This is a genomic window from Frankia canadensis, from assembly GCF_900197875.1.
Taxonomy (GTDB): Bacteria; Actinomycetota; Actinomycetes; order Frankiales; family Frankiaceae; genus Frankia; species Frankia canadensis.
In genome coordinates, this window is sequence record NZ_FZMO01000112.1 from 115,344 (window position 1) to 164,194 (window position 48,851).

Below are 48,851 nucleotides of genomic sequence, written 5' to 3' on the forward strand. Positions count from 1 at the left end.
TTGGCATAACCATATCTATGGACTGACCAAAAGTGCTACCGATCGGGGAGCAGGTACGTCGCGAGGACCTCGTTCCAGGCCGTCGGGCTGCCGTACAGGAACTCGTCGAGCTTCGCCCGCTTGTAGAACAGATGCAGGTCGTGTTCCCACGTGTAGCCGATCGCGCCGTGCATCGTGAGAGCCGAGTCCGCCGCGCGGGCCCCCTCCGCTGTGACCTGCGCCTTGGCCGCCGCCGCGTGGGCGAGTGCCCACGGGTCGCCGCCCTGGACGGACGCGGCGGCGAAGTAGACCACGGAGCGGGCCGCCTCGCTGCCCACCAGGATCGTCGCGGCGGCGTGCTTGACGGCCTGGAAGGATCCGATCGGGACGCCGAACTGGTGGCGCTGCAGGCTGTACTCGACCGCCATGTCGAGCATCCGTTCGCTGGTACCGAGCGAATCGGCCGCGACCAGTACCGCGGCTCGCGCGGCGGCGTCCGCGAGCAGTTCCTCAGGTCTGGTGCCCCCCTGGTCGCGCACGTCGGCGGGATCGGCCAGCGGTGTGCAGGGCGCGCAGTCGAAGGCCACGTCGGCCACAGACCGGGAGCGGTCCAGCAGGCTGCGCGGTGTGATCCGGACCCCCGGCCCGGCTGGGTCCACCAGGAACAGGGCCAGGCCCTCGTCGGCGGCCACAGGGACCACCAGGGCGCCGACCTCGCCGGCGGCGAGCACCCGAGGAACAGCGCCGCTGACGCGACCCTGCGCGTCAGCGGTCAGGGCCGGGGCTTCGGAGACGATCGACTCGGCGTTGACCGCGAGTGTCGCGCCGGTGCCGTGGACCGCGCCTTCGAGGACCTCAGGCCGCGCTGCGAGCACCGGGAGGATGACCATGGTGGCGAGCCACGCCGCCGAAGGGACCGCGTGGCGTGCCAGCTCCTCGGCGGTCAGCGCGAGTTCCACCATTCCGCCGCCCTGGCCACCCACATCCTCCGGGACACCCACGCCCGACCAGCCGTCCGCGCGCAACCGCGTGGTGAACGTCGCTGGATCGCCGGCATCCAGCCAGGAGCGGGCGACGTCGGGTGGCGCGACGTCGCCGAGCCAGTCGCGCAGCGCCTTCCGATACGCGGTCTGCTCCTCCGACAAGCTCCACTGCATGGACAACCTCTCGTTGTGTCTCGACTCGATGTGCTCGACGGCGGTCGGGCCGCCGGTGGAACGGCTGCTAAATTAGGTACGACCAAAAACCTGGAGCTTGGGGGCGTGATGGCTGCTGCGGGCCGACCGAGTCCGCGGGATCGTCACGCGGTTCGCCTGGGGCCTATGCAGGTCCCCAAGGCCTCCGATGTCCTCGCCGAGGAGCTGCGGGAGCGGATCCTGCGGGGCGAGTTCCGCGAGGGCACCGTGTTGCCGCCGGAGCGTGAACTCGTCGTGCAGACCCAGATGAGCCGGACCACTGTTCGCGAGGCACTTCGCATTCTTGAGGTGCAGGGGCTGATCAGGATCAAGACCGGCCGCTCGGGTGGTGCCTACGTCCAGGTGCCGGGCGAGGAGTCGGTGGCCAGTTCCGTCAACCTGATGATCCGTGGTCGTCGGATCCGCCTGGCGGCGCTTCTCGAGACGCGGGAGGCGATTGAGCCCGCCTGCGCTCGCCTGGCGGCCAAATACCGCACGGACAGCGATCTCGTCGCGCTCGAGACGGCAAACGTCGCGATCTCCGTGGAAAGTGGTTCGCTTGCCGATTTCCTGCAGGCGAACGTCGACTGGCATGTTGCGGTCGCGACCGCCAGCCACAACGAGTTGCTCACCGGGTTCATGTCCGCGCTCTCGCGGGCCATCTACGCGAGTACCGACAACCAGGGTTTCATCGACGCCGAGGTCCGAAGCCTGACGCTCCGGGCGCACCAGAGGATCACCGAGGCCATCCGGGCGCGTGACGCTGACGGAGCCGTGCGCCGCATGAGCCGGCACGTGCACGCCTACGCCGAGGCGGTTCTCAAGATCGACGAGCGTACCGCCATCGAGGTACCCGAGGGCTGATCCGCCGGGCCCACCGCTCCCGGGGGCCCGGCTCACCGAAGATCCCTGACCTGGGCCCGGATGGCCTCGACGGCCTCCGGGTTCTCGGCACCTGACAGGTCACCGGCGTCGGTGCCCAGCACGGCGGCACGCACCGCCCGGCGCAGGATCTTGGCCGACCGGGTCTTGGGCAGAGCCTCCACCCGCACGACCTGGGAAGGGGCGAAGGGCTTGCCGACCTGGGAAGCGACCCGCTCACGCAGCCGGCGGGCGACTCGCTCGCCAGTAGGGCAGCTGCCTTCGCTGTAGTTGGGGTGAGCGACCCAGAATGCCCAGACGGCCTCGTTCTTCGTCGGGTCGGGGATGCCGACGACCGCGCTTTCGGCCACCGCCGGGTCCGCTGCGAGCACCGCCTCGATCTCCGCTGGCGCGACACGTTTGCCAGCGACGTTCATGACGTCGTCGGAGCGGCCGAGGAGATACCAGTCTCCGTGTTCGTCCACCAGGGCGAAATCGCCCTGTCGCCACATATCCGGGAAGGTCGACCAGTACGTCTCCAGATAGCGTCGGTCGTCCCGCCATACTCCCTGGGTCATGGCGGGCCAGGGTTGGCGGCACACCAGTTCACCGATGGCTCCCCGCAGCGGATGCCCGTTGTCGTCGACAACGTCGACATCCATCCCGAGTGCCGGCCCGCCAAGCGAGCAGCTGGCGATGTCCTCGACGGGGTAAGGGGACAGGAACGATCCGCCGACCTCGGTGCCGCCGGAGAAGTTCACGACCGGCACCCGCTCGGTGAACACGTCGCGGGCCAGCCACTCGTAGGACTCCGGGTCCCATGGTTCCCCCGTCGATCCCAGGACTCGGACTGACGAGAGATCCTGCGTCGGCAGGCCCTCCGCGGCCGTCCGCAACGTGCGGACCAGGGTCGGGGACACCCCCAGGGTCGTCACTGCGTGGCGTTCCACCAGCCGCCACAACCGGGTGCTGTCCGGCATGTCCGGGGAGCCCTCGTAGAGGACAAGGCTTCCTCCGCAGGCATGGGTGCCCAGAACGGTCAGCGGCCCCATGATCCAGCCCATGTCGGTGATCCAGCACAGCGAGCGCCCGGGGCCGATCTCGAAGCCGTAGGCGAGCTCGCTGGCGACCTTCGTCAGGAAGCCGGCATGGGTGTGCACGGCGCCCTTCGGCCGCCCGGTCGTCCCGGATGTGTAGCCCAGAAGCAGCACATCCGAGGCCGACGTGGGCGCTGTCACCGGGTTGGGTGGCTCCTCCAGCAGGCTTCCCCAGGACACGGTCTGCGGATCGCCGCCCTCCTCGGCCGAACGTCCGAGGCTCGTATCGACGGTGGTCTCGCCAAGGTTCGCCACGACAACGACCAGTTGCACGGTCGGGCATTGCGCGATCGCCTCGTCGAGCCGCGGGCGCATCGGGACCGTTCGACCACGGCGCACGGTGCCGTCCGCGGTGATGACCGCCTTCACGTCCGCGTCGCGAAGCCGGGCCGCGATGGCTCCGGGAGCGAAGCCGGAGAACAGCGGCACCGCGATGGCTCCAATGCTCGCCACCGCGTAGAGCGCCACGACCGCCTCGGGGATCATCGGCAGGTAGAGAGCAACGGTGTCACCGGGGCCGATCCGGTGCCGGCGCAGCCCGCCGCGTATCCGGGCGACCTGTTCCGAGAGCTCGGCGTACGACAGCTCCCGCACCGTGCCGGCCTCGGTCTCGTGGACGACCGCCGGCGCGTCGGGACTCTGTTCGGCCCAGCGGACCAGGCACGTGTCCACCACGTTCAGTTCCCCACCCGCGAACCACCTGGGAAACTGCGGTCCACCGCTCGCGTCCAGCACCGTGTGATAAGGGCGGCGGAACCGGATAGCCAGGTCGGCCACGACCGCGTCCCAGAAGGCACCGACGTCGGCGACCGACACGGCTCGCAGGGCGTCGGCGTCGGCCACCCCGAAACGGCGCATCAGCCGGGCCACGTTCGCGTTCTCCCGGTACTCCTGGTTCGGGTGCCAGATATAGGTCACGTCAGCTCCGAGGCAGTCCGAGCATGCGCTCGGCGACGATGTTGCGCTGGATGAAGGTGGAACCCCCGGCGATAGCGGTGCCGCGAGCCTGGTACGCCAGACGCAACCAGCGGTCGGCGGCAGCGCCGCCGTCCGCCGGCCCGAACTGGTCGCCGAGAGGCTCGAGCGAGAGCCGGAAGTCGGCGAGGTCCTCGACCAGCGGGCAGAAGTACAGCTTGCCGATCGAGGTGACCGGGCCCGGCGGCTCACCGGCGGCGGCGGCGGAGATGACCCGCTGACCGATGGCACGGTGTACGAGCGCTCGGCCCCAGAGGTCCGCGACCCGCTGGCGGATCAGGGGGTCGGTGGCGAGCGGGGTCCCGTGGGCCGTGGCACGCGCGCGGACGACGGCGATGATCTCCTCGACCGCCCTGGTGGTGTTCACCCGGCCGGTCGCGATCGCCACCCGCTCGAAGGCCAGCGTTCCCATCGCGACCTTCCAACCTCCGTCGACCTCGCCGACCACCGCGTCGTCGGGCACGAAGACCTCGTCGAGGAAGACCTCGTTGAACTCGGCCTCGCCCAGCATGTGCGCCAGTGGACGCACGGTGATGCCGGGGGAGTCCATCGGCAGGAGGAAGTAGGTGATGCCGCGGTGGCGCTCGCCGCCTCCGGTGCGGGCGAGCAGGATGGCATGCGCGGCGAGCTGTGCTCGACTGGTCCAGATCTTCTGGCCGCTGATGCGCCAGCCTCCGTCGACCTTGGTCGCGCGGGTGCGTAACGAGGCCAGATCGGAGCCGGCCTCGGGCTCGGAGAAGAGCTGACACCAGATGTGCTCGCCGGTCAGGATCGGCCGGAGCAGGCGCCGCTTCTGGTTGGCGGTGCCGAAGTGGGCGATGGTCGGCCCGGCGAAGTCCTCTCCGATGATGTTCAGCCGCTCGGGGGCTCCCGCCCTGTCGCATTCCGCTGTGAAGATCGCCTGCGTCCGCTCGTCCAGCCCTCGGCCGCCGAACTCGACCGGCCAGGTGATCCCGGCGTAGCCCGCGGCGGACACCGCGGCCTGCCACTGACGCCAGAAGGGCGCCTTGTCCACCAGGTCCGCCGGTTCGGGCCAGGGCAGTTTCGGTAGTTCCCGCTCGAGCCACGCGCTCACTTCGGCGCGGAAGCGGGCCTCGTCCGGTGCGTCGGCGAGATCCATGGACACCACCTCCAAGGGTGCTTCGTTTCGCCGAAACGGTACTATAGGTCAGGCCAAATAGGCAGGTTGTCGGGACCGCCACGTGACGCTCCGGTCGACCACGCCGTGCTCGGATCGCCTGGTATCCCGCTCCTGGAGCAGAGGGGTGACCCGCAGTGGCGAACGAGGGGTCTGGGTCTCGCGCAACCGGGGCGGGACCGGCCCCGCCCCGCACGATCCAGTGGCTAGCGCCCCGACCAGCGTGGTTCTCGCTTCTCCCGGAACGCGGCCACACCCTCCTTGATGTCCTGGGTGGTGAAGGCGAGCGCGAGCTGGCCCTGGAGGTGAGCCAGCGCGGCGTCGAGCGGCTGGTCCCGGGTCGCGTCGATGGCGTCCTTGCCCATCCGCATGAGCAGCGGCGAACGGGAGGCGACCAGCCCCGCCCAGCGGTCGACCTCGGCATCGAACCGTTCGCCGGGCACCACCACGTTGACCACCTGGAGCTGGGCGGCCTCGTCGGCGGAGATCAGCCTGCCTGTCATCATGAGCTCGTTCGCCTTCGCCCGCGGCACGCTCCGGTAGATGAGCGCCGAGATCATGAAGGGGAAGACGCCGACATTGATCTCGGGGCAGCCGAATCTCACGCCGTCACGGGCGATGATCAGGTCGCATGCCAGGGCGAGACCGAAGGCACCCGCGAGGACGTCGCCACCGGCCGCGCAGATGCTTGGCTTGCCCAGCCCCCCGAGTAGCCGGTAGACCCGCGGGAACCGGTCCAGGCCGGAGTACTTCTCGATCGTCGGCGTGTCGCTGGCGAACGCCTTGAGGTCGCCACCGCTGGAGAAGACCCGGCCGTCGCTGGACGCCAGGACCACCACCCGCACCGAGTCGTCCGCCCGAACCCGCTCGAGGTGCTCGATCAGCTCATCGAGCAACCGGTCGCTGAGGGCGTTGCGGGTCGCGGGATCGTCGAGGGTGATGGTGGCGACGCCTCGGGGGTCGAGGTCGTAGCGGACGACGGAGGAGGGCATGGTCTTCCTCTGGGCTCGGGGCGCGCGCGGCCCGCGGCGCGCGGCGCGCAGACGCATCGCGGTAGCGGGAACGCGTGCCGGGCTGGATGCGAATGCCGCACCACGGTCCGCGCGGCGGGACCGGGTGATCAGTCGTGAGTCAGAACGATCTTTCCGAAGGCGGCGCCGGCCTCAAGGCGCTCGTGCGCGAGCGCCGCCTCCGCCAGCGGGAACGTGCGGTCGATGACCGGCGGCGCGACCTTGTGGTCGTCGAGAAAACGCAGGAGCCCGGCCATGTCGCGCAGGCTGCCCATCGTCGTGCCGATGAGTTCGTACTGCCCGAAGTAGAAGGGGCGGATCGGCAGGCTCGCCCGCTGTGCGGCGTTGGCGCCGAGCACCACGCACCGCCCCCCGGGCGCAAGGCAGCGCACCGACTCCTCCCACCGCCCGACGCTGTCGAGCACGAGGTCGAAGCCCGCGCCGCCGGGGGTCAACGCGCGTGCCGCCTCGACCCAGTCGGCCGCGCTGTGGTCCACACCGTCGGTCGCGCCCAGGTCCCGCGCGGCGTCGATCTTGTGCCTGGCCCCCGAGGTGACGATCACGCGTGCGCCGGTGGCAGTGGCCAGTGAGACGGCCGTCGTCGCGACCCCCCCACTGGCCCCGAGCACGAGCAGTGACTCCCCGGAGCGGAGGCGGCCCCGGCTGAACAGCGCCCGGAACGTCGTCACCCCGACCAGGGGCAGGGCGGCGGCCTCGGCCAGGCTCAGGCCACGCGGCCGGGGGACGGCGCACTCGGCGGGCACGCTCACCAGTTCGGCGTAGGTGCCGGGATGATGGTCGCCCAGGATCTCCCAGCCCGTACCTGGTGCGGCGTCGCCGCCGCCCCAGAACAGCGAGGGCAGCACGACGACCGCCTCGTTGGTGTCCACGCGCACCCCCGCCCCGTCCGCACCGGGAACGTGGGGGAGCGGCGACCGGTAGCGGCCCTGGCGCACCAGGACGTCATGCCAGTTGAGGGCGCTCGCCGCCAGTCGCACGGTGACCCAGCCGGCGCGCTCTGGTGGCGAGGGCACGTCCGCGGGCTGTAGTACCGGCGGCGAGCCATAGGACGTCATGACGACCGCGCGCACCGCTGCTCCTTGTCGATGAGGTGGCTTCCTGGCCCTGCTCTGTATCGGTCATACCATTGACGTTCAGTATAGTTTGAGCGCGGTCGGGCTGTGTCGAATCCGCCGGGTGTCGCGAGCCCGGTGCCGGCCTGTCGCCCGGCCTGACCTGGTGGATGGGCGGGTAGGCCCGCCGCGCGGGACGGCGCCGCGGCGCCGCGGGTCGGATCGCTGAGGGCGGTGGCTCGCTCGCGGACGGACAGGGGCGGTCGCCGCGCAAGGGGTAGAAAAGCCCCTCTTCCGGGTGATGGGTTCGGTGTGAGTCCACTCACATGATGGACGCAATCCACTTCGAGCCGGGCCGCCGCGATCAGACGGCGACCGCCCCTGACGCAGGGAGCGCCTCATGACCATCGCGGACAGCACGCTGATCGTCGACGTCCCGGAGGAGATCGCCAGGCTGGTCGCCCTCCCCGAGGGCCACCGGGAGGACGCGCCGCTGTTCGAGGCGTACCGGTGGCTGCGTGAGAACGCCCCGCTGGCGAAGGTGTCCGTCGAGGGTTACGAGCCGATCTGGCTCGTCACCAAGCACGCGGACATCATGGAGATCGAGCGGCAGCCGGCGATCTTCACCAGTGGCGGCGGCGAGGCTCCGGGCTCGCACAACCCGATCCTGCAGAACCAGGCTGGTGACGAGTTCACGAAATCGTTGACCGGTGGCAGCCTGCGGATCCTCGAGACCCTCACCTACCTCGACCCGCCCGAGCACACGATGGTCAAGGACATCGCCAACGAATGGTTCCGGCCGGTGTCGCTGAAGAAGTGGGAGGACCGCATCCGGGAGCTGGCCCGGCAGGCGATCGCCAAGCACCTGCGGCCCGGCTCGAACGACCTGGATCTGGTGGCCGGCTTCACCCTCGGCTACCCGCTGCACGTCATCATGACGCTCTTCGGCGTGCCGGCCGAGGACGAGCCGCGCATGATGGCGCTCACCCAGGAGTTCTTCGGCACCGCCGACCCCGAGGCCCAGCGCGCCGACACCGAGCCGCTCACGCCCGAGGCCGCGGCCCAGCAGTGGTCGGCCGCCATCCGCGACTTCTATGCCTACTTCGACACCTTCGTCGACGCCCGGCGCGCCGAACCCAGGGACGACCTCGCCTCGATCATCGCGAACGCCCGTACGCCCGACGGCGAGCTGTTCCCGAGGGAGGTCGCGTACGGCTGGTTCATCGCGATCTCGACAGCCGGTCACGACACGACGTCGAGCACCCTGTCCGGCATCCTCGAGGCGCTCGCGCAGCACCCCGAGCAGCTGGCCGCGGTGAAGGCGGACCTCTCGCTCATCCCCGACCTGGTGAACGAGGGCCTGCGCTGGGTGTCGCCGGTGAAGCACTTCGTCCGGCAGGCCAGCCAGGACTACGTGCTGCGGGGCCAGCAGATCACCGCGGGTGACCGTTTCATGCTCCTCTACCAGTCGGCCAACCGTGACACCGACGTGTTCGACGCTCCGGACGAGTTCCGCTTCGACCGCCGGCCCAACCGCCACATCGCCTTCGGCTACGGCCCCCACATGTGCATCGGTCAGCACCTGGCCAAGCTGGAGCTGCGGGTGATGCTGGAGGAGCTGCTGCCCCGGCTCGTGTCGATCGAGGTCACCGGCCCGCGCAAGGTCGTCCAGACGAACTTCGTCGGTGGGCTTCGCCGGCTTCCGGTGAGTCTGGAACTGGCGTGACCGATCGGGCTGGTACGGCCGGCCGGGTCGTCGTGGTCGGCGCCGGTCACGCGGGGGGCACGTTCGCGGCTCTGCTCTGCCAGGCGGGATTCTCCGGCGAGGTGGTGGTCTTCGGCGACGAACTGGACCCGCCCTACCACCGCCCGCCTCTCTCCAAGGAGTTCCTGAGCGGGCCGTTGGAGAAATGGCTGCGCGAGCCGGCCTTCTACGCGGAGCAGGGCGTCGCGCTGAGGCTGGGTGAGCGGGTCGTGCAGATCGATCGCGCGGCCGCGACGGTCACCTCGGAGAACGGACGGACCTGGTCCTACGACCATCTGGTGCTGGCCACCGGCGCGGCCTCCCGCTGGCTCGACGTGCCCGGCGCGGACCTCGACGGCGTCGGGATGCTGCGCTCGCTCGTCGACGCGCGGGTACTGCGCGACCGGGTCCGCGCAGCGGGATCGGTCGCGGTGGTCGGTGGCGGCTACATAGGGCTGGAGGTCGCGGCCGCGGTGCGGGGGAACGGCACCCCCGCCACCGTCATCGAGCGGGAGGACCGGATCCTGGCGCGCGTCGCCAGCGCCGAGCTGTCCGCGATCCTCGCGCGCTTCCACTCCGAGCGCGGCACAGCCGTGATGACCGACAGTGTGGTGCGACGGTTCGACGGGGAGGCCGGCCGGCTGCGTGCCGTCGTCGTCACCGGGCCCGACGGGGACGAGCGGCACGTGCCCTGCGACGTCGCGGTCGTCGGTGTCGGCGCGGTGCCGCGCGACAAGCTCGCCCGGTCCGCCAGGCTGACGTGCGACAACGGCATCGTCGTCGACGACGGGGCCCGCACGGACGACCCGAGGATCCTCGCGATCGGGGATGTCACCAGCCGGCCGGTCCGCGGCGTCACCGGCCGCATGCGCCTGGAGAGCATTCCCAGCGCGGTCGAGCAGGCCAGGCAGGCCGTCGCGACGGTGCTCGGCGGGCCGGCGGTCGAGCCGGAGGTCCCCTGGTTCTGGTCCGATCAGTTCGATCTCAAACTCAAGATCGCCGGCGTGCTGCGCGGGACGTTCGCGACCGTGGTGCGCGGCGATCCCGGCGCGGGGCGGTTCGCGCTGTTCCACCACCGCGAGGGCGTGCTGGTGGCTGTGGAGACCGCGAACGCGCCCGCCGACTTCATGGCCGGCCGTCGCCTGCTCACCGCCGGCCGGCCCGTCGACCCCGGCCGGCTCGCGGACCAACGGATCGGCCTGCGTGATCTCGTGACCGTCTGACCCGTCTGACCCGTCTGACCCGTCTGACCCGTCTGACCACTGCCTCCGCGCCCCCCTGACCTCGCGCCTGCGCGCCCCCGCAACCTCGCGCCCCCGCGACCTCGAACGACCAAGACCACCGCCTGAGGAGTAACCAACGTGCCGGCGATCACCTACGTCCTGCCGGACGGCACCGAGAAGACCATCGACGTCCCGATCGGTATGTCGATCATGGATGGCTCGGTTCGCAACAACCTGCCCGGCATCGTCGCCGAATGCGGAGGCGGATGTTCCTGCGCGACCTGCCACGTGCACGTCGACGCGCAGACCCGCGCGTTGTTCGACGAGCCCGCCGGGGAGGAGACCGATCTCCTCGAGTTCCTCGACGGTGCCGACGGGGACTCGCGCCTTTCGTGCCAGCTCATTGTCACCGGCGAGTGCGAGGGAATTCGCATCAACGTCGTCGACTCCAGCGCCTGAACCGGGCCCGCGGCGACGCGGCGGAGCCGAGGAAAAGAAGAGAAGACAAAGGGAGACGACAACCGATGAAGATAACCGCCGCTGTTCTCGACGAGCTGGGCGCGGATTTCAGCCTGCGGCCCCTGGAGCTGGCCGATCCCGCGCCCGGGGAGGTCCTCGTGGAGATCGTGGGCGTCGGGCTGTGTCACACCGACCTCGCTGTCCAGCACGGCCACCTGCCATTCCCGTTCCCGGCGGTCGTCGGTCACGAGGGCAGCGGCGTCGTGCGCGCGGTCGGCGCGGGCGTGACCAAGGTGGTGCTCGGTGATCCGGTCGCGCTCACCTTCAACAGCTGTGGCGCCTGCCCGGAGTGCCTGGCCGGTACGCCGGCGTACTGCGCGCGCTTCATGGAGGTGAACTTCGGCGGCGTGGGTGCCGACGGCGCGACCCGGCTGTACGACGGTGCGACCAGCGTGGGCAGCAACTTTTTCGGCCAGTCGTCGTTCGCCACCTACGCCCTGGCCCATGAGGCCAACGTGGTGAAGGTCCCTGACGGTGTCCCGCTGGAACTCGTCGGGCCGCTGGGCTGCGGCGTGCAGACCGGTGCGGGCGCGGTGCTGAACTCCCTGAACTGCCCCGCCGGTTCGTCACTCCTGGTCACCGGCGGCGGCTCGGTCGGGCTGTCCGCGGTCATGGCGGCCCGGGTCCGCGAGCTGTCGACGATCATCGTCGTCGAGCCCGTCGCCGCCCGCCGGGACCTCGCCCTCCTGCTGGGCGCGACGCACGTGATCGACCCGGCCGAGGGCGACATCGCCGGCCAGGTCCGCGCGATCATCCCCGGAGGGGTCAAGTTCGCCGTCGACACGACCGCGGCGGCCCCGGTGCTGGCCGCCGTGCTCGCCTCACTCGCCCAGCAGGGCGAGTTCGGCATGGTGGGCGTGCCGGCCGATCCCACCGCGGCGCTGACCGTCGGGCTCCTCGAGATGCAGGCCCGCGGCCTGCGGTTCCGCGGCATCGTCGAGGGCGACAGCAATCCGGATGTGTTCATCCCGCAGCTTGTCGAGTTGTTCAGGAGCGGCGAGTTCCCGCTCGACCGCCTGATCACCACGATGCCGTTCTCCCGGATCAACGAGGCCATCGCGGCCCAGGCCCGCGGCGACGCCGTGAAGATCGTTCTCACTCACGGGTAGTCGCCTGCGCGGCGACGGCGGCGACGACGGGACGGGGCCGGCGGCGACCTGATCGCGGCGCCGCGAGGATCCGGTGACCTCATCGAGCAAAGGAATGGACATGACCACGATCGAGTACGACAGCCTCTACATCGGTGGGCAGTGGGCGAACCCGGCGTCGACAGACCGCATCCAGGTCACGGAGGCGGCGACCGAGCGGCCCGCCGGCAGCGTGCCCGAGGCGGGCGAGCGCGACATCGACGCAGCCGTCGACGCGGCCCGCCGCGCGTTCGACGAGCCCGGCGGATGGAGCACCTGGGAGCCGGCTCGGCGCGGTGAGGTCCTGGAGCGCTTCGCCGCGGCGCTGGAGTCGCGGGGCGGTGAGACGGCCAGGCGGGTTTCGGTGCAGAACGGCATGCCGCTGTGGCTGGCGCAGAACTTCGAGGCCGGTTTCCCCGCCCTCCTGCTCCGGTACTACACCGGCCTGGTGGCGGACGGCCAGCGGGAGGTCCGCGCCGGCATGCTGGGCAAGAAGGCGCTGGTCCTGCGGGAGCCGATCGGGGTCGTCGCCGCGATCGTGCCGTGGAACGTGCCGCAGGCCATCACCTTCCTCAAGCTCGCCCCGGCGCTCGCCGCCGGCAACACCGTGGTCCTCAAGCCAGCTCCTGAGACGGTGCTGGACGCCTTCCTCATGGCCGAGGCGGCGATCGAGGCCGGGCTGCCCCCGGGTGTGCTGAACGTCGTCCCGGCCGGGCGCGAGGCGGGCGCGTACCTCGTCGCGCATCCCGGTGTCGACAAGGTGTCGTTCACCGGCTCCACCGCCGCCGGCCGAGCCATCGCCGAGACCTGTGGCCGGCTGCTGCGTCCGGTGACGCTGGAACTGGGCGGGAAGTCGGCCGCGGTGGTGCTCGACGACGCCGACCTGGGCTCCTCGCTGGAGTCGTTCTTCGCCGCCACTCTGCTCAACAACGGCCAGATCTGCTGGCTCGGCACCCGGGTGCTGGCGCCGCGGGCGCGCTACGGCGAGATCGTCGAGACCGTCACGGCGCTCGCCTCCTCCCTGACGATCGGCAACCCGCTCGACCCGGAGACGAAGGTCGGCCCGCTGGTGTCGCAGCGGCAGCGGGAGCGGGTGGAGTCCTACATCGCCAAGGGCCGGGCCGAGGGCGGCCGGGTCACGACCGGCGGCGGGCGCCCGGCGGGTCTCGACCGCGGCTGGTTCCTCGAGCCGACGATCTTCGCGGACGTCGACCCGAAAGCGACGATCGCCCAGGAGGAGATCTTCGGGCCAGTGCTCGCGGTGATCCCGTACACCGACGAGGACGAGGCCGTCGCCATCGCGAACGACTCCGACTTCGGACTCGGCGGCTCGGTCTGGACCAGTGACCCCGCGCGCGGCGCCGCGTTCGCCGGACGGGTCCGCTCCGGCACGGTCGGCGTCAACGGCTACGTCAACGACCCGTTCGTGCCATTCGGCGGTATCAAGGCGAGCGGCCTGGGACGCGAGCTGGGGCCGGAGGGGCTGGCGCCGTTCCAGGCGCTCAAGTCGATCTACCTCGACGAGGCCAACGACCCCGCCTGAGGGCTCCCCGCGCGGGCAGGACGAGCCCGTCGGCGGCCACCGACCGGGAGCGAGCGGCACGGCTGGCTTCCACGACCTTCATGAGGACGTCATGACCACCACGGAAAGATTACCCGAGGTCGCGATCCCGCCGTCCCCGCCTGGGCAGCGCACCGTCGGCTTACGCGTCCTGCTCGCCTGCCTGTGGTGCATTCCACCCGGCCTCGTGATCATCATTGCCGGGTGGGTGATGGCCGGCCTGATGCCGCCGCCACCGGCGCACGACACCCCGGCGGAAATCGCCGCCTACTACCGGGACAACACCACGATCATCCGGCTGGGCCTGCTGCTCATGCTGATCGGCTTCGCGGTGTGGGCGCCGCTGTTCGGCGTCATCACCCGCCAGATGCTGCGGGCCCGCCGCTCCCACCCTGTCCTGGCCTACATCCAGCTCGGCGCCGGCGCGACAACCTGGATCTTCCTCCTGTTGCCGTTCCTCATGCTGAGCGCGGCGGCCTTCCGCCCCGAGCGCAATCCGGAGATCACCCAGGCGCTGCACGACCTGGGATGGATCACGCTCTTCATGCCGCTGACGCCGTTCGTCGTGCAGAGCGTGGCGATCGCCGTGGCGACCCTGCTGGACGATCCGAAGAAGCCCCTCTTCCCCCGCTGGGTGGCCTACGTCAACATCATGGAGGCAATTTCCTTCCTTCCGGTCGGGCTGCTCACGTTCTTCAAGACCGGCCCGTTCGCCTACCACGGCGTGATGGTCTTCTGGGTTCCAATACTCGTCTACTTCGGCTGGATTCTGGTCATGACGTATGTCTGCCACCGCTCGGTCATGAACGACGCCGCAGAGGCCGACGCCCGCGAGGCGGCACATGCGGGCTGAGGGCACGACGCTCGACGGGCGCGGGCGGGCGGCGACCACTGCCGGCGCCGGCCGCGGCCGCCGTAGCGGCCACATCCCGGGGGAGGCGGGCGTCTGGGTCCTCGTCCTCGGCGACATGATGGTCTTCGGCGTGCTGTTCGTGCTCTTCAGCCAGGCGCGTGCCGCGGACCCGGACGTCTTCGGCGCGTCACGGGAGACATTGAGCCTCCCGTTCGGCCTGCTGAACACTGTGCTGCTGCTGGGGAGCTCGTACTTCGTCGCCCGGGCCGTGCGTGCGCTGCGGGACCGCGACCTGGGTGGGGACGGCGGCGGCGGACGCCGGCCGGCGCTTTTCTTCCTGGCCGCTCTGGTCTGCGGCCTGGGATTCGCCGTGAACAAGGGCCTGGAATACGGCGACAAGCTCGCCCACGGAATCACGCCCGCCACCAACGACTTCTACCTGTACTACTACGTCCTCACCGGGATCCACGCGCTGCACCTCACCCTCGGGATGTGCGTTCTTGTGGTCCTCGTCCGCTACACCTGGAATCCGGCGCGCAAACCGAAGACCGCCGTCGTCGAGGGGTGCGCCTCCTACTGGCATCTGGTGGACGTCCTGTGGATAGTTCTCTTCCCGCTCCTTTATCTGGTGTGACGCCGGGGCGAGCGCCGGCCTCCGCCGCCCGTGCGGGCGATCGGGTGGTCTCGCTCGTGGTGGTCGCTCTCATCCTCGTGACCGGCCTGTCCACGTGGCTGGCCGAGGACCTGGCCGGCGACGGCGCGGGCCGGACGACGCTCATCATGACGATCGTCGCCGTCAAGCTGAGCATGGTCGGGCTTTTCTTCATGGAACTCAGAGACGCGCCGCGGCCCCTGGTCCTGTTGTTCCACGGCTGGATCGTCGCGGTCTGGGCACTGATCATCGGATTCCATCTCGTGGGGTAGCACCCGTCCGCGCGTCGGCTCCCGTGGCCCCCGGCAACGGGAGCCGACGCGCGGACGGGAACTCGACGATCACGAACCGACCTGGCGGCCTCCGGTGGGCCGGCCGCGCACCGAGGCGTCGGCCGCCGCCGATCGGGGTCGCGCAGCGTTCCGGCGGCGGCTCGACGGCCAGGTCCGGAGACCGATCCAGGCCTGGTTACTATGATGTCCGATAATAGGAAGGCAGAAGTGATGGTAGCGTGGGGACTCGGTTCGCCATAGGCCATGGGGGCCGTCCGTGTGACGCGGGCATCGTCGTGACGCGGGCATCGTCGTGGTCTGGCGGTCGACGGCAAGCGCCGCGACCATCGCTGTCCGCGTTGTGATGAGTACGCAACGGAAGGAAAGTGATGGTGGGGAGTGGTGTGGTGCCTGCGGGTCGCAAGGGGGCGCGGCTCAGTGGGCTTGGCGCGTATCGGCCGTCTCGTAGCCTCACGAGTGAGGAGCTCGGCCGTCGCTTCGGCCGGTCGGCCGAGTGGATCGAGATCCGCACCGGCTTCGTTTCGCGGTGGACGGCGGAGAAGCATGAGACGGTCGCTGTCATGGCCACCGCCGCTGCGGGCGAGGCGCTGCTGGACAGCCAGCTCCAGGCACAGGACGTTGACCTTGTCATAGTCGCCAGTTGCAGTAACGACCCGCGGGCGGGCGGGGTTGCGGCTCAGGTGGCGCAATCGCTCGGGGCCTCCCGAGCTGGAGCCATGGATCTCAACGCCGCCTGCGCCGGCTTCTGCTATGCGACTGCCGTCGCCGCCGACGCTGTCCGTGCGGGGTCCGCGCGCCATGTCCTGGTAGTCGCATCGGAGAGGATGACTGACCTTGTTGATCCAGACGATCTCGGTACGTCGATAATCTTCGGAGACGGTGCCGGCGCGGTGGTTGTCGGACCTGGTGACTCGTCCGCGATCGGGCCGGTCGCCTGGGGGCATGACGGCGAAAAAGCATCCTTCATCAAAATTGACGAAACTTCAAAATTCCTGCGGATGAATGGGCAGGCGGTCTTCCGTTGGGCCACCAGCGCCGTGCATCCTGTCGCTCGCTCGGCCTGTGAGCGCGCGGGTATCGCGCTGGATGATCTGGCGGCGGTGATCCCGCATCAGGCCAACCTTCGGATTGTCGACCAGATCGCGGCAAAGATCGGGGCCGGGCGAGCTGTGGTCGCGCGCGAAGGGGTCACGAGTGGGAACACGTCCGCCGCGTCGATCCCATTGGCCCTGCACTCCCTGCGGCGGCGGGGGGCTGTCGGGTCTGGCGATCACGCGCTTCTGATCGGGTTCGGTGCCGGCCTGAGTCTGGCTGCCCTGGTGGTCCAGGTGCCCTGAGGCCTGGCCTGTCCCTGTCCGCGCGGCCGGCATCACCATCCGGGTGAACCCGCTGGTCTGATCGGCCGCGGTTCGATTCGATGCGGCGCGGCGGTGGCGCCTGCTCCCGCGGCCGCCCGACTTCGCTGGCTTCAGTCTCTAGGACGCCCTACTATCTGGCTACCAACGAAATCCCCTGGCTGTCTCGTCGTCGTTCTGGGAGCGTGCCGCATGTCCGCAGTCACCGTGGCGAGCGAGGAGCGGCCTGCTCTACACGCACCCGTCTGTCCAGTTCGTGTCGTGACCGCGGCCGCGCTGTTCGACGGCCACGATGCGGCGATCAACATCATGCGGCGGATCCTTCAGGCTCAGGGGGCCGAGGTGATCCACCTGGGCCACGACCGTCGAGTCGACGAGATCGTGAGCGCGGCTATCCAGGAGGACGCGCAGGCGGTGGCGCTGTCCTCTTATCAGGGTGGGCACGTCGAGTACTTCACGTACCTGGTGGAGCGGCTGCGTGCCCGCGGCGCCGGGCACATCCGGGTCTACGGCGGTGGCGGCGGCGTCATCGTGCCGGAGGAGATCGAACTTCTCCACTCCCGTGGGGTCGCGCGGATCTTCTCCCCGGAGGACGGTCGACAGCTCGGGCTCGGTCTCATGGTCAACACCATCCTCCGGGAGAACGACGTCGATCTCACGGCGGCCACGCCGACGGTGGCGGCGCTGAGCGCCGGGGACGAGGCGACGCTGGCCAGAGCGATCACGGTCCTGGAAGCCGCACGGGACGACGACTTCGCCGCGGCTGTGCGGTCGGCGGCCGAACGTGATCGCCATGTTCCCGTCCTGGGCATCACGGGCACCGGCGGGTCGGGAAAGTCGTCGCTCACTGACGAGGTGCTGCGGCGGTTTCGCCTGGACCAGGGTGATGCGCCGCGCATCGCGGTGCTCGCGATCGATCCCACCCGACGGCGTGGCGGCGGGGCGCTGCTCGGCGACCGCATCAGGATGAACGCGCTCGCGACGACGCCTGACGAAACGATCGTGGGCCAGGAAGCTGATCCTGACGCCGGCGCGTGGGAGATCCGTCCACAGACCTTCTTTCGCTCGCTCGCGACCCGCAAGGCGGGAGGGGAGCTGCCGGAGCGGCTTGCGGACATCATCGCGGCGTGCAAGGTGGCGGGTTACGACCTGGTGATCGTCGAGACGCCGGGTATCGGTCAGGGTGACGCCGGCATCGTGCCGTTCTGCGACGTCTCGATGTATGTCATGACGCCGGAATACGGCGCCGCTTCCCAGCTCGAGAAGATCGACATGCTGGATTTCGCCGATGTCGTGGCGGTCAACAAGTTCGAGCGCCGGGGCGCTGAGGACGCGCGCCGGGACGTCGCTCGCCAGTTGCTGCGCAACCGGGAGGACTTCAGCGCCAGCTGGGAGGACCTGCCGGTGTTCGGCACGTCCGCGGCAAGGTTCAACGACGACGGGGTGACGGCTCTCTATCTGTTCCTGCGCGGCCTGCTCCAGGACCGTGGGCTGCGGCTCGAGCCCGGTCGCCTGGCGCAGGTGGACGTCCGTGCGTCCACCGGTCTGACGACGGTCGTGCCACCGGCCCGAGCGCGGTACCTGGCGGAGATCACCGAGGCTGTGCGCGGCTACCACGCGCACACCGAGGACCAGGCCCGGATCGCGCGGCGCCGCCAACATCTGGCGACCGCCATCGCCGAGCTCGAGGCGTCGACCGTCAGCTCGCCCTCCACCGCAGCCACCCCCCGCACCCCCGCCGGGTCTGCCGGTGGAACCTCGGATGGGGCCGCGACCGGGGGTGGGGCCGCGACCGCGGATGGGGCCGCCGGCGGGCTGCGGGACATCTGGCGCGCCGCTGACGCCGCGCTGGACGCCGAGACGCGTGAGCTGATCGAGTCCTGGCCGGCGCTGCGGGCCGAGCGGACCGGCGAGGAGATGGTGTACTCGGTTCGGGGCAGGGAGATCCGCACGCCGCTGGTGCGCACCACGCTCTCGGGCACGTCGGTGCCCCGGGTGGCGCTTCCGGACATCGATGATCACGCGCGACTCGTGCGGTTCCGCCGACGGGAGAACCTGCCGGGCCTGTTCCCGTTCACCGCGGGTGTCTTCCCCTTCAAGCGGGTCGGCGAGGCCCCTGCCCGGATGTTCGCCGGCGAGGGTGATCCGTTCCGTACGAACCGGCGGTTCCATCTGCTTTCCGCCGAGTCGACGGCTACCCGGCTCAGCACGGCGTTCGATTCCGTGACGCTGTACGGGCGGGACCCGGGTCCCCGTCCCGACGTGTACGGCAAGATCGGCACTTCGGGTGTGTCGGTCGCGACCCTGGATGACATGAAGGCGCTTTTCGCCGGATTCGATCTCTGCGCGCCGACGACGAGTGTCTCGATGACCATCAACGGCCCGGCGCCGACAATCCTGGCGATGTTCCTCAACACGGCTGTCGACCAGCGGCTCGAGGTCTTCCGCGCGGAACACGGGCGGGAGCCGGTCGCGGCCGAAGCGGCCGAGATCGCCGCGTGGGCGCTGGCGAACGTGCGGGGCACCGTGCAGGCGGACATCCTCAAGGAGGACCAGGGACAGAACACCTGCATCTTCTCGACCGAGTTCGCGCTGCGCTGCATGGCGGACATGCAGGAATGGTTCATCGACAACCGGGTGCGCAACTTCTACTCGGTGTCGATCTCCGGCTACCACATCGCCGAGGCCGGGGCGAACCCGATCAGCCAGCTCGCGTTCACGCTCGCCAACGGCTTCACCTATGTCGAGGCATACCTCGCCCGCGGCATGAACATCGACGACTTCGCCCCGAACCTGTCGTTCTTCTTCTCGAACGGCATGGATGCCGAGTACAGCGTGATCGGCCGGGTCGCGCGGCGGATCTGGGCGGTGACGATGCGCGAGCGCTACGGGGCGTCGGAACGTTCCCAGAAACTCAAGTACCACGTGCAGACCTCGGGCCGCTCCCTGCACGCGCGGGAGATGAACTTCAACGATATTCGGACGACCCTGCAGGCACTGTGCGCGATCTACGACAACTGCAACAGCCTGCACACCAATGCCTATGACGAGGCCGTGACCACGCCCACCGAGCAGTCGGTCCGCCGCGCGCTGGCGATTCAGATGATCATCGATCAGGAGTGGGGCCTCGCCGGCAACGAGAACCCGTTGCAGGGCTCCTATGTGATCGACGAGCTCACCGACCTGGTGGAGGAGGCCGTTCTCATCGAATTCGAGCGGATCTCGGAACGCGGCGGTGTTCTCGGCGCGATGGAGACCGGGTACCAGCGCGGGCGGATCCAGGACGAGTCGATGCTCTACGAACGGCGCAAGCACGACGGGTCGCTGCCGATCATCGGCGTCAACACCTTCCTCGGGCCGGATGCCGACGAGAAGGACTCATCCGCGCTCGAGCTCGCCCGGGCCACCGAGGAGGAGAAACAGTCACAGCTGCGCCGGCTCGCCGAGTTCGGCGCACGCAACGCGGACGCGGTGCCGGCGGCACTCGACAGGCTGCGCAAGGCCGCAGCGTCGGGCGGCAACACGTTCGCGGCGTTGATGGACGCTGTGCGCGTGTGCTCGCTCGGTCAGATCAGTACGGCGTTCTTCGAGGTCGGTGGGCAGTACCGGCGAAGCATCTGACGGCTTCGACGCCGGAGCTGACGCTCAGGCGGTTTCGCGTTCTGCGTCAGCTCGGCCGACTGGAGCTGGCTGGTTTCGCCGTCACTTCGTTGTTGCGGTGTCCTGATCCTCGGCTGGCTGGTGTGGAGTTTTCAGGGTGTGCGGGCTGGCGGCGCGGGACAGATCGAGTACGGCTGCCAGTGCGGTGGGGCCGAGTATGAGGAGGAATCCGCCGCCGGCGTAGTCGGCCTCCCATCCCCACGTGTAATACCGCGTCGCCTTGATGATGGGCATCAGCGGCCAGGCTGTGCCGACGACGAAGGCCGCGACGGTCCAGCCGGGTCGCCGCACGCTGATCACAGTCGCGACTGTGATGCCGAGAATGACCGTGGCCGGCAGGATCGCCTGAATGGTGTCGACCGGCCCCTCCGGTCCGCGGTAGGCGGTGGACGGATTGGCGTAATACGCGTAGCCGTCAGGGCGGACAAGGAGGCAGCTGTAGCCCTCGGCTACTGCAAGGAACAGGACGAACAGCGCCGCGGCGGTGAGCAGGCCGCGGCGGTGGAGCTTCGTCGGTGTCCCCGCCAACGCCATCCCCGCCAGCAGGAACAGCACGAGGAGCAGATAGAGCGGTGGCCGCTCGATATCGGTGAGCGCGGCCACTAGCACAGCAGCGCAGACCGCGAGGCATGTGAGCCCCAGCAGCGAGCGAGCGGCGCGCCGCGCGCCGAGCAACGCGGCGACGAAGGCGGCCACCGGCAGCGGGTAGATCGCGGCGCCGACGGTGAGGAACGGGCCGAAGGTCAGACCGCCCCCAGCCAGATCTCCCGCATAGGCCGGCCACGGATCCGGCAGCACCTCCGCGACGACGAACAGGTCAGACGACAGCGCGGCCAGGGACGCCAACGCCAGAATCGCGATCCGTTGTCGCACCACCACGGGCACCAGGCCCAGCGACGCGCCGAGCCGAGCAGCCAGGCCATGGGCGACCAGGTCGGCGATGTCCGCTGGGCTCGGCCTGGTCCGGCCGGCCGCGTCGGCCAGGTCCAGCAAGGTGGCGACGACCTCGTCGCCGTGATCCCGCCGCCAGCGAGGCGGATAGCACCGCAGCAGTCGGCGGTAGGCGACTTCGAGCCGGGACGGCGTCATGCCGGCGCCGCCCCCAGGCCCGGGCGGGAACGGAGCCGGCGCTCGGCCGCGGCGGCGTTCGACCGAAGCCGGTCAACCTGAGCTGCGAGGACGTCGGCACCCGTATCGGTGAGGTCGTAGTACCGGCGGAGCCGGCCGTCGACCACCTCCTCGCCGCTCGGGCGCACCAGGCCCTCCCCGGTCAGTCGGTCGAGCGCGGCATACAGCGTCCCTGCTCGTAGCGTCACCCGGCCCTCGGAGATCGCGGCGATGTCGTGGATCAGCGCGTACCCGTGTTTGGCTCCGTCGGCGAGCGCGGCCAGCACCAGGAAGGTGGGCTCACGCATCTCGTCGATACCCATACGGTCAGTATATACAGATGATCTGCTGGTGAATCAGCTCCGTCGATTCCGAGTGCCGCGCGGGGTCCCGCTCGCCGCCGGAGACAGGGCCGGCCAGTGGTCAACCTGGTACGACAGGGCGATCGCGTATGCCCTCTACCTCAAGGAACGTGACGCTGGAGCCCCGCCCAGACCGCACGCACCACGGCGGCGGCGGCCCATGCGTCGTCGCCCCGCCAGGAGCCGGACCGGCGGGGTTGTCGAGCACCTGCGCACGGGAGTCCCAAACCGCGGTGACCCGCGCATCATCTGGCTGCGGATCGGCGCCAATGACATCTACCGCTGAGCGCGTCCGCGACTGCGGCGAGACCAGATTTGGCCACCATCGGTTCGGAGTTGGCCTCGTGGCACGACCGCGAGACGCCATATGCCCCTGAGTCCTAACACCTAAGGGGGTGCGTGGCAGGGGTCCACGTCGCTGCGGAAGGCTGGCCCCGGCACGAACCGAACCGATCTCTGTGACCCCCAAGGAGCGCACCCTTGACCGACACGAACACCTACGTGTACGTCGACGCTGACACCCGCGAGGTCCGCATCGTCCGTGGTGAGGCCGACAAGGTGGGCGCCATCGTCGGCCGCCTCGACCCGATCTACCCCACTCCGGACAGCTTCGCCGCCGATGAGGCGGCCGGTTTCGCCGCTCTCGGCGAGGCCGCCGACAAGCTGCTCTCGACCCTCGAAGTCCGCCACGTCAGCGACTGGAGCCCTGTCGGTCAGGGCCTGTACGCCGTGGTCGAGGAGACCGTGCCGGTGCCGACGGCCGGCTGACCCGCCGGAGACCCCGAGCGCCCCGGCCTGGATACCAGGTCGGGGACGTCCCCTCGCCGGAACCCCACGTCCTGTCCGTGGTCTCCCTGGTGGACTTCCCCGCTTCGGGTGAAGATCATGGTTGGCATGTCCCACGCACGGCCGTTCGGCAACAGACGCGCGGGGCGGCCTCACGGCGCTGACCGTGCCAGCGGCGCAGCCGCCGTTCGCCGGCGAAGGCGAAGGCTATCGGGGTTCGTCGTAGGGGAGGCTGTCCGCGAGCTGGGCGAAGTAGCGCTGTTGGGCCCACGCCTGACGGTCGCCTACGACGTAGACCCGCCGTTTCGCGCGGCTGAGCGCCACATTGAACAGGTTCGGCCGGCTGGCGGCCCAGCGCTTCGCGCCGGGACGGTCCGGCGCCCCGCCCAGCACCATGATGACGATGTCCGCCTGCTTTCCCTGGGCGGTGTGCACGGTTCCGGCGACCAGGCCGGGATAGCGCTCCGCGTACGGGCGTAGGGCGAGGGCGATGTCCCGGAACGGCGCGATCACCATCACCTCGGAGAACGGAACGTTGAGCCGGGCGAGCGCGCCCAGGATCTGTTCCAGCCGCCGTCCCTCCTCCGGAACCCAGTGGCCGTGAGCCTCGGTGGCGCGCACATCGATCCACTTCGACGCGGGCAGGTGAGGATAGCGCCGCGTGAAGCGATCGGCGGCGTCCGACCCCGTCGCATCGATCATGAGTCCGTCGTAGACGAGCTCGTTGACCAGGTCGAACATCGGCTGGTCGCATCGACGATGCACAACCAGCGGCGATCCGACCCAGACCGGTCCCTCCTCGTCCGGCAGCCATGTGCCGAGTGGGTTGAGCCGGTCCGCCAGGCGTTGCACGGAGGTGCGGGCGGGCACCCATTCCTCGTCGACGCCGTGTGCCTGCCGCAGCATCTGCTGGATGCGCAACGGCAGGGATGACACCGGCTCCAGCTGCAGCGGATCACCCACGGCTATCACGTTGCGCGCACGCCACAGCGCGCCCGCCGCGATCTGCGGGGTTGCCTGCCCGGCCTCGTCGATGAGAAGCCAGCCAAGGGTCTGCGGCCCGAGCTGGGGAAAGACGCGGCCGACGGAGGCGAAGGTCGTTGACACGACCGGCACGACGAAGAACAGGCTGCGCCAGGCCTCGATGGCGTCCTCGGACCGTAGCTCGCCCGGCGCGGTGCCACCGACGACGTCCATCGCGGCCTGCAGGTTCTGGCGCATCTGGGTGGGCACGTGGCGCAGGAACTGCTTGTGCAGGCGCAGCGCGGCGAACAGCAGCTCGCTGCGGGCCTGGTTCCACCGCGGATCGGTCCACGGCGCGGCCCGTTCCCGGCGGGTGCGCGCCGTCCACCACTGCGCGTCCGGGACGACGTCGCCGAGCTGGGCACGGACCCGGTCGACCTCGCCGGTCAGTTCCGTGAGCAGCATCGCGCGGCGGCGGGCGTGCTCGTCGGCCCGGGCCGAGATGTCGGCGGCGTCGGCGGCGGCGTCGGTCAGGTGACGGGACGATCGCCGCGCCGCGTCGACGGCCCGCTCGGCGGCGGCCACCTGATCAGCGAGCTCCGCGTCGCGGTCCCGCCACTGCCGTACCGTCGCGCGGGAGAACAACCGGTCCAGCAGGCCCGGGCGGAACTGCCGGTGCTCGACGCGGACCGCCACCAGCCGGGCCCGTTCCTGCTGCCACTGGTCCAGCAGCGACGCGGCCTGGTCTGCGTCGGCCCGTGCCCGTGCGCCCGCGGCGCGGGCGTCGTGCGCGGCGGCCGTGGCGGCAGGCAGCTCCTGCTCGGCCTGGTCGCGCCGGCCGAGCAGGACGAATGCCTGCTCCCTGTCCGCGCCGAGGGAGGTGACCGCCTCGTACGCCTGCCGGAACCGGGCGGTCTCGGCCTGCCAGCTGGTGGGCGGCGACCCCTTTTCGTAGCTTTTGAGCGTCGCCAGCAGTCCTGCCCCGTCGCTGTCGGCGGAGGCGCCCTGGGTGCCGTACCAGCAGTCGCTGACGAAACGCGTGCGGTTGCGCTTGTTGCCCAGTCGGGCGGCGACCAGGCCCCAGGCGGCCTCGGTCTCGCCCGCGGCGACCTCGGGGTCCGCGTCGACGTCCGTGTCGGTCTCGGTCTCGCCGCCGGCGCGGGCGGCGCCGCCTGGCACCGGCACCGGCATGGGCGTGGGTGTGGGCGTGCGGGTCTGCGGGCGGGCGCCGAGGAGCCTCGCGGCAACAGCGGGAAAGTAGTCGAGTGCGGTGGCCTCGGCGCTCCATCCGTCGCCGATCGCGTCACGGGCGGGAATCTCGTTCGTGATGTTCTCCACCGCGCCGTTGTTCGCCGACGCGACCACGATTTCGAAGCCGGTCAGCGACGGCGCCCAGACGTGCGCGACGCGGGTGTACTCGCCGGTCTTCCACCGACGCTTCTCACCGCTGAACGCGTCGGCCGGGGCTGTCAGCGCGGCGAGGCGGTGTGCACGTTCGACGACGAGGGCAGCCACGATGTCGCGGAGCATGGTGGTCTTGCCCGTTCCCGGCGGTCCGTTCACGGCGAAGATGCCGCCATCGCCGTCCACCATGTCCAGAATGCTGTTGACGGCGAGCTGCTGGCTCAGCGCCAGCGGATGCTCCGGAGGACTCGGCCACCGCCCTGCCGGTACCCGGGCCGGGCGGGTGGCGTCGAGGACGACATCGAGCCGTTCCCGGACGTCGAGGCGCCGACCGATGTCGAGCGCCGCGTTCGGCCGCAGATACGACCCGAGCGCCCCCGTGGGTCGGGTAGCGCCCGCGGCGCGCGCGACCCGGCGCAGATCCGCCAGGACGAAGCTGTTCAGGAAGTCGTGGGTGTCCGCCGCGCTGGCCGACTCCGCGGTGCGGGTGGAGACCAGGGTGCTCGCCACCCGGATCTCGGTGCAGGGGAACAGATCGCCGGCGCCGGTTGCCGCGGCGACGGCGTCGCGGCAGTTCCGCAGGCCGTCCAGCGTGATCGGCGGAGGAAGGCGATCACCCGCGATGCCATCCTCGACGCAGGCGGTGACGTCGCCGCGGCGGCAGGCGGCACAGGTCTGTTCGTGTTCCAGGAACGGCAGCAGCACCCGGAGGAACTCGTCGGAGAATCCCGCCGTTGCGGCGTCGAAGTCCGCCGCCCAGTCCGGTGAGGCGGAGCGTCGCGTGACCGCCTGCGCGGTCGACCAGGCGCAGCAGGACAGCGTCAGAGTGTCCGGCTGCGGCCGTCCGATGCCGGAGACGATGAACGCGGCAAGCGCACTCTCCCCGGCCGGTCGGGCATCGTAGGAATCATCCTCTGCCCCGTAGACCTCGGCGAGGCGGTCGTGCACGGCCTCGAGAGCGAAGACGCCGAGGTACACGACATGTCGCCACACCTGGTCAGGAGGCCTGCGCACCCGCGCCAGCTCGTGGCGTGGGTCCCACGGCAGCAGCTGATCGGGCGCAGGTCGGTAGACCCGCCGCCGCCGGTCGACGGCCTGTACCGGCGGCGGACTGAACATTTCCACGGACGTCCAGAACCGCAGGATCGCCGCCGGATCCGTCTCCGTCGTCGCCACCCCCCCACCCGCACGCCGGCACTCGCGCTTGCCGTGACCATGTGCTGCCCGCCAACTGTACTGATTCCAGTACATAAGGCAGTCGGCGATTGACCGTGTGGCGACGACCTGAACGCACCACGTGCACAGGATCGCGTGAGGCAGCGAGCTGCGGCCGCTTCACATCCCGTCCCCGACCGGGCGCCGGCGGCCCTGGTCGTACTCGCCCTGCCAGCGAGGCCGGTGCGGTAGGCGAAGACGACTGCCTGGTCATGTGCCCTGCCGGAAACGAAGCTGTCGGCACGCAGTGTCGGAAGACCTGGGCGCCGGGCGGAAACGGCACGTCGCCAGCTCCGCGATCAGGGGCAGAAACTCGCGCGGAACTCGGTGGGGGTCCGGCCGGTCAGGTCGCGGAACGCGGTGTTGAACGCCGACAGCGAGGTGTACCCCGAAGCGAAGGCGATGTTCGTGACTGATAGCTCGCTGTCGGTGAGCTCCTCGATCGCGTGCAGCACCCGCAGGCGGCGCAGGACCGCTCGCCAGGTCAGGCCGGTCTCCGCCTCGAAACGTCGCGCCAGCGAGCGCGGTACGAGACCCACCTCGCGTGCCACGTCCTCGAAGCGGATATCGGTGGCGAGGCGCTGCTCGGTGATGTGCAGTGCCCGCCGAAGCTCGGGTGAGCGTCCCGCGGGAACGACGCACGGGCTCGGCCGCTCGGCGAGTCGCCAGCAGACCGCGGCGAGCGCGGCGAACAGCGTTGCGGCGTAGGTCGGCAGTGCTTCGCCGTCCTCATCCCAGGCGCGGCACTCGGCCACCAGCGCACGAGCGAGCGGACTGAGGTCGAACACCGTCAGCGGCGCCGGCGGCCGCGGGGCGAAGTCCGGGTCGAACAGGACGGAGGCGGTCGTGACGGGACGCGGGATGCTCACCCGAATCGGCCGATGGGCCTCGATCAGCGCCGCGCGCGCCGGTGGAAGCAGCCACACCTGCCCCTGCGCCTCCAGCCGGAGGACGCCCGCGGAGGCGCAGAGCAGGTAGTGACGGTCGACGCAGAGCTCGCGGGCCGGTTCCGGCGGGAAGCTCCGGACGAAGCTGAACGCCCTACGCGTCATCGGCAGGCCCTACGCGTCATCGGCAGGCCCTACGCGTCATCGGCAGGCTCGCACCGGCCGATTGTAGGAACCGGCAACCGGATCTCTCAGCCGACCGTCTCCAGCAGGTCGGCGTGAAAGCGGCGGCTGACCGGGGCGTCGGTCATGAGCGGCCGCAGCGCCTTCCCGGAGCGCTCGAAAACCGCCGACGCGAGGTACCCCTCGAAGGACACCTGGTCCTCCCACTCGTGGACAACCGTGATCCGGGTGTCGTTCTCGCGGGCCGCGTACACGCGGAAGGCGACGTTGCCCGGCATGGCGAGCACCTCGTCGCGCTCCCCGTCCAGCGTGGCGAGGGCGGCCGGGCGATCGGCCGCGGTGGTGCTGACGTCAAGGACGGCGATGAACATCGATGCCTCCAGGAGGGAGCCGGCGGCTGCCGGCGGCTGCCTCGATGCTCCAACCGGACCCGGCTGCGGCGCCTCCGCCAGTCGGACACCTTCACGCTCCGGTCGGACAGCACCGCCCGATCCGGCTGAAACGCTGGTCGGCGCCCCCATGGTCGTGCTCGACTCCGGTGCCCGGGATGGGCCCGGCACGATGCGAGCGGGATCCGCGGTGGCGGTCTCGACGCGCATCGCCCATCATGTCACTCATGGAGATCGTATGAGTTCTATGGGTAGTCACCCCGATGGCGGTGATCATCCAGTTCCGCCGGCGCCGGCGGGTCATGGCAACCGGTGACACGAGGGCCTGGAGCCGGGAGATCAGGAGTCGACAGCCGAAGCGTCGAAGATCGACGCCTGGAGGTGCACATGATGGTCAGACGGACTGTGGTGCCGGTACTCGCCCTGCTCCTCGCCGTGTTCGGCAGCGCGGCGCTCGTTCTCGCGCCCGCGGCCCAGGCTCGCGGGCTGACACGCGCGGCGGGCGTGCATGCCGGTGTCGGGCATGCCGGCGTCGCCTACGGCACTCGTGGCGTCTACCGGTCCGGCACGGTGGTGTATGGCTCGTCGCAGGGGACCACCTCGTCGCAGGGGACCACCTCGTCGGACGGGTCGACATCGAGTCCCACGCCGCCGGCCTCCGGGACGAGCGAGTCCGGCACGAGCGGGTACGCGGCCGGTGGCGTGGTGGTACATCGGTCCGGCGCCGTGGTGCATCAGACGGGTGTGGCTCGTGCCGGCCGCGGCGTCGGGGTGCGCCGCTGACGCGGTCGGCCTGGCGGACGGGTAGCCCGAGGTGGGCCCTCCTCCGCGCCGCCCGCGGGTCAGGGGGCGTGGTCGTGTTGGGGGCGCAGGGCGTCGAGGATGAGGCGCCGGAAGAGCAGGCGGCTGTCCTCGTCCTGCCGTCCCGTCTCGGCCAGGCGCTGGGCGCAGCCGGTGATCAGTGTCCGCAGGTCCTCGGTGTTGACGTCGCTGCGCAGCGCGTTCGCCGCCTGGGCTCGGGTCACGATCTGCTCGAAGGCGGTGATGAGGTCGGCGATCTGCGGGTCCGCGCTGGTCACGCTTCTGGTTCGCAGCATGTCGTGGGCCAGTCTGTTCAGCACGATCTGGTCGAACCAGGCGGCGATGAGCTCACGGAACGCCGCCGCGGCGTCGGGATTGTCCAACGCCGAGCGCGTCATGTTGACGAACCACCGCAGCTGGTGGGTGATGACCGCGGCCACCAGGTCGTCTCGGCTGGGGAAGTTGCGGTAGACGGTGGCCTTGCCGACACCGGCGCGGTCGGCGACGTCGGGCACCGTCGTGGCCAGGCCGAGCTCGGCGAACACCTCGACGGCGGCCCGCACGACGCGCTCGTGGTTACGCCGTGCGTCCGACCTGCGGGTCTCCGAGGTCGTCATCCGCCCATTGCAGCACATCGGCGGACGGCGGGTCGCCGCATGACCCGCGCCCGCGCTCGCCTCGCGGCGGGCACGGACGCGGGTTCCTCGTGCGTACTCGTGTACGGGTGTCTCGTGTTACCTGGTGGCGCTTGCGACCCGCGTGGTCGCCGATCGTGCCGCGCCCACCTCGTCGCTGTCCCGCGCTGCCGGTCGGGAATCGGCCGAGGCGGCCGGGGCGCCAGCGCCGGTCCGGGAGCGGGGCAGGCCCAGTGCGCTGAGGCCGGCGACCACCGCGATGACGGCGCAGAAGAGGAAGGCGATCTGGTAGGCGTCGGCCGTCGGGATGCCGGTGACGGGATCCACCTGGGAGACGAGGATGCTCGCGCAGATCTGCGATCCCAGCGACGAGCCGATCGAACGCAGCAGCGTGTTCACACCGGTGGCCTCGCCGGTCCGGTCGGCCGCCACCGCGTCGATGACGAGGTTGGGAATCGCCGCGAACACCAGGCCGATCCCGGCGAACGCGACCACGCCCATCAGGACCAGGGCGAGCCGCGAGTCGGGCACCGTGGCCAGCAGGGCGAGGCCGGCCGCCGTGACCAGGCTGCCGGTGAGTACCGCGATGCGTCCGCCCCACCGTCCGGCGATGACGCCGGCCAGCGGTGCGGTCACCAGCATCGCGAGGGAGCCGGGCACCATCAGCAGGCCGGCGGTCGTCGCGTCGGTGCCGAACCCGTAACCCGTCGTCTTCGGGGTCTGGGCTAGTTGCGGGATGAGCAGGAAGGCGCCGAACATGCCGAACCCGACGAGGACCGTGGAGATGTTGGTGATCAGTACCGGGCGCTGCGCGAGCATGGTCATGTTGATGAGCGGCTCGGCCTGACGCCGTTCGAAGGCGACGAGCGCGCCGAGCACGGCGACGCCGGCGACGATCAGGCCCAGGGTCGTGGCGCTCGTCCATCCCCACGTCTTCGCCTGGCTGATGCCGACCAGCGGCAGGGCGACGCCGACGCCCAGCAGCAGGGTGCCGACGAGGTCGATGCGGCCGGGCACCCGGTTCGGCGACTCGGGAACCAGCAGCTGGGCGCTGAGGGCGGCGAGCGCGGCCATCGCCGCGCCGGACCAGAAGATCCAGTGATAGGTCGCGTGGTCCACGAGCAGTCCACCGAGGACGAGTCCGAGGCCGCCGCCGATCCCGAGCATCGCCGAGATCAGCCCGATGGAGGCCGGTCGCCGATGCGGCGGGAACTCGTCGCGGATGATGCCGAAGCACAGCGGGATCACGCCGCCACCCGCGCCCTGCAGGATCCGGCCGGCGATCACGACCCAGAGCTGTCCGGCCAGCGCCGCGACCACCCCACCGAGCGCGAACACGGCCAGGGACACGACGAGCATGCGACGTTTGCCGACCATGTCGCCGAGCCGGCCGATGACCGGCGTCAGGATGGCCGCGGCAACCAGGTAGCCGCTCATCGTCCAGGTGACGTCGCCGACGGAGGCACGCAGCTCGCGGGCCAGCACGGGGATCGCCGGCACGACCGTCGTCTGCGCGAGCGCGAACGCCATGCTCGCGAGGAGAAGGACGGCCAGGGTGCGGCCAGGATTCGGGCGCGGAGGGGCAGTGCTCATGACACTCCGTGAGGTGACTCGGCGGCCTCCGGTGCCGGACGCCGTCGACGGGACGGGAGGGGAACCCTGGTCCGACAGGAAACGGACCAACTGAGTCCACATGTTAGATGGACTCTGGTAGTCCGTTTAGGGGGTTGGCCTCATGCGGCCGATGACGTGCCTCACACGGGCATACGGCTTGGGGCGCACGGGCGGGCGTGATCGGCGGCCGTGACCATGGCCGGGCGAGGGCCGCGGGGCATGATGATGTAGACCTTGGGAGTGCGCGTCCGGGGGACGACAGCCCGGAGTGCATGGCCGTGCGGCGAGGCCTCGCCGCCGGGACACGCAGCGCTGGAGGTAGAAACGTGGATCCGCGCGACGTTGTGCAGCTCGCCCTTCCGGCCGACAGCGCCTACCTCACCGTGCTGCGCACCGCGACGGCGTCGCTCGCCGCCCGGCTGGACTTCACCCTCGACGACATCGAGGACCTGCGGATCGCCGTGGACGAGGCGTCCGCGCTGCTGCTCGTCGCCGCCGTTCCCGACTCCGCGCTGGAGTGTGCGTTCACGTTGTTGCCCGGCGCCATGCGGGTCGCCGTGTCGGTGATGAGCATCGACGGTGAGCCGCCGTCGAAGGACACCTTCTCGTGGACCGTCCTGAGCGCGCTTGCGAGCGAGGTCTCCAGCTCCACCGGGCCCGGCCGCCAGGTGACGATCGAGCTGGCGAAATGGCGGGGCGACCGGCCGGACCCGGGCGAGCAGCCGTCCACCAGGATCTGCTGAGCGGAACGGAGAGCCGTCGAGCCTGGCGTTCGGGATCAGCCGGGGAACGCCCGGGTCAAGGCTCCGCGCCACGCCGGACGGCGTGGCCGGGCACCACCGCGGATCCCCGCCTTCCCCCACGACCGGTTCGGCCCGGTCCGCGGTGGTGCCCTTGGCGACGCTGCGTCCCGGCCGGTCAGCGGCCGGCGGAGGTCTCGGCGAGCTCCGAGACGTACGGCCGGCCCTCCCGCCACGCGGCCACCTGCTCCGGTCGGCCGAAGACCTGCAGGTAGTTCTCGACGTTGGTCTCGTCGATCTCGCCCAGCACGACGGGTTCGAAATCCGTGCCGTCCTCCCCGACGAAGGCCGGCAGCGGCTCCAGCACGGTGTCCAGACTCGGGTGAAAGAAGATCCCGGTGGACTGTCGGGTCGCGGCACCGCCGGCTACCACCCGGTGGCGGACGGGCCGGAACAAGCCGTTGGTCCAGCGGGTGAGGATCGTTCCGGAGAACACCTGCAACGCTCCGGGGACGACGGGCACCGGGATCCAGCTGCCGTCCGGCCGTTGCGCCTGCAGCCCGGAGTAGTCGCCGCGCTGGTGCAGGATCGTCACCGCGGAACCGTCCGCGTGTTCCAGCAGGAGGAGCTTCTCCTCGTCGGACGCCGCTTCCGGGTAGGTCCAGGTCGGGTAGTCGTTGACGACCAGGTTGAGGTGGGACGGCTCGCCGTGCGGGAAGCTGCCGGCCGGCAGGCCCAGGACCCGCTCGTACAGACCGAGCACCCGCCGGGCCAGGGCCGCGGTCGCCTCGGCGTACGCGAAGGCGACCCCGCGCAGGTCGGGGTCCTGCGGCGGCCAGACGTTGCCGTGTTCGTAGAGACCGAGCCACTGCTCGGACACACCGGCGGCGGCGGCGTCGGCCGGGTTGTCGAACTGTCCGACGGAGTACCGTTCGATCTCGAGACGGCCGAAGTCGTCGGGCCACTGCCGCCAGCCCCGGAAGGGGTGCCCGCTGGGGCTCGCCAGCTTCGCCTTCTCCGGCCTGGGCAGGCGCAGGATCCGTTCGACCCGGCGCTCGAAGTCCCCGATCAGCTCCGCTGGCACACCGTGGTTGACCACCTGGATCAGGCCGATCCGCTCGGCCGCCGTGCGCACGCGTGTCAGCAGGTCCGTGGGCGCGTCCGCGGCCAGCGCCGCTTCCAGATCAATGACGGGGATCTCGTCGGACATGGTGGAGGTGTCCTTTCCGGTCGGGATGCTGGATGACGTCGCGCTGGTCAAGGCCGGTTCTCCTCGTGGTTGCTGCCCGGGGTCTCCTGCGGGGCTCCGGCGGCGGCCTGGCGGGTGGCGTCCGGCACCGAATCGAGCAGGAGTCCCTCCAGCACGCCGGCCAGCGCCGCCGGCCGTTCGATCTCCACGTCGGTGTCGACGCCGTCGACGGTCAGTACCTGGACCCCTGCCCGCCGGACCGCCTCCTCGAGGTCGTCGGCGCAGGGCGACGATGCCGCGCGGATGACGGAGACGGCGACCGCCGGGGCGCCGCCCGCGCCACCCGCGGTGGCGGTGGCCAGGTCGCCCCACGACCGTTCCGGATCGTGGTCGACCGCGGCCAGCGCCGGATCATGGCGCCAGGTCCAGCCACCGTCGGGCTCATGAACCGTGCCGTAGAGCACCTCGCGGCGCAGCGCCCTCCCGACGAGGTCGACGCCGCCCGCGGACCGCACGCCACCGCCGGAGTCCACGCCGCCGGTAGAGCCGATCTCGGCGGCGGACCCGGCGGTCCAGGGGAGGTCGGTCCGGGGGAGGTCGGTCCGGGGAATCGTGTCGGCGAGCAGGCGGACCGCGTCCGCGCGGGAGGCCGGGGCAGCGCTGGCCGCCGGGCGCACGGCACGTCCGGCCCCGGGCAGGGTGTCGAGCAGGACGAGCCGACGGACGAGCTCGGGCCGCCGGACGGCCAGCGCCAGGGCGGTGAGCCCGCCCAGGCCGCTGCCCACCACCAACCGGGCCCGCGGAGCGAACGAGGCGATCGCCTCGGCGGTGACGGCGGCGAGACGGGCCAGCTCGTACCGGCCGTCGCGCCGTCGGTCCGAACGGCCGTGTCCGGGCAGGTCCAACGCGACGGCCGGGCGCCCGAGGGCCAGGATCACGGCGTCCCACTGGCGCGCCCCGCGACCGGCGTCATGGAGAAAGACCAGCTCGGGCCGTCCTGATCCCCACGCCACGGCGCTCACGTGTCCGCCGGTCGTCGGGTTGAACCAGCGGCGCTGAACCGGAGGTGGATCGTTCCCGTCGAGCCCGGCATCCGCGGCCACGTCTGCCAGCAGCGCGAACTCATGGGGTAGCGCCCCGTCGTCGAGCCGGTCGAGCGCGACCGCGGCGCGTTTCTCCGACATCAGACATTCTCCTTTTCGGGCTTCTCGTCCTCCGCCGCCGCTGCGACGGCCGGCCCCGCCGGTGGCGGGAACACGGGCAGATCGGCCGCGTCGAGGTGGCAGCGCACGGAGTGGACTGCCGTCGTGACGCCCCCGCCGAGCGGCAGGAGGGGAGGGTCGACGAAGTCGCAGAGACCGTCGATCCTGCGGGGGCAGCTCTCCGCGTAGCCGCAGCCCGTGGCCGCCGTGGAACCGCGCCGTACCTGCCCGGGCCGCCCTGGCTGCCCGGCTCGCCCGGGTGGAACCGGGTCCACCGGTGTGGTCAGCGCGTGGGTGTAGGGATGGTGCGGTCCGAGCAGCACGGCGGTGGCCGGGCCGACCTCCACGATCCGGCCCCGGTACAGGACGGCGACCCGGTCGGCGAGGTAGCCGACGACGGCCAGATCGTGCGAGACGAACAGGTAGGACACGCCGTGCGCATCGCGGGCGGTGGCGAGCAGTTCGAGCACCGCGGCCTGGACGCTGACGTCCAGCGCGGATACCGGCTCATCGCAGACGACCAGCCGCGGATCGCCGGCGAAGGCCCGGCCGATCGCGACGCGCTGCTTCTGACCGCCTGACAGGCTCGGCGTCCTCATCGGCAGCAGGCGGGGCCCGAGCTGGACGCGCCCGGCGAGGTCGGCGACCGTGCCCTCGCCGCGCAGGGTCGCCAGCGCCCGGCGCAGCACCATGCCGACGGTGTGCCGGGGATTGAGAGTGGTGTCGGGGTCCTGGAAGACCATCTGCACGCGTCGGCGGTCGTCGGCGCGGCGGCGGGACAGCGCCACCGGCAGCGGCCGGCCGTCGAGCCGGATCTCGCCGGGGCCGTGCGGGCCCAGGCCGACCACGGCCCGGGCAAGGGTCGTCTTCCCGCTGCCGGACTCACCGACCAGACCGAGCACCTCACCGTGAGCGATGTCGAGATCGATGCCGGTGAGCACGGGCGTCCGGCCATAGCTGCGGGACAGTCCACGCACGGTCAGCAGACCCGGCCGGGCCGGCTCGGCGGCCACCTCGTTGACCTGCTCCTGGAAGCGCGGCAGGTCCACGCGGATGCTGTGATGGCAGCGCACCGTGTGCCCGTCCGAGAGGTCGGCGACTCCCTCAGGAAGGTCGGCCGATCCTGCTGAGGAGCCGGTGGGGCCGGTGGGCGCGAGTGGTGGCTCCGACGTGCGGCACACCTCGTCGGCGAGCGCGCACCGGTCGGCGAAGGCGCAGCCCGCCGGCCGGTCGGTGGGTGCCGGCGGCTGCCCGGGCAGCGCTGGCATCCTGCGCTCTCGCCTGCTCACCCCCACTCGGGGGACCGCGGCGACGAGGGCGGCGGTGTAGGGGTGGCGGGGCGAGGTGAGCAGATCGGCCGCCGCGCCCTGCTCGACCAGGCGTCCCGCGTACAGCACGCCCACCCGCTCGCAGGTGCGCGCGACCAGGGCGAGGTCGTGGCTGATGAGCAGGACAGCGGCGTCGATCTGCCGCCGCAGCGCCTGGATCAGGTCGAGGATCTCCCGCTCGACGGCGGGGTCGAGGCCGGTGGTCGGCTCGTCGAGCACCAGCAGGCGGGGGCTGCCGGCGAGGGCCGCGGCGATACCGACCCGTTGCTGCTGGCCGCCGGAGAGTTCGTGCGGCCATCGTCGCGCGAGCGTCGCGGGCTCGGGCAGCCGCACCGCGCCGAGCAGCTCGACGGCCCGGGACCGGGCCTGCGCCCGAGACAGACCCGCCAGCCGGCAGACCTCGGCCACCTGCGCGCCGACCCGGATGGTGGGGTCCAGGCTGCTGCTCGTGCCCTGATGAACCATGGCGAAGGCGCTGGCCCGCCACCGCCGATGCTCCCGGGCGGACAGGGCCCGCACATCGACCCCGTCGAGTGCGATGCGGCCGGCGTCGATGCCGCCGCCACCGGGCAGCACGCCCGCGAGCGCCGCGGCCAGTGTGCTCTTGCCGCACCCCGACTCACCTACCAGGCCGTAGGTCTCGCCGGGTCGGATCCGCAGGCTGACACCGTGAAGAGCGACGGCCGGTCCGGCGGACGACGGGTAGCTCACCGTCAGCCCCTCGACGATGAGTCCCCCGGTGCCTGCGGTTCCGCCGGTGCCTGCGGCGCCCGCGGTGCCATCCACCGCCGGATCACCTGCCGCCCGGTTGCTCCCCGCCGGCTCGCGCTCCCGTGGCCCGCTCATCGCCGCGTGGCCTGTTCACGCAGGTTGTCGGCGATCAGCGCGATACCGACGACGAGACTGCCGACGGCGAGCGCCGGGAACAGCACCGTCCACCAGCACTGCTGGAGAAAGACCCGGTTGTCGGCCACGGAGGCGCCCCACTCCGGGGATCCCGGTGCCTGGCCGAGCCCGAGGAAGGACAGGGTCGACGCGGCGAAGATCGCGTTACCCAGCCCCGACGTCGCCTCGACCAGCACGGTCCCGCTGACATTGGGCAGCACCTCCCGCCACAGCAGCGACCAGAACGGCTCGCCGCGCAGCCGGGCTGCCTCGACGTAGGGCTTTTCCCGCTCGACCAGCGCGGCCGCCCGGACGCTGCGCGTCACCATCGGGGTGGAGAACGTGGCGATGACAAGGACGAGGGTCGTCGTCGACCGGCCCGCGAGTGCCACCACCACCACGGCCGCGACGAGGCTCGGGAAGACCGCGAACATGTCGACGACCCGCATCACGATCTCGTCGACCAGGCCGCGCCGCATCCCGCACACGAGCCCGAGCAGGCTTCCGGCCGCGACCGCGAGCGCGGTCGCCAGTGGGGCGACCTCCAGCACCGGACGGGCCCCCGCCATCACCCGCGACAACACGTCCCGGCCGAACTGGTCGGTGCCGAACAGGTGGCCGCCACTCGGGCCCAGCAGCCGCAGGGACGGATTCTGGGCCATCGGATCCGCCGGCGCCAACCACGGCCAGAACACGGCGACGACGACCCAGCCGACCAGCAGGCACACGCCGACCACGAACGAGGGACGGCGGACGAGCCCGCGGGGGGCGAGTGATCCGTCCCGCGCACGCGCCTGGTCCCGCGCACGGTGAGGCGCACCGCTGGCCGCGGCCTCCTCGCGCGGGGGGCGCGTCGCCGCGCTGTCGACCTCCGCGCTTGTCACGCCCGTGCCCTCCCCACCCGTACGCGCGGATCGAGCAGCGCATACACCAGGTCGGCGATGACGTAGATGCCCATCCCCACCGCGCCCAGCACGATCGCGCTGGCCTGCAGGGCGGGCACGTCCTTGCTGGTCGCCGACGACAGCAGCAGGTCCCCGATGCCCTGGTAGCCGAACAGCAGCTCGACGGTCACCAGCCCCGCGAGCAGGAACTGCAGCTGCACGGCGAGCGCGCCCGTCGCCGGCACCAGCGAGTTGCGCAGCACATGTCCGCGCACGAGCCGCGTCTCGGACAGGCCACGCACCCGCATCGCCCGGATGAACGGGCTGGCCAGGACCGCGACCGTGCTCGCCCGCACGTGCCGGGCGACGTAGCCGGTGCACAGCAGGACCAGGCAGAGCGCGGGCAGCAGCAGATGCTGGATCCGGGTCAGCGGACCAGCTCCCGGCGGGGCCTGCGCCGACGAGGGCAGCCAGTGCAGCCGGACGCTGAAGATCACCAGCAGCACGACGCCGGTGACGAACTCCGGAACGGCAGCGAGGCTCAGACCCGTGACACTGAGGATCCGGTCGGTGAGCCGTCCCTCCCGCAGCCCCGCGGCGAGGCCGAGCGTCAGGGCGACGGGGACCAGGAGGACGAAGGAGAGCAGGGCGAGCGTCGCGCTGTTGAGCAGGCGCTCGACCACCAGTGGGCGGACGTCGACCCCCAGTGTGTAGGATCGTCCCCAGTCGCCGGTGACGAACCCGCCGAGCCAGTGCAGGTACCGGGGCGCCAGCGGCTCATCGAGGCGTAGCTGGTGGCGCAGCGCGTCCACCGACGCCTGGCTGGCCTCCCGGCCCAGCACGACGCGTGCCACGTCGCCGGGGATCAGTTCGGTGGCGATGAACACCAGCAAGCTGACCGCCAGCATGGTGACGAGAATCGTCACCAGCCGCCGGGTCAGGAAGCGCAGCACGTGGGATCACACCCGGCTCACGGTCGTCAGGTCGAGGAAGGCCGACGGATGGGCGCGCAACCCCCTGACCCGATCGGACCGGTAGGCCCGGACGGCGCCGGACCACGCCGTGATGATGACCGGCACGTCCTCGTGGAGGGCCCGTGCGATGATCGCGGCCTGCTTCCGACGCTCGGCGGGGTCGGTCGCGGCGTCGTAGGCGTCGGCCGCGGCGTCCAGGACGGGGTTGGCGTACTTCGAGCCGTTCCAGGCGCCGTGGCTCTTCACCATCGGGATGATGAACTGACCTGGTGTCGGGCGGCCCGCCCAGCCGACGAGGTTCGCGTCGGTGAACAACCAGGGGGTGTCGGTCTCCTGGTTGCCGCCGTAGAACGCCTCCGAGGTCTGCTGGTCGAGATCGACGGTGATTCCCACCCGCTTGAGCTGGTCCTGGATGACCAGGGCGTATGCCTTGCTCGGCGGGTCGAAGCTGAGGGTGAACCGCAGGTTGCCGACCCCCGCGGCGGACAGCAGCGACCTGACCTTCGCCGCGTCCTTCGCACGTTGCGGCAGGTCCTTCGGCGCGGCGGCGAACGCGGGCGCGAAGAGGTGGTCGTTGCCGGCGACGCCGACCCCGTTGTAAACGGAGGTGAGGACACCCGGCCGGTCCAGCGCGTAGGCGATGGCCTGCCGGACCTCCTTCTTCGTGAACGGCGGCCTGTCGACCCGCAGGGTGAACGCGGACAGGCCGGTACCGCTGACCTTGTCGACGGCGATCGAGCCGCTTCCGGCGATCGGCACGACGAGGTCGGCCTGGGAGAGGATCTGAGCGTCGATGGCACCGCTCTGCAACGCCAGCAGGTCGGCCTGGGCGTCCTTGTGAAAGACCACTTTGACGCCGTCGAGGTAGGGCGTGCGGGTGTCCCGGTACTTCGGGTTTCGGCTGAACGACGCTCCCTTGCCGACGTCATAGGAGTCGAGCAGGAAGGGCCCGGTGCCGATCGGCCGCTGGGCGAACATGCCGAGCTTGTAGTCGGCCTTGAGTACAAGCGCGTTGTAGTTACCCGCGGATACCAGGTAGGGGAAGTCGGAGAACGGCCGCTGAAGGTGGAAGACCACCGTGTCCGCACCCGACACCGCCACGCCGCCGGCCGCCAGGACCGACGCGAAGGCGGACAGGGCGGCGGACTTGTTCGCCGGATCGAGCAGCCGGTCGAACGACGCCTTCACCGTCGGCGCGTCCAGCGGTGTGCCGTCGGAGAAGACCACGCCCTTGCGCAAGGTGAACGACCAGGTCCGTCCCCCCTCCGACGAGGTCCACCCGGTCGCGAGCGCGGGGTGAAGCTGGAAGTCCTGGTCGAGCCAGATCAGGTACTCGGCGACGAGCTGGACCAGTGCGATCGCGGTCCCGTCGTACATGGTCACCGGGTCCAGGGCGGTGGGCGGCGTGGGAGCCCCAAGAGTGATCAGCCCGCCTCGCCTGCCTCCGGTGGCACCCGCCGCGCCGGCCGAGCCAGGGTGCGCGCCGGGTCCGGAACTGCCGCAGGCCGCGAGAAGGGCGGCGACGCCGCCCGCGCCGGCACCGGCCAGCAGGCCTCGGCGGCTGAGCAGAGTCCGCACGGGGTGCTCGGCGGCGGAGGGCATCCGATTCCCGGTAATGTCGATCGGCAGGGTCGGGAATAGCGGCACAGGTAGAGATCCTTTGCGGATGGGCGAGGAGGGCGAGCGCCGCGCGATCGAATCCGGCACCCGACCCTGGAAATCAGCCGATGGAAAGGTTGCTGAAATCTGACAGAAATACCCGAGAAAAGTTTACCGACGCATCCGCGCCGGGCATGTACGGCTCGTTCTTCGGGTCAATGGCTACACAGCGAGCTTGCGACGCGACGGAGGTCGAGATACCTCCGGGCAAAGAACGCCCTCTTCAACGCCACGGTGGGACTATAGCGGAGGGTCGGGGCGCAGCGCAATGAAACGGTGACGTCCGGGGAGTGGTCTACGGAGCGTGACTCCGTGCGATCGGGATTTGAGGTTCCGCGGAGCGGGCGTCCGAAGCCTGGGGCGAGTAGCGCCGAAAGCCGCGGCGGGCTCGCTCACACCGGCTTGCCTTCCTTGATCAGTTCGCGCATGACAGCCGCCTCAGGAAGGCGCGGTCCACAGCGTGCGTGCCCCGGGCGAGCGCTTCCCGAAGAGCGCGTCGGCCTCGTCGAAGAAGAGAATCCAGTCCTTGTGCTCGGCCCGGTTGAACAGCCGGGCCAGGTTCTTCCAATCCCGACCGGGTGCGGGCCTTTCGCGGACCCGTCGTGGAACCAGCCCTCGGCGCCGGCGGCATTACTACCGGCGGACCGCGGCCGACGCCGCGGGTGCGGACCCTTCGGCCCGCGTCGGCCAGATCATCGACGCGGGCCCGATCCGGTCAGCCGGGGTCAGCGGATGGCGGCGCGCAGGGCGTCGGCGCGGTCGGTGCGCTCCCAGGTGAAGTCGGGGAGGGTGCGGCCGAAGTGGCCGTACGCGGCGGTCTGCGCGTAGATGGGGCGCAGGAGGTCGAGGTCGCGGATGATCGCGGCGGGGCGCAGGTCGAAGACCTCGCGCACGGCGCGCTCGATCTCGGTGGTCGCGACCTGCTCGGTGCCGAAGGTCTCGACGAACAGGCCGACCGGCTCGGCCTTGCCAATCGCGTAGGCGACCTGGAGTTCCACCCGGCGGGCGAGGCCCGCGGCGACGACGTTCTTGGCGACCCAGCGCAGGGCGTAGGCGGCCGACCGGTCGACCTTGGACGGGTCCTTGCCGGAGAACGCGCCGCCGCCATGGCGGGCGTAGCCACCGTAGGTGTCGATGATGATCTTACGTCCGGTCAGGCCGGCGTCGCCCTGGGGGCCGCCGATCTCGAACCGGCCGGTCGGGTTGACCAGGAGTCGGAAGCCGTCGACCTCGAGGCCGAGGTTCTCCTCGGCCAGCCGCTTGAGCTCGGGTTCGATCACCGACGCGCGGATGTCGGGGGCGAGCTGGGCGTCCAGGTCGATGCCCGCCGCGTGGTGGGAGGAGACGACGACGGTGTCGAGGCGGACCGGCCGGTCCCCGTCGTACTCGATGGTGACCTGGGTCTTCCCGTCCGGGCGCAGGTAGGGGAGCGTGCCGTCGTGGCGGACCTGGGCGAGTCGGCCGGCGAGGCGGTGCGCGAGGGTGATCGGCAGCGGCAGCAGGTCCGGGGTCTCGTCGGTGGCGTACCCGAACATCAACCCCTGGTCGCCGGCGCCCTGCCGATCCAGGTCGTCCTGCCCGCCCTCCACCCGGGCCTCGTAGGCGCTGTCGACGCCCTGCGCGATGTCGGGGGACTGCGCGCCGATCGAGACCAGCACACCGACGGTGGCGCCGTCGAAGCCGGTGGACGCGTCGTAACCGATGTCCAGCAGCGTGCGCCGGACGACCGCGGTGACATCCACCAGCGCCGACGACGTGACCTCCCCGGCCACGTGCACATGGCCGGTCGTCAGCAGCGTCTCGACCGCGACCCGGGAGCGCGGGTCGGCGGCCAGGTAGGCGTCGAGCAGCGCGTCGCTGATCTGGTCGGCGAGCTTGTCCGGATGTCCCTCGGTGACGGACTCCGAGGTGAAAAGGCGTCGGGACATGAGAGCTGATACCTCATCTCGTCATTGAAATGATCAGAAGATCGCGTCGCCGCGCGGGCAGGAGACGGCTGACGTTCGGGGTGCACGTGCCGAAACCCGACCTGGGCGCGGAAATGGTCGAAGTGTGAGGCGCGGTAGGCGGGAGGCGGGAGGCGCGTCAGAACGCCAGGCGCAGCCGCTGTGGACCTCTGGTGGCCCATCGGCCTGATGGCCAGATGGAGGAGGGGGAGAGCGGAGCGGTCAGAAGCAACAGGCGGCGCTGACGACACGACCGAGGTCGACGTGCCGGCGGGAGGCGAGACGGAGCCCGTCGAAGTGGTGCGTCGCGGTCGACACGAGACCTCCTTCGCGGACGTCCTCGAGCGTGTGAGCTCGAGGGTGCGGAGCTTCGCCGGCCCGGCTGACTCCGATCGCAGCGAGCGGCACGTGCTCGCCGCGCTGACCACTGGCAGGCACAGCAATCCCTACCAACCCAGTGAACATAGCACGCCCGGGCACCTCGATGATGGCGGGGCGCCCTGGGCGCAGGCGTCGTTAGCCTGGCAGCGCTGAACGCGGATGTCGGGATCGTGAGTGGAGGTTGGACGGGTGCGGATCCTGCTGCCGCCGAGCGAGGCGAAGGCCGAGGGTGGCGACGGGCCGTCGTTGCGGGCGTCCGGGTTCGGTGACGGCCCGCTCGCGGAGGCCCGCGCTGACGTGGCCCGGGCAGTCGCGGCGTTCTGCCAGGCCGATCCGAACGCGGCGTCCGTCGCCCTGCGGCTGCCGGCCTCGCGCGCACGGGCCGACCTGGCCGCCAACATCGCGCTTCTGGACGCACCGACGAGGCCCGCGCTCGACCGCTTCGTGGGCGTGCTCTACCAGGCGCTGGCCCCGGCGGAGCTGCCACCCGCCGCGCGAGCCGCGGCCGACCACACCCTGTTCGTCTCCAACGGGGCCTTCGGTTTCCTCGGCGCGGCCGAGCCGGTGCCGGACCATCGGGTCGGTATGACGGCGGCGGTGCCAGGTATCGGTGGCCGTACCGCACCGACGGTGCTCGCGGCCTACTGGCGCGCCCGGCTCGCGCCCGTGCTGCCCGACCTGCTTGCCGGCATCCCGGATGTCGTCGGCGAGCACCTCGTCGTGGACCTGCGCTCCTCGGACTACGCGACCGTGCCATCCCTTTCCGGGCCGCTGCGTGCCTGCGCTCTGCCGGTGCGTGCCCTGACCGAGAAACGCGTCGACGGGCGCTGGGCCCGCCGTCCGCTCAGCTTCCAGGCGAAGCAGACGAAGGGTCTGCTGACCCGCGCCCTCCTGCTCGCCCAGGTCGCCGGTCGCCTGGTCAAGAGCATCGACGACGTGGCCGAGGTGGCCGAGTCCGCTGGCCTCGTCGCCGAGCCACGCGGTACCGCGACCGCGCCCACCCTCGACGTCATCGCCCGCTGGAGCCCGACCGCCTGAGCCGGCGCCGTCGCGTCCGAAGAGGTCCGACCACCGCACCCCATCCCGACGGCGAGGCCGAGGCTGATCAACGCCTAACGACGATGATAATCGTCGTAGAGCGGTATGATGCCGGCTATGGTCGGTGACAGGGGCGCGCACGTGACGCCGTTGTCGGTAGCGCGGTCGCTACGCCTGCTCGGCGAGCATGTGTCGACCTGGCGGAAGCTGAATCGGCTGACGGCGGCCCAGGTCGCCGAGCGAGCCGGGATCTCGCGGGACACGCTGCGGGCCATCGAGCAGGGCAGGGGCACCGCGAGCATGGAGAACCTGCTCAGGGTGCTGCGGACCGTCGGGATCATGGATGCCGTGGTCAAGGCCGCCGACCCGTACGAGACCGACGTCGGCCGGCTGCGCATGGATGAGATCCTCCCCAAGCGAGTGCGGCGCTGATGGCCGGACGGGATCCCGTCGAGGTCACCGTCGAGATCGAAGGGCGGCAGATCGCCGCTGGCACGTTGTGGCTGCATGACCGAGGTGGACAGAGCGCCACGTTCCGCTATTCCGACGCATACCTGACCAACCCGACTGGATATGATCTTGATCCGGCGCTGACCAGGGCCGCCGGCGTCTTCCACACGCCGCCTGGGCCAGCCATCTTCAACGCGTTCGCGGACAGCTCTCCTGACCGATGGGGTGAGAACCTCATGCGGCGTGAGGAGCGCGAGCGTGCCCGCGCTGCCGCGACCACACCCCGCACTCTTCGTCCGTCCGACTTCCTTCTCGGCGTCCGAGACGACACCCGCCAGGGAAATGTCCGGTTCCGCCCACCGGGAACCGCCACGTACTTCTCGACGCACCGGCACGCGGTCCCACGGCTGATCGACCTGGCCCGGCTCATGCGGGCAGTCGACCGGGTGCGCGCGGAGGGCGACTTCGACCGAGATCTTGCAGACCTCGTCGACGCGGGTAGTTCCCTGGGTGGCGCGCGGCCCAAGGTCGCGGCGCGGGACGTGTCCGGGCGCCTCTCGATCGCCAAGTTTCCGCGTTCGGGTAGTGACGAATGGGACGTGGCTGGTTGGGAGGAGGTACAGCTGAGGCTCGCGCGGCGGGCGGGGCTTACCGTGGCGGAGTCGGAGTTGCTGACCGTCGCCGGCCGGCATGTACTACTTCTGAGCCGTTTCGACCGCATCGGCGCGCGGCGGCTGGGGTTCGCGAGCGCCCTGACCATGCTCGAGGCCTCCGACGGGGATCGCCGCAGCTACCTCGAGATCGCCGAGGTGATCGAACGCTACTCCCCGAGCGCTGACGCCGACCTGTGCGAGCTCTACCGGCGGATCCTGTTCTCGATCCTGACCGCGAACACCGACGATCACCTGCGCAATCACGCGTTCCTGCGCGAGCGGGACGGCTGGGCGCTCTCTCCTGCCTACGACCTCAACCCCAATCCGGACAATCCGACCCGACTGAGCACGGCCATCGACCTCGACAGCACCGACGCGAGCATCGACATCGCGCTGTCGGTCGCCGCCTATTTCCGCCTGTCACTGCCGAGGGCTCACGATCTGGTCAGGGAGGTGGAGACCGCCACCGCGGGCTGGCGGCAGGCCGCAGCCGATCTCGGTATTCCGAAAGGCCAGAACGACCGGATGGCCGTGGCCTACGAGGGTGAACAGCGACGGATCGCTCGTGGGCTCAGCGTGCCCTGACGAACCGTCTCAGGTCGTGTGGAATTGTGATCTCCGCGGCCGTCCGGGTGGGATTCGGCGGTCCCGGCTGTTCGTCAGGTGAGGCGGGTGGTGTCCGCGGCGTCGTAGGGGAGGATGTCGGCGAGGCGGTGTTCGCGCAGCTTCGTGGTCCAGGCCGGGTCGGAGAGCAGGACGCGGCCGAGGGCGACAAGGTCGAGCTCGCCGCCGGCGAAAAGGTCCAGCAGGGGTGCGAGGCTCAGCGTCGCCGTCGAGCCTTCGTGGTCACCGCGGAAGGCCGTCGTCAGCCCGATCGAACCAATGGCGATGACGGGCAGGCCGGTGACCCGCTTCGTCCAGCCGGCCAGGGTGCGCGGCGAGCCGTCGAACGCCGGCAGCCAGTAGCGGCGGGTCGACACGTGCAGCGCGCTGACCCCGGCGTCGACGAGCGGGGCGAGCAGCGTCTCGAGCTCGTCGGGGGTGTCGGCGACGCGGGCGTCGAAGTGGCTGCCCTTCCACTGGGAGTAGCGGTAGATCACCGGGTAGTCCGGCCCGACCTCGCCGCGGACGGCGGCGACGACCTCCGCGCCGAGACGGGCCCGGGCCGCGAGATCGCCGCCGTAGCTGTCGGTGCGGCGGTTGGTGTTCTGCCAGAAGAACTGGTCCAGCAGGTAGCCGTGCGCGCCGTGCAGCTCGACGCCGTCGAAGCCGGCTCGACGGGCGTCCGCGGCGGCGGTGGCGAAGGCGGCGACCACAGCGTCGATCTCCGCGGTCGTCGCCGGTTCGCCTACCGTCGAACCGTCCGCCCGCAGCCCCGACGGACTGAACACCGGCGCCTGCGGATGCGGTGGCGTCCCGGCCTCACGGGTAGCCCCGAGGTGCCACAGTTGGGGCACGATCCGTCCGCCGACGGCGTGCACGGCCTCGACGACCTGACGCCAGCCGGCCAGGGCGTCGTCGCCGTAGAAGCGGGGCACCCGGTCGCTGGAGCCGGCGGACGGATGATCAACGTAGGTACCTTCGGTGACGACCAGGCCGACGTGTTCGGCGCGGCGGGCGTAGTAGGCCGCCACATCCTCACCGGGGATGCCACCCGGGGAGAACTGCCGGGTCATCGGCGCCATCACGAAACGGTTCGCCAGCTTCACGTCGCCCAGCACGAACGGGCTGAAAAGCGGCGCGGCGTCGACACCGTCCAACAGGCTCGTGCTGTCCGGCACAGGGGCGGGGACAGGCGCGGTGGCGGGTGCGGGCACGGCTGGGCTCGAAGACACAGTCACGATGGTGTTCAAGATTGGGGCGGTCGACCGTGTTCCGCGATCACGACCAACGGCGGCCGTGAGGCGGGTCACACCCGAAACGCCCGCGAGACGTTCGCGATCATCACCGGGAGTCTCCCGGTGAACTGGCGCCCTCGCAGGCTATCCTGCCGACGTGACGGAGACGACGACCGTGCTGCTCGCCTATGCCGATGTGGACCCCGTGACGGCGATTCCTTTCCTCGAGTCCGTGTCGCCTGCTGTCCGTGCCCTTTACTGCCCGTATGAGAACGCACACGAGCTCCGGACGCGACGCGACGAAAGGCCCTTCTCGCCGGATGCCCAGGACCTGTTACCGGCTCTGACGGAGGAACAGTCGGCCGCCTTCGCGCAGGCCGACGTCCTGCTTTCCCTGGACGTACCGATGGGTCTCGGTGCGGTCGCTCCTCGCCTGCGCTGGGTGCAGAACGTCGGCTCCGGCTATGGCCGTTACCGGTCGGCGGGGCTGGCCGAGGCCGGCATCGTGCTGACCAACGCCGCCGGCCTGGGCGCACCGGGGATCGCCGAGTTCGTGCTGGCCAGGCTGCTGGAACACTGGAAGCGGCTACCCGAGATCGCCGATCGCCAGCGGCGCCGGGACTGGGGCTTCACCTTCGGGCGCAGTGCCGCCGGCAGGACGGTGGTCATCGTAGGAATGGGCGCGATCGGCCGTGCCGTCGCCCAGGTATGCGCGGCGCTGCGGATGCGCGTCGTGGGGGTGGCGCGGACCGTGCCAGCCGGCGGGATGGACGGGATCGACGGCCTCGACGAGGTGTTCTCGGCCGCTGAGATGCACGCTGCTCTCGCCGAGGCCGACGCCGTCGTCCTGTGTGCGACGGATACCGCGGACAATGAGAATCTCTTCGATCAGAAGGCGTTCGCCGCGATGCCCACAGGGTCATTCTTCGTCAATGTATCCCGGGGCCGTCTGGTCGCGGACGAGGCGTTGGTCTCCGCGCTCGAAGGCGGCCATCTCGCCGCCGCCGCGATCGGCGTCACCCGGGTCGAGCCCGTTCCCGCCGACAGCCCGCTGTGGACCACCCCGGGCCTTCGGCTGTCGCCGCATTCCGCGACCAGCCAGGACGGCTACACCGACCGCGTCCTGGACCTCTTCCGGGACAACCTGCACCGCTTCCTGACCGGTCGCCCCCTGCGCAACGTGGTCCCGCTGACCTGACTGCGCCGCTTCGCCAGGGTGGGCATCATAGGTGGACGTTGCGTCAGGTGCCGACCGACACAGCCGCGAACAGTCCCAGACCCGCCACTATGGACCGCGATCAACCTGACGTGAACCGAACAAGAGATCAAGCAACTGGCTCACCGCACGCACGTGCGGAAGACAGATCTAGGGCCTTTGCGTCCGCATGGAGCAGGGCGAGGACCCGCCGGATCGTGGACTCGAGTTTCACGCTGGAGTCCCGGCTCGGCGCGGTCGTAGGAGGCCGGGACTCCGAATGAACTGATCTCCACTATGCGAGGTCGCGATATCTTTCGATGTCGGCCCTGCTGGGCATCTTTCCGGCTGTCACGAAGTACACGTTGCTGGCCAGGACGAAGGGTGAATTTCCGCTTGCCAGTGCTGCCCCATCGAGAACATCCGCGATGCTGGTCTGCGCATCGGGATCCGCCGTGCGAAAGTCGACGATCACGGAGCCGTGCTCGCGGAGCTTGCTGATCGCATGAATTACATCCTGACGCAAGCTCACAATGTGCGTAGGTGTTTCCTGGCCTGCGGTTTCGCCTTCGCTCATCGGAAATGTCCTTTGCGCTTGGCCTGAATGCAAGGAGGTCAAAATAATTATAGCAGTACCGAGGTGCGCGCAGGAGAACCTGGGCCCGGAGTGTGCCAGCTTACTCTGGTGGGCAATCTCATACCAAGGGCAAGATCGACCACTTCTGGTTGGCTGCGTTCACATCCGCGTAGACGTCGAGCTGTAGGCCGCCGGTGTTGTACCCTCCAGGAACCGTGATGATTTTACCCGAGACATAGTTCTGAAACTTCCAGTAGCTACCCGAGGTGTATTTCCGCCAAAGTTGGTTCGTGTTGAAGGTAGTACATGTCGACTGGACAAGAAGTCCGCTGCCATTGACGTCTATGCAGCGTCCAGAGTGCCAGTTTATCAAAAAACCATAGTCACCGTAAGGCCAGATGGCAATCTGGGCCCAGGCCTGGCTGTGGTCGCCGTTAACGCAACCACCCTGTACGACGCTCGCGCCAGCAGCCTTTGAACCGCCGGCCACGCCGATGCACAGTCCAGGTGTCTGGCTTCTGAGCTGGCGCATCTGGTTGTCGATGTCAGTTGAGATCTGCACCCAGGTCCCGGCGGTCCCCGCAGCATTTTTCTGGCACTGCCACAGGATTCCATCGGCATCCGTGATAACGTCGCCCTCGTTGTACCAGTCCGGACCGAGAAGGCAAACAATCGGCCCCGCGGCGGCGCCGGCCCGGCCACCGGTGGTAGCGGTCCCCCTGGCGGACGAACTGGTGACGGGCGGGTAGGGCCCGCCGCTCTTCTTCGGACTGTCGCCCGGCGGGCCAGGTGACACTTCCAGGACGGTTCCATCGACACTGCCAGACGTGCCTGTCGTCAAGGCTTCCTGTGTGGCGGCCGACGCTGACGGGGCGGCTGGTTGAACGCCCGCAGCTGAGGTCTGGGGTGGCGAGGCCGTCGACGTCTGAACAGATTCCGCTGCGGCCGGGGCCTCAATGGATGTCGAGATCTGTGGCCCGGCCGCGTTCGCGATAGAAGCGGTTACGGTGAAGGATAGTTAGATTGTGGCTGAGGCGACGAGAACTGTTGCTTTGCGAATTGTTGACGGCTGTGACCGTCTGAATTTTACTCTTCCCATACCTGCCCTCCATTGAGGTGGCGTCGCAACTGCTCGCAGTGTTGGGCAGTGAATTGGCACTCCGTCAATCGGCTGCTCCGTAAAGGTTCTCCTCCGGCTGAAACGACGTCAAGTATTGAGCATTTTCAATGTTATTTTACGTGAATTGCGGGAATGTTCCGTCGCGCGCGTT

Annotated in this window: 40 protein-coding genes; 18 read left to right on the forward strand and 22 right to left on the reverse strand. The window is 70.4% G+C overall.

Annotated features, from left to right (window positions below; all coding sequences use genetic code 11):
* Positions 1-35: 35 nt before the first annotated feature.
* Complete coding sequence (locus C1A33_RS11550; protein WP_101831502.1) at positions 36-1,136, reverse strand: acyl-CoA dehydrogenase family protein; 1,101 nt, start codon at positions 1,134-1,136, stop codon at positions 36-38.
* A 165-nt stretch (positions 1,137-1,301) separates the two neighbouring features.
* Between C1A33_RS11550 and C1A33_RS11555 the strand changes: the two genes are divergently transcribed.
* Entirely contained in the window at positions 1,302-2,018 is a 717-nt protein-coding gene (locus tag C1A33_RS11555; RefSeq protein ID WP_101831503.1) for a FadR/GntR family transcriptional regulator, read from the forward strand.
* 32 nt (positions 2,019-2,050) lie between these two features.
* Here C1A33_RS11555 and C1A33_RS11560 read toward each other — a convergent pair whose 3' ends face one another.
* The 4 genes from C1A33_RS11560 to C1A33_RS11575 form a co-directional block, all read right to left on the reverse strand.
* Positions 2,051-4,030 carry an AMP-binding protein gene (locus tag C1A33_RS11560; RefSeq protein ID WP_243407442.1) on the reverse strand — a complete coding sequence of 660 codons (1,980 nt, stop codon included), beginning with the start codon at positions 4,028-4,030 and terminating at the stop codon, positions 2,051-2,053.
* Position 4,031: 1 nt separating this feature from the next.
* Complete coding sequence (locus C1A33_RS11565) at positions 4,032-5,207, reverse strand: acyl-CoA dehydrogenase family protein (protein WP_101831504.1); 1,176 nt, start codon at positions 5,205-5,207, stop codon at positions 4,032-4,034.
* Between the two features lie 224 nt (positions 5,208-5,431).
* On the reverse strand, positions 5,432-6,217 hold the full coding sequence (locus C1A33_RS11570; protein ID WP_101831505.1) for an enoyl-CoA hydratase/isomerase family protein: 786 nt from the start codon (positions 6,215-6,217) through the stop codon (positions 5,432-5,434).
* Between the two features lie 128 nt (positions 6,218-6,345).
* The gene (locus C1A33_RS11575; protein ID WP_101831506.1) at positions 6,346-7,326 is read right to left on the reverse strand and encodes a quinone oxidoreductase family protein; all 981 of its coding nucleotides are present in this window, start codon (positions 7,324-7,326) and stop codon (positions 6,346-6,348) included.
* 382 nt (positions 7,327-7,708) lie between these two features.
* Here C1A33_RS11575 and C1A33_RS11580 point away from each other — a divergent pair, with 382 nt between their 5' ends.
* The 10 genes from C1A33_RS11580 to C1A33_RS11625 all read left to right on the forward strand — a co-directional run bounded on the left by C1A33_RS11580 (position 7,709) and on the right by C1A33_RS11625 (position 20,256).
* The gene (locus C1A33_RS11580) at positions 7,709-9,034 is read left to right on the forward strand and encodes a cytochrome P450 (RefSeq protein ID WP_101831507.1); all 1,326 of its coding nucleotides are present in this window, start codon (positions 7,709-7,711) and stop codon (positions 9,032-9,034) included.
* Complete coding sequence (locus C1A33_RS11585; protein WP_101831508.1) at positions 9,031-10,275, forward strand: NAD(P)/FAD-dependent oxidoreductase; 1,245 nt, start codon at positions 9,031-9,033, stop codon at positions 10,273-10,275. Before C1A33_RS11580 ends, C1A33_RS11585 begins: the two co-directional genes overlap by 4 nt.
* A 138-nt stretch (positions 10,276-10,413) precedes the next feature.
* On the forward strand, positions 10,414-10,734 hold the full coding sequence (locus tag C1A33_RS11590) for a 2Fe-2S iron-sulfur cluster-binding protein (protein ID WP_101831509.1): 321 nt from the start codon (positions 10,414-10,416) through the stop codon (positions 10,732-10,734).
* 65 nt (positions 10,735-10,799) lie between these two features.
* Entirely contained in the window at positions 10,800-11,903 is a 1,104-nt protein-coding gene (locus C1A33_RS11595) for an NAD(P)-dependent alcohol dehydrogenase (RefSeq protein ID WP_101831510.1), read from the forward strand.
* Positions 11,904-12,003: 100 nt separating this feature from the next.
* The gene (locus C1A33_RS11600) at positions 12,004-13,464 is read left to right on the forward strand and encodes an aldehyde dehydrogenase (protein ID WP_101831552.1); all 1,461 of its coding nucleotides are present in this window, start codon (positions 12,004-12,006) and stop codon (positions 13,462-13,464) included.
* A gap of 91 nt (positions 13,465-13,555) precedes the next feature.
* Entirely contained in the window at positions 13,556-14,335 is a 780-nt protein-coding gene (locus C1A33_RS11605) for a hypothetical protein (protein WP_101831511.1), read from the forward strand.
* Positions 14,325-14,969, forward strand: a complete 645-nt coding sequence (locus C1A33_RS11610) for a cytochrome c oxidase subunit 3 (RefSeq protein WP_101831512.1) — start codon at positions 14,325-14,327, stop codon at positions 14,967-14,969. The genes C1A33_RS11605 and C1A33_RS11610 overlap by 11 nt, the downstream gene beginning before the upstream one ends.
* Before the next feature lie 44 nt (positions 14,970-15,013).
* A complete protein-coding gene (locus C1A33_RS34810) occupies positions 15,014-15,259 on the forward strand; it encodes a cytochrome C oxidase subunit IV family protein (RefSeq protein ID WP_165818338.1) in 246 nt (81 codons plus the stop codon).
* A gap of 389 nt (positions 15,260-15,648) precedes the next feature.
* Positions 15,649-16,617, forward strand: a complete 969-nt coding sequence (locus tag C1A33_RS11620; RefSeq protein ID WP_101831514.1) for a beta-ketoacyl-ACP synthase 3 — start codon at positions 15,649-15,651, stop codon at positions 16,615-16,617.
* A 210-nt stretch (positions 16,618-16,827) separates the two neighbouring features.
* Positions 16,828-20,256, forward strand: coding sequence for a methylmalonyl-CoA mutase family protein (locus C1A33_RS11625; RefSeq protein WP_101831515.1), 3,429 nt, complete (start codon positions 16,828-16,830; stop codon positions 20,254-20,256).
* An 81-nt stretch (positions 20,257-20,337) separates the two neighbouring features.
* Here C1A33_RS11625 and C1A33_RS11630 read toward each other — a convergent pair whose 3' ends face one another.
* Complete coding sequence (locus C1A33_RS11630; RefSeq protein WP_243407443.1) at positions 20,338-21,288, reverse strand: hypothetical protein; 951 nt, start codon at positions 21,286-21,288, stop codon at positions 20,338-20,340.
* Positions 21,289-21,380: 92 nt separating this feature from the next.
* Positions 21,381-21,725, reverse strand: coding sequence for a PadR family transcriptional regulator (locus tag C1A33_RS11635; protein ID WP_101831517.1), 345 nt, complete (start codon positions 21,723-21,725; stop codon positions 21,381-21,383).
* A gap of 519 nt (positions 21,726-22,244) precedes the next feature.
* Between C1A33_RS11635 and C1A33_RS11645 the strand changes: the two genes are divergently transcribed.
* Positions 22,245-22,532, forward strand: coding sequence for a hypothetical protein (locus C1A33_RS11645; protein ID WP_101831518.1), 288 nt, complete (start codon positions 22,245-22,247; stop codon positions 22,530-22,532).
* 225 nt (positions 22,533-22,757) lie between these two features.
* Here C1A33_RS11645 and C1A33_RS11650 read toward each other — a convergent pair whose 3' ends face one another.
* The 3 genes from C1A33_RS11650 to C1A33_RS11660 form a co-directional block, all read right to left on the reverse strand.
* Positions 22,758-26,093: a DEAD/DEAH box helicase gene (locus tag C1A33_RS11650; protein WP_101831519.1), complete on the reverse strand. Its 3,336-nt coding sequence runs from the start codon at positions 26,091-26,093 to the stop codon at positions 22,758-22,760.
* Positions 26,094-26,431: 338 nt separating this feature from the next.
* Positions 26,432-27,184, reverse strand: coding sequence for an AraC family transcriptional regulator (locus tag C1A33_RS11655; RefSeq protein ID WP_101831520.1), 753 nt, complete (start codon positions 27,182-27,184; stop codon positions 26,432-26,434).
* An 86-nt stretch (positions 27,185-27,270) separates the two neighbouring features.
* The gene (locus C1A33_RS11660) at positions 27,271-27,573 is read right to left on the reverse strand and encodes a putative quinol monooxygenase (RefSeq protein WP_101831521.1); all 303 of its coding nucleotides are present in this window, start codon (positions 27,571-27,573) and stop codon (positions 27,271-27,273) included.
* A 408-nt stretch (positions 27,574-27,981) separates the two neighbouring features.
* Between C1A33_RS11660 and C1A33_RS11665 the strand changes: the two genes are divergently transcribed.
* Positions 27,982-28,374, forward strand: coding sequence for a hypothetical protein (locus C1A33_RS11665; protein WP_133150645.1), 393 nt, complete (start codon positions 27,982-27,984; stop codon positions 28,372-28,374).
* 59 nt (positions 28,375-28,433) lie between these two features.
* Here the strand turns inward: C1A33_RS11665 and C1A33_RS11670 are convergent, their stop codons facing one another.
* On the reverse strand, positions 28,434-29,009 hold the full coding sequence (locus tag C1A33_RS11670) for a TetR/AcrR family transcriptional regulator (protein ID WP_243407444.1): 576 nt from the start codon (positions 29,007-29,009) through the stop codon (positions 28,434-28,436).
* Between the two features lie 117 nt (positions 29,010-29,126).
* Complete coding sequence (locus C1A33_RS11675; protein WP_101831524.1) at positions 29,127-30,620, reverse strand: MFS transporter; 1,494 nt, start codon at positions 30,618-30,620, stop codon at positions 29,127-29,129.
* Between the two features lie 347 nt (positions 30,621-30,967).
* Here C1A33_RS11675 and C1A33_RS11680 point away from each other — a divergent pair, with 347 nt between their 5' ends.
* Positions 30,968-31,384 carry an anti-sigma factor gene (locus C1A33_RS11680; protein WP_243407445.1) on the forward strand — a complete coding sequence of 139 codons (417 nt, stop codon included), beginning with the start codon at positions 30,968-30,970 and terminating at the stop codon, positions 31,382-31,384.
* A 175-nt stretch (positions 31,385-31,559) separates the two neighbouring features.
* Here C1A33_RS11680 and C1A33_RS11685 read toward each other — a convergent pair whose 3' ends face one another.
* The 7 genes from C1A33_RS11685 to metK form a co-directional block, all read right to left on the reverse strand.
* Complete coding sequence (locus C1A33_RS11685; RefSeq protein WP_243407446.1) at positions 31,560-32,642, reverse strand: 2OG-Fe(II) oxygenase family protein; 1,083 nt, start codon at positions 32,640-32,642, stop codon at positions 31,560-31,562.
* Positions 32,639-33,754, reverse strand: a complete 1,116-nt coding sequence (locus C1A33_RS11690) for an alpha/beta fold hydrolase (protein ID WP_101831526.1) — start codon at positions 33,752-33,754, stop codon at positions 32,639-32,641. The genes C1A33_RS11685 and C1A33_RS11690 overlap by 4 nt, the downstream gene beginning before the upstream one ends.
* Positions 33,754-35,946, reverse strand: coding sequence for a dipeptide ABC transporter ATP-binding protein (locus C1A33_RS11695; RefSeq protein ID WP_101831527.1), 2,193 nt, complete (start codon positions 35,944-35,946; stop codon positions 33,754-33,756). Before C1A33_RS11695 ends, C1A33_RS11690 begins: the two co-directional genes overlap by 1 nt.
* Entirely contained in the window at positions 35,943-36,869 is a 927-nt protein-coding gene (locus C1A33_RS11700) for an ABC transporter permease (protein WP_101831528.1), read from the reverse strand. The genes C1A33_RS11695 and C1A33_RS11700 overlap by 4 nt, the downstream gene beginning before the upstream one ends.
* Positions 36,866-37,822 carry an ABC transporter permease gene (locus C1A33_RS11705; protein ID WP_101831529.1) on the reverse strand — a complete coding sequence of 319 codons (957 nt, stop codon included), beginning with the start codon at positions 37,820-37,822 and terminating at the stop codon, positions 36,866-36,868. The genes C1A33_RS11700 and C1A33_RS11705 overlap by 4 nt, the downstream gene beginning before the upstream one ends.
* Before the next feature lie 6 nt (positions 37,823-37,828).
* On the reverse strand, positions 37,829-39,490 hold the full coding sequence (locus C1A33_RS11710; RefSeq protein ID WP_115537939.1) for an ABC transporter substrate-binding protein: 1,662 nt from the start codon (positions 39,488-39,490) through the stop codon (positions 37,829-37,831).
* Between the two features lie 737 nt (positions 39,491-40,227).
* Positions 40,228-41,430, reverse strand: a complete 1,203-nt coding sequence (gene metK, locus C1A33_RS11720) for a methionine adenosyltransferase (protein ID WP_101831531.1) — start codon at positions 41,428-41,430, stop codon at positions 40,228-40,230.
* 588 nt (positions 41,431-42,018) lie between these two features.
* Here metK and yaaA point away from each other — a divergent pair.
* From yaaA to C1A33_RS11740, 3 genes are all read left to right on the forward strand, one after another.
* Positions 42,019-42,867 (forward strand): peroxide stress protein YaaA, encoded by an 849-nt coding sequence (yaaA, locus tag C1A33_RS11730; protein ID WP_101831533.1) that lies wholly within the window; start codon positions 42,019-42,021, stop codon positions 42,865-42,867.
* Between the two features lie 117 nt (positions 42,868-42,984).
* A complete protein-coding gene (locus C1A33_RS11735) occupies positions 42,985-43,299 on the forward strand; it encodes a helix-turn-helix domain-containing protein (protein ID WP_101831534.1) in 315 nt (104 codons plus the stop codon).
* Positions 43,299-44,555 carry a type II toxin-antitoxin system HipA family toxin gene (locus C1A33_RS11740; RefSeq protein WP_101831535.1) on the forward strand — a complete coding sequence of 419 codons (1,257 nt, stop codon included), beginning with the start codon at positions 43,299-43,301 and terminating at the stop codon, positions 44,553-44,555. Before C1A33_RS11735 ends, C1A33_RS11740 begins: the two co-directional genes overlap by 1 nt.
* Positions 44,556-44,629: 74 nt before the next feature.
* Here the strand turns inward: C1A33_RS11740 and C1A33_RS11745 are convergent, their stop codons facing one another.
* Entirely contained in the window at positions 44,630-45,811 is a 1,182-nt protein-coding gene (locus C1A33_RS11745; RefSeq protein ID WP_101831554.1) for an NADH:flavin oxidoreductase, read from the reverse strand.
* A gap of 154 nt (positions 45,812-45,965) precedes the next feature.
* Here C1A33_RS11745 and C1A33_RS11750 point away from each other — a divergent pair, with 154 nt between their 5' ends.
* Positions 45,966-47,006 carry a D-2-hydroxyacid dehydrogenase gene (locus C1A33_RS11750; protein WP_101831536.1) on the forward strand — a complete coding sequence of 347 codons (1,041 nt, stop codon included), beginning with the start codon at positions 45,966-45,968 and terminating at the stop codon, positions 47,004-47,006.
* A 292-nt stretch (positions 47,007-47,298) separates the two neighbouring features.
* On the opposite strand, the gene C1A33_RS11755 is transcribed toward C1A33_RS11750, so the two are convergent.
* Together C1A33_RS11755 and C1A33_RS11760 are read right to left on the reverse strand one after the other, a co-directional pair.
* A complete protein-coding gene (locus tag C1A33_RS11755) occupies positions 47,299-47,580 on the reverse strand; it encodes a hypothetical protein (RefSeq protein WP_101831537.1) in 282 nt (93 codons plus the stop codon).
* A gap of 118 nt (positions 47,581-47,698) precedes the next feature.
* Complete coding sequence (locus tag C1A33_RS11760) at positions 47,699-48,421, reverse strand: RICIN domain-containing protein (RefSeq protein WP_165818339.1); 723 nt, start codon at positions 48,419-48,421, stop codon at positions 47,699-47,701.
* Positions 48,422-48,851: the final 430 nt, after the last annotated feature.

Excerpts from the sequence above, each read along its gene's own strand:
- C1A33_RS11550 (WP_101831502.1), bottom strand. The coding sequence starts at position 1,136 with ATGCAGTGGAGCTTGTCGGAGGAGCAGACCGCGTATCGGAAGGCGCTG.
- C1A33_RS11660 (WP_101831521.1), bottom strand. The coding sequence starts at position 27,573 with ATGTTCATCGCCGTCCTTGACGTCAGCACCACCGCGGCCGATCGCCCG.
- C1A33_RS11655 (WP_101831520.1), bottom strand. The coding sequence starts at position 27,184 with ATGACGCGTAGGGCGTTCAGCTTCGTCCGGAGCTTCCCGCCGGAACCG.
- C1A33_RS11600 (WP_101831552.1), top strand. The coding sequence starts at position 12,004 with ATGACCACGATCGAGTACGACAGCCTCTACATCGGTGGGCAGTGGGCG.
- C1A33_RS11570 (WP_101831505.1), bottom strand. The coding sequence starts at position 6,217 with ATGCCCTCCTCCGTCGTCCGCTACGACCTCGACCCCCGAGGCGTCGCC.
- C1A33_RS11595 (WP_101831510.1), top strand. The coding sequence starts at position 10,800 with ATGAAGATAACCGCCGCTGTTCTCGACGAGCTGGGCGCGGATTTCAGC.
- C1A33_RS11735 (WP_101831534.1), top strand. The coding sequence starts at position 42,985 with ATGGTCGGTGACAGGGGCGCGCACGTGACGCCGTTGTCGGTAGCGCGG.
- C1A33_RS11555 (WP_101831503.1), top strand. The coding sequence starts at position 1,302 with ATGCAGGTCCCCAAGGCCTCCGATGTCCTCGCCGAGGAGCTGCGGGAG.
- C1A33_RS11565 (WP_101831504.1), bottom strand. The coding sequence starts at position 5,207 with ATGGATCTCGCCGACGCACCGGACGAGGCCCGCTTCCGCGCCGAAGTG.
- C1A33_RS11695 (WP_101831527.1), bottom strand. The coding sequence starts at position 35,946 with ATGAGCGGGCCACGGGAGCGCGAGCCGGCGGGGAGCAACCGGGCGGCA.
- C1A33_RS11580 (WP_101831507.1), top strand. The coding sequence starts at position 7,709 with ATGACCATCGCGGACAGCACGCTGATCGTCGACGTCCCGGAGGAGATC.
- C1A33_RS11665 (WP_133150645.1), top strand. The coding sequence starts at position 27,982 with ATGGTCAGACGGACTGTGGTGCCGGTACTCGCCCTGCTCCTCGCCGTG.
- C1A33_RS11675 (WP_101831524.1), bottom strand. The coding sequence starts at position 30,620 with ATGAGCACTGCCCCTCCGCGCCCGAATCCTGGCCGCACCCTGGCCGTC.
- C1A33_RS11740 (WP_101831535.1), top strand. The coding sequence starts at position 43,299 with ATGGCCGGACGGGATCCCGTCGAGGTCACCGTCGAGATCGAAGGGCGG.
- C1A33_RS11620 (WP_101831514.1), top strand. The coding sequence starts at position 15,649 with ATGGTGGGGAGTGGTGTGGTGCCTGCGGGTCGCAAGGGGGCGCGGCTC.
- C1A33_RS11670 (WP_243407444.1), bottom strand. The coding sequence starts at position 29,009 with ATGACGACCTCGGAGACCCGCAGGTCGGACGCACGGCGTAACCACGAG.
- C1A33_RS11610 (WP_101831512.1), top strand. The coding sequence starts at position 14,325 with ATGCGGGCTGAGGGCACGACGCTCGACGGGCGCGGGCGGGCGGCGACC.
- C1A33_RS11625 (WP_101831515.1), top strand. The coding sequence starts at position 16,828 with ATGTCCGCAGTCACCGTGGCGAGCGAGGAGCGGCCTGCTCTACACGCA.
- metK (WP_101831531.1), bottom strand. The coding sequence starts at position 41,430 with ATGTCCCGACGCCTTTTCACCTCGGAGTCCGTCACCGAGGGACATCCG.
- C1A33_RS11605 (WP_101831511.1), top strand. The coding sequence starts at position 13,556 with ATGACCACCACGGAAAGATTACCCGAGGTCGCGATCCCGCCGTCCCCG.
- C1A33_RS11690 (WP_101831526.1), bottom strand. The coding sequence starts at position 33,754 with ATGTCGGAGAAACGCGCCGCGGTCGCGCTCGACCGGCTCGACGACGGG.
- C1A33_RS11635 (WP_101831517.1), bottom strand. The coding sequence starts at position 21,725 with ATGGGTATCGACGAGATGCGTGAGCCCACCTTCCTGGTGCTGGCCGCG.
- C1A33_RS11755 (WP_101831537.1), bottom strand. The coding sequence starts at position 47,580 with ATGAGCGAAGGCGAAACCGCAGGCCAGGAAACACCTACGCACATTGTG.